Consider the following 57671-nt stretch of genomic DNA (forward strand, 5'->3'; position numbering starts at 1 on the left):
CGAGCTCCAAAACTTGGATGTGTTCCTAATGCTACTAGCTTTTCTTTTGCATCTTCTGTAATGTGAAGAGTAATCTGCTGCTCTTTTAATGTTTCTGTTAACTCTGTTAATAATAAATCAGCTATTTGTAAAAGATGCGGTTTTTCTAATGACTTAAATTCAATAATGGCATCAAATCGGTTTAAAAACTCTGGTTTAAAGAAACTGCCCAATGACTGCAGTAAATTGCTTTCTTCCATGGCGGCATTTTTTTCAAAACCAACAACAATATTTTTATGGCCTACACCCGCATTGCTTGTCATAATAATTACGGTATCTTTGAAGCTGACAGTACGTCCTTGGCTATCAGTCAATCTGCCATCCTCTAGTATTTGCAAAAAGATGGATTGAACATCAGGATGGGCTTTTTCTATTTCATCAAGCAAGATAATGCTGTAAGGGTTTCTTCTTACTTGTTCTGTCAGTTGTCCTGCTTCCTCATGTCCTACATACCCTGGAGGAGAACCAATGATTTTTGCAATGCTGTGTTTTTCCATATATTCGCTCATATCAAGGCGAATCATACTGTCTTTTGTGCCGAATAATTCTTCTGCTAATGTTTTCGTTAATTCTGTTTTCCCAACACCAGTTGGTCCAACAAATAAGAAACTTCCAATTGGTCTATTTTTTGCTTTCAAACCAGCACGGCTTCTTTTAATTGCTTTAGCTACTTTGATAACTGCATCTTGTTGGCCAATCACTTTTTCAGCAAGGCGATCTGCTAAATTCTTCATTTTTTGCTGTTCATCCTGCTGTAATTTGCCAACTGGAATCCCAGTTTTCTTTTCAATTAACTCTTGAATCAAAGCTACATCAATGACTGGTTTTTCATCTATATTCGGATTATTTAAAGCAGCTTCCAACTGTTTTTCTTCTTGACGCAACTCTGCTGCTTTTTCATAATTTTCTTCTTTTAAAGCAGCCTCTTTTTCTTTTGCGATATTTACTAATCTGTTTTCAATTTCTTCTGTATTGGCATAATTAGATGAAAGGTTCATTTTTGAGCCGGCTTCATCTAATAAATCGATTGCCTTATCTGGCAAGAAGCGATCTTGAATATAACGATGAGATAGCTCTACACAAGCAGCTATTGCTGCCTCTGTATAAGTGACTTCATGGAATTTTTCATATTTATCCTTAATGCCATTTAAGATAGCAATTGCAGATGATACAGATGGCTCTGCAACTTGGATAGGCTGGAATCTGCGTTCTAATGCTGCATCCTTTTCAATTTGGCGATATTCCTTTAATGTAGTTGCCCCAATGATATGAAGTTCCCCGCGAGCTAAAGCAGGCTTTAAAATATTTCCTGCGTCCATGGATCCTTCTGCAGATCCTGCTCCGACAAGCTGATGGATTTCATCAATAAATACAATTACATTTTTTCTTTCTTGAATTTCTTGGATAATTTGTTTCATTCTTTCTTCAAATTGTCCGCGAATCCCTGTGTTTGTTACAAGGGATGCTACATCTAATAAATAGATTTCTTTATTTTTTAATTTTTTCGGTACAGAACCTTCAACGATTTTTAATGCTAAGCCTTCAGCGATAGCTGTTTTTCCGACACCAGGCTCCCCGATTAAAACAGGATTGTTTTTATTTCTTCTATTCAGTATTTCGATTACTCGATCTACTTCATTTTCTCTGCCTATTACAGGATCTATTAACCCAGCTCTAGCCAGATGATTTAAATTTTTACCGTAATTATCTAAAATGCCTTTATTATTTGAAGGAGTTTGATTAGCTGAATTCATTGCCCCTGCTTGATGCTGATTAAAGGATTTAAATAATTCATCAAAAGGGGAAGTGTGGAAAAACATTCCACTGGGATTAGATGTCATTTTTTGTTTTTCTTTTTGATAACAACTATGGCAAATATTTAATTGATGGCTTTCATTATTCGTAAAGTATTGCAGACTCACGTTTGCGTTGTTTTCTTGGCAAATTTGACATTTCATAAATATTTTCCTCCTTTTGAATTTGATCAATTTTGACCTTTTATGATGCTATTATACTTTGACCTTCTTTGATCTTCAAGTTTTTTGGTTGTGGAAAATTGTAGAAATATTAGAGGAAAAAACGAACTTTCTTGAAATCTTTGTTCTATTATGTAAAAAGAATAAGAATTAATCAATAAAAAAGCTCGTCTTTGTTTGTCCTCTCCGACATATAGTTAAAAGGAGGAGGGACTGGGGTGAAAAATAAATGGAATGCAGCCTTTCAATTAGCCGCTGTATATGTTGGTACAGTAGTTGGGGCCGGTTTTGCGACAGGGAAAGAAATAGTAGAGTTTTTTTCACAGTTTGGCTTTATTGGACTCATTGGCATTTTAATCAGCGGCGCTATCTTTAGTTATTTCGGATCAAAATTAATGAGAATTTCTGTAAAAATAAAAGCAAAATCTTATCAAGAGTTTACGATTTTTTTATTTGGAAAATGGATGGGAACGTTGATAAATATCATAATGCTTATTATGCTGATCGGTGTATGTGCAGTTATGCTGTCAGGAGCTGGGGCAATCTTTGAAGAACAGCTAGGTTTTTCAAAGGCGACTGGCGTTATCTTTACAATTGTTTTATCAATACTGGTAATGGCGGTAGGCATGAAAGGATTATTTGCTGTTAATACATTTGTCGTGCCTATTATGATCAGCTTCAGTTTTATTTTGTTTTTTTATACTGTGCAAATGCCTGATTTTGCTTCTCATATATTTATAGATAAAAATAGTAGTTGGAAAGCCTTTGCTTCTCCATTTTCTTATACAGCGCTAAATTTATCGTTGGCTATTGCTGTACTAGTGCCTGCCGCATCTGAAATAGGGGATGAAGATACAGTAAAATGGGGTGGGATTATAGGTGGATTTGCTTTAATGCTTATTTTGATTTCCAGTCATTTTACTCTTATTATGCTAGAGGATGTCAATCGCTATGCAATACCGATGGCTACTATTATGAGGACACTTGCTCCAAATCTTTCTTGGGTTTATATTCTGGTGATTTATGGTGAAATATTTACATCTGTTATTGGCAATGTCTATGGGTTAGAGAGGCAATTAAGGGGATATATCAGACTTCCAGGCATTATGATTATTGCAGTAATCTTTTTTATTTCCTATGCAATTAGCTTTATACACTATGGAACTTTGCTTTCTTGGTTATATCCATTATTTGGATATATTAGTTTGATTTTTTTACTGCTTTTAATGCTAAAACCTATTCCAGAAAATTAAGCATTTATTTACATAAAAAGAAGCAAGCACCAAAACAGACTACTAGGAGTTATGCTGCAAGGTGCTTGCTTTTATATACTTTAGTTAATGAGCGCTTGCAGCGGTGAAGGGATACGGCCGCCTCGATCAATTAATTTAGCTGAACTGAAAGGATTTACTCCCATAACTGGAGCACGTCCTAATAATCCTCCAAATTCAACCATTTCCCCTTCGTTTCTTCCAGGAACAGGAATAACGCGTACAGCGGTTGTTTTTTTATTAATCATGCCGATTGCTGCTTCATCAGCTATTATAGCAGATAAAGTTGCAGGTGTTACATCACCGGTTAGAGCAATCATATCCAAACCAACAGAGCACACACATGTCATCGCTTCTAGTTTTGACAAGGTTAAGCTGTTGTCTGTTATGCCGCGAATCATGCCATTGTCTTCACTTACAGGAATAAAGGCTCCGCTTAATCCACCAACATAAGAACTAGCCATTGCTCCTCCCTTTTTGACAGCATCATTCATTAGGGCAAGTGCAGCAATTGTACCATGTGTCCCTACCCGTTCTAAGCCGATTTCTTCTAAAATTTCGGCAACACTGTCATTAATGGCATTCGTTGGAGCAAGAGAAAGGTCCATAATTCCAAAAGGAACACCTAGTCTTTCTGCAACAACACGGCCGATTAATTCGCCTGCACGAGTAATTTTAAAAGTTGTTTTTTTTATGATGTCAGAAACTTCACCTAAATCTGCTTCTGGGTATTTTTTAAGCGCATTTAAGACAACTCCAGGACCGCTTACTCCAACATTAATGACAACTTCTCCTTCTCCAGCGCCATGAAATGCGCCAGCCATAAAGGGGTTATCCTCAACAGGATTACAGAAAACAACCAGTTTAGCACAAGCTAACCCATTGGTATCTTTTGTTTTTTCTGCTGCTTCTTTAATGATGATCCCCATTTGTTTAACAGCATCCATATTAATGCCAGTTCTTGTTGTTGCAACAGAAACAGAAGCGCAAACTCTATCAGTAACTGTTAATGCTTCTGGCAATGCATCTAGAAGTGTTTGGTCTGCTTTGGATATGCCTTTATGAACAAGAGCAGAATATCCCCCAATAAAATCGACATTTAAATCTTTTGCCGCTTTATCCAAAGTTTTTGCTAATTCAATTGCTTGTTCAACTGTTGCATGCCCTAGAATCTCCGCAATTGGTGTAATAGAGATGCGCTTATTGATAATTGGAATCCCGTATTCTTTTTCAACCGCTTCTGCAACAACTGTCAATTTGCTTGCATATGTAGTGATTTTTTTATATACAGCAGTATTCATTTTATCGAAATCAGAATCTGCACAATCATATAAACTAATTCCCATAGTAACAGTTCGGATATCAAGGTTTTCCATTTGAACCATGTTTATGGTTTCCATCATTTCATTTAATGCTATCTTCATTTAATATCCTCCTTCCTTATACACGGTGCATGGATTGAAAAATTTCTTCTAGCTGAATATTAATCTTTAATTGAAGTTCACTGCCAAGTGCATCCAATTGGCTGCGCAATTCATCTAGATTTTCATTATTTGTAATGTCTACAAGCATCATCATCGTAAAAAAATCTTGCAGAATGGTTTGGCTGATATCCAAAATATTAATATTATTTTGAGAAATTACAGTTGTTACTTTGCTGATGATACCAACTTGATCTTTTCCGATTACACTTACAACTGCGCGACGCTGCTGCATAAAAGTCACCTCATTTAAATTTATTTGTTTGGCTGAAAGTTTTATTAGAATAGCATTATGTTTAGCCAAACCAAGTAGAATTATTTGTTATAAAATTATATAAGTATATGAGTTTGCAAATGGATGGATGTGTTTACTATAAAACAATGGACATGAAAAAAGATTGGAGAATCTCCAATCTTCTAGGCGGGTCAACATCCAGAATAACAAACCATTACAATTAGTATGTATATGTTACTCTTCTGTCCTTTTACCTGAGATTGTGAATCCTTCGGTGCCGACATTGCGGTCTCTCCAGAAGCGGCTCCTGTTATAGTTTTATCCACAACAATCATCGCTAAAACTTTATATATCAAATATAAAGTGATGTTATCAGTTTTTTTCGAGATGGTCAATAACAAAAGAAAAACAATTTAAAAAAGTGAAAAAATAAATAGAGTTGGAAAATGAATACAAGAGGATAAAAAAACAGCAAGTGGTTCATTCTATGAAGACAGAAAGGGGGATGAAAGATGTCTAAATCACAGCGGGAGCAAGAGAGAGAATGGGCTGTCCGTAAGCAAAAACAAAAACCTCATGGGAAAGTAAAAACAAAAAAAGAACTTGCGGAAGAATAGCTGTTGCAAAAGCTTCCTTAACAATCTTTTTATTAGAATAATAAAAAGAAAAGAGGAACACTAGAAGCGGGGAATTTTTCATCCCCGCCAAATATCAGGTGATTTTTTATAGTTTTTAATGTTGCACGCTGCAAATCAGATGGACAAAAAAACAGCCCATATTTATGATTACTTCCTAATAATAAGGAGGAAAAGCGTTTACATTCATCGATTTTAAATGAGAAATATTCCCGCTTTTGGGGAGCATTATTTAATGACGGTATAGTTTTTATGATTGACAACGGTTCTTTGCTCTAATTCAAGATCGCGATAATTGTCCATATAGGTTAAATCGACAATTACAGAATTTTCATTAACCTTTTCTACAATACCTTGTAATCCTCTAAACTCAATTATATTTCCAACCTCGGCTCTTTTCACTTTCCTTCCACTCCTTACATTCAAATTGTATATAAATTCTGTATTTATAGTTTGCACTATCAGAATTTATTCGTAAAGAAATATGAATTGCTTGCAATATCAGTAACGATTAAAATATACATATACTATGATAATATGATGTATTTGGTGCACGCATGCTGATTATTGAATGGTGCAAATGAAAAAAAGAAAACTTTTTTGCTAAAATTATATTAAGGATAATTATACCATAAGATGTCAGCTGAATTTCTGCGGAAAAGTCGACATTTATCAACAATATTCTACAGAAAATCCAGGAGGTAATTTATATGGAGGAAAAAGATGTTTACAATTTGCTAGAACAACTGAAAAATGGGGAAGTAGAAAAAATCACAATAAAAAAGGAGGAATTTTTACAATTTCGCAAATATCTTGTTGAAAGAAATGATTTTAAATATTTTAGAGGAATTGCCTTAAGAGGTGGAGATGTAGCATATACTTATTTATCCACCCCACGAAGCTAAATGGTTGTGCAATAACATCTTCATGATGAAAGAAGTTGAATTTTTATTGCTTATGTTTTTTAATATTCAACCGTCATCTTAATTATTGAATAAGCTTAAAAAAACTTGGATGGACGATTGCTGGAAAAACATAGGGGCGCTTGAAAGAAGGTATAATTTAAGTTGTTTTTTTTAATCGAGCTTTTGCATACTCTTTTAGTTCTTCAATAATTTCTTTTTGTTTTTCTTGAGCATTTTGAGCTTGATAGCCATATATATATTGATTTAAGCGTTTTTTCTTCCAAGTAATATTGCCTGGAATAGAAATTCTTTTGTTTTTGATAGAAAAAATAATATAGAAGAGAATATGGTCACTATTGACAGGTAAATCTAACTGAGAAGCAAATTTCATGCCATTTGGACTAATGTCGATAATAGCTGCTTTTCCTATATTAAAAGTTGTTTCATCGTCTAATTTTTTTAATGTGATCTCTCCGTCGATTGGATCTGGAAATAGATAGCGAAATGGCTCTTCCCGTTTATATTTCATGCTTTTTCACCACGGCTTTTTATTTTGTTGTTAAAGGCTGGATAAATCTAATCTTTTAGCTGCGCTACATATGGAGGCTCAGCAAAAATTGTATCAAATTTTCAAATCTGTCTCTTTTAAATATATGACAACTTCGTTAAATATAAAATGATTATTTTTCTTTGAAAAAGATTTTTTGATTGTCTCCTAAAGAAAGAAATGCTATTCTTTTTTTGAGATGTTATTAAAATAAACTTAAAAACCTACATAATAGTTTTAAATTCCCTACATTATTTTGGGGAAATAAGAAGAAAATATAATAGTCAAATGAAAAGATTTGATAGAAAAGCTAAATATAGGACATACATTAAAAATAAACGGCAGTTTACAATCGTATCTGATTAATTATATAGTATTTAGTGGTTAGAATAAATCTTGACTAGTATTAAGGGGATTTAAGTTTAGCTGTTAAGATTACGCAATACATCTTATTTAATTTTTTATAAAAGGAGTTTGATTTACCAATGATAGTAAAAGAATTTAAAGTTATAGCAGATACAGGGATTCATGCTCGTCCAGCAACACTTCTAGTACAAGCAGCAAGCAAATTTGATTCTGAAATCCAATTAGAATATAAAGGGAAAAAAGTAAATCTGAAATCTATTATGGGCGTAATGTCATTAGGTATTGGGCAAGGGGCAGATATTGCAATTAGCGCTGAAGGCAATGATGAGCAGGATGCAATTAATGGGTTAGCAGAAACTTTAAAAACAGAAGGCTTGGCAGAATAATGAGTTTCTTACAAGGAATCGCAGCATCCAGTGGAATTGCTATTGCAAAAGCATATCGCCTAGTAGAACCAAATCTTTCTTTTGAAAAAACAACAATTGATAATGCTGAAAATGAAATCAATCGTTTTCAAGAAGCATTAAGCAAATCAAAGGGTGAATTAGACGCTATCCGCGAAAAAGCAAACAAGGAGCTTGGTGCAGATAAAGCCGCTATTTTTGAAGCCCATTTATTAGTATTAAGTGATCCTGAATTAATTGCACCTATCGAAGACAAAATCAAAACAGAATCTGTTAATGCAGAATTTGCGTTAAAAGAAACTACTGATATGTTTATTACTATGTTTGAATCAATGGATAATGAATATATGAGAGAACGCGCAGCAGATATTCGCGACGTTACAAAACGTGTGCTTTCCCACTTATTAGGCGTGCATTTAGCAAACCCAAGCATGATTTCGGAAGAAGTAGTGGTAGTGGCAGAAGATTTAACGCCATCTGATACCGCCCAATTAAATCGTCAATTTGTTAAAGGTTTTACAACAGATATTGGCGGAAGAACTTCACATTCAGCAATTATGGCTCGCTCATTAGAAATTCCTGCTGTTGTTGGAACAAAAAAAGCAACAGAAGAAATCCAAAATGGCGATTTGGTTATTGTTGATGGATTAAAAGGTGAAATCCATATTAATCCAACTCCAGAAATAGTGGCAAGCTATGAAAAAACAGCTGCACAATATGAAGAGCAAAAAGCGGAATGGGCTAAACTTGTGAACGAAAAAACAGTTAGCGCTGATGGAGTTCATGTAGAATTAGCAGCAAATATTGGTACACCAAATGATTTAGAAGGTGTTATTAATAATGGCGGGGAAGCGGTTGGATTATACCGTACAGAATTCTTATATATGGGAAGAGATCAACTTCCAACAGAAGATGAGCAGTTCGAATCTTATAAAGCTGTTCTTGAAGGCATGAAAGGGAAACCAGTAGTTGTTCGTACATTGGATATCGGTGGAGACAAAGAACTTCCATATTTAGATTTGCCAAAAGAAATGAACCCATTCCTTGGTTTCCGTGCAATTCGTTTATGTCTAGAGGAGCAGGATATTTTCCGTACTCAATTGAGAGCATTGCTTCGTGCAAGCTCATATGGTAACTTAAAAATCATGTTCCCAATGATTGCGACATTAAATGAGTTCCGTGCTGCAAAAGCGCTTTTAGAAGAAGAAAAAGCAAACTTAACTGCAAGTGGAACAAAAGTGGCAGATAAGATTGAACTTGGAATTATGGTAGAGATTCCTTCAACAGCAGTTCTTGCAGATCAATTTGCAAAAGAAGTAGATTTCTTTAGTATTGGAACAAATGATTTGATTCAATACACAATGGCTGCAGACCGTATGAATGAAAGAGTATCTTATTTATATCAACCATACAATCCATCTATTTTGCGTTTGGTTAAAATGGTTATTGATGCTGCACACAAAGAAGGAAAATGGGCTGGAATGTGTGGAGAAATGGCTGGAGATGAAACGGCAATTCCGTTGTTGTTAGGTTTAGGATTAGATGAATTCTCTATGAGTGCTACATCTATCTTAAAAGCACGTGCTCAAATCCTGCACCTTTCCAAAACAGAAATGGAAGAATTGGCAGCAAAAGCATTACAGATGTCTACTACAGAAGAAGTAATGGAAGCTGTTAAAACTGCTGCAAAACTTTCATAAAAAAATAAAAATTAATGTTTACTTATAATAAAAAAGGGTAAAAATATTATAAGCACAGGCGCTTATCAATTTTTAAAGTTGCCTTAGGGCTATTCTCATTTTCCCCTTTTTGGCCGACTGATTTTAGATAATCAGTCGGTTTTTTTGCGGGAAATTATTATTTGTTAAAGGCTGTTTTTAAAAGGAAAAGCGTGGGAAACAGATCTCAGGAGCCTGTGTATACACGCAAAATTCTATGGGAATGGGTAAAAGATGAGGCCCTACAGAAGGAGTCCAATAGGGAAGAGGAGGCTTGATGCTCGCTTAAAATGTATGTATGCTGACTGCTGCATGCAAAGGCCATAATCTATACAGAAACAACCTTATTAAAATATATTAGTTTATGGAATGTTCATATTCATAGAAGGCAATTCATGCTATCATTAATTAGAATACATAAAAAGAAACAATTACTATTAGGGAGTGTGAAATGATATGGTGTCACAAGAAAATAGTATAATTGGTTTTGTCGGTACAGGGGTTATGGGCAACAGTATGGCAAAAAATTTGCTTGCAAAAGGGTATGGTGTGTTTGTTTACAATAGAACAAAAATGAAAGCAGAAGAATTGCTTTCTTTAGGTGCAAAATGGGCTGATACGCCAAAAGAAGTGGCTGAAAAAGCAAATATTATTATTACAATTGTTGGGTATCCATCTGATGTAGAAGAAGTTTATCTTGGAGAAAACGGCATTCTATCTCATGCAAAAGAAGGAAGCTACACGATTGATATGACAACTTCTACACCCAGTTTAGCAAAAAAACTCTTTGAAGAAGGAAAAAAACATGGTATTTATGTAGTAGATGCACCTGTTTCTGGTGGAGATATTGGAGCTAGAGAAGGAAAGTTATCCATCATGGTCGGTGGGGAATCAGCTGCTTTTCAAGCGTTAGCGCCAGTTTTTGAAGTACTAGGCACAAATATTGTGTATCAAGGAGAAGCAGGTGCGGGGCAACATACAAAAATGTGTAATCAAATAGCAATTGCCTCTAATATGGTTGGGGTTTGTGAAGCAATTGTTTATGCTGAGAAGGCAGGATTAGATCCAGATACTGTGCTAAAAAGCATTTCTACAGGTGCTGCGGGAAGTTTCTCTTTGAGCAATCTTGCTCCTCGAATGATTAAAGGGGACTTTGAACCGGGATTTTATATTAAGCATTTTATAAAAGATATGCGCATTGCTCTTGAAGAAGCAAAATTAATGGGAATGGATGCTCCTGGTTTACAGCTTGCAGAGAATTTATACAGCAGACTATCGCGACTTGGAGAAGATGAAAGCGGCACACAAGCACTTTATAAATATTATCAACAATATAGCAGTTCCGCTATATAGGCTAGGCTGAATTAAAAAGGAGAAGCAGTGAGATTTGTCTACTGCTTCTCCTTTTTGGTATGGGACTAACAGGAAAAGTTGTTTGTGACATAAAAATTTCGGTTTTTGCCGGTCAAAAGCTCTATCAGTACAAATAATCAATCTGTGGAAGAAAAATAACTTAATTAATAGAAGTAAAATGGGCAGAAATTCAGTAGCCGTAATCCCAATCAATTTCATTTTCACAAAAATAGGAAAACTTTGTAGCATGCAAAAAAATCGTTTGCTTACTTTTTGCAGTCTGCAATAATTGGAAGTCTGTTATATCGATATTTTCTAAAAATGTAACAGATGAATCTTCATGAAAAAGAATAGCTGTGCCTGTCATTGATTTTCCCCTCTCTTTATCTAATATGGTATAGAATACTATCTCCCCAGTTAATGGGAGGGAAATCACTTGCTGATTAGAAATATTTCTTTATATATGTATCGTATTCTGCTTGCGCAAAAACGTCTAGATGATTGTTATATATTTCACAAAATAGTAATTAATTTTAAAAAAATAATTGAAAATTTGCATGTTTTGGAAAGAACAGAAATTTAGCAAAGGCTAATATGCTGAATGAAGAGAAAAAAGCTTCTTTTGCAAGTTTACATGAAAAGAAAAGGAATGGAATAATATAAATGGAGTGAAAATATTAAGAAACACAGAAGGAGAAATGATGATGGAAGAGCAGTTGAATAAAAGGAACAATAAAAAAGGATTAGCTCTATATTTTTCTTTGCCTGTATTATCTTGGGCCCTATATGATGCAGCGAATACAATTTTTTCCTCTAATATTAACACTATTTTTTTCCCCCTTTATTTACAGGAGGCGATTGGTTCAAATGAAGTGCAAACTCAACTGGCAAGTACATTTATTTCTTATGCCAATGCAATAGCTAGCTTCCTATTAGTTATATTTTCTCCCTTATTTGGTGTAATGATGGATCGTACTGGCAAGAAGAAGAAATATATTATTGTATTTACGCTGCTTGCGGTGTTTTGTACTGCTGGGATGGGAGTGATAGCAAAAAGCAATAATTTTTCTACAACGATTTTATCGATGCCCTTGTCTTTATTATTAGTTATTATTTTATTTGTGTTGGCCAAGTTTTTTTATCATTCCAGTTTAGTATTTTACGATAATAGCATTTCTGACTTAGGAACAAAAGAACAGATTCCGGTTATCTCAGGATTTGGTGTTGCAGTAGGGTACTTAGGAACCTTAATTGGATTAGTTGTCTATTTATTTGTGGAAGACAGCAAATTCTATCAAGCATTTCTTCCTACTGCGTTTTTATTTTTCCTTTTTTCCTTGCCTTTGTTTTTCTTTATGAAAGAAGCTCCAGCAGAAAAGCAAACATCATTTTCTTTTTTTTCCGGCTATAAAGATATTTATGAAACATTTAAACAAATCAAAACATATAGGAAGATTTTTCTTTTTATGATAGCTTACTTTTTTTTGAATGATGCAATTGCAACAACAGTCGCCATGATGGCAGTGTATGCAAAAGCAGTTATTGGATTTAGTACAGCCAAATTTATTTTCCTGTATTTAGTTTCTACTATTTCAAGCATTATTGGGTCCTTTATATTTGGCTATATTGCAAAATATAAAGGATCTTACTTATCTGTCAAATATGTTGGTATGCTGCTAATAGTTGCATTAGTTATGGCCACCTTTGCCTTTAGCGAGTATTTGTTTTGGATTGCAGGAAGTTTGTTTGGGATAGCCTTAGGGAGTATGTGGGTTACTACCAGATCTTATATTGTGGAAATAACGCCAGAGGAAAAAAGAGGACAGTTTTTTGGCTTATTTGCTTTTTCGGGAAAAGTTTCTTCAGTAATGGGACCTTTTTTATATGGCACCATCACACTTCTTTTTGCAGACTTAGGGGCACTTGCTAGCAGAATAGCTTTAGGCTCGCTTATTTTATTAACTGTTATCGGTCTATACGTACATTCCCTAATTAAGGAATAGGGGGAATTGAATGAATATTCTCGTAATTTCAGCGGAGTTTTACAAAGAAAGACAGATTTCTGCTTCAGAAACATAGAAACTAGTCGATAAAAAGAGTATATATTTCTATTTCGCAACATTTATTGCATCAGCAAGAGAAGAATATTATTAATCAAGAAAAAATGATTTAAATAATATCTATAAAGTGAAACTTTAATCAGCGGAGGTTATTTTACCCCTCTCCCAATCTTTTAGGAGGGGGCATACTTTCTGTGGATGGGGACAAAGTTTCTAAAAAGGAGCAGGAGAATGAAATGAAAAACGAAAGAGGAATTTTATTAGAGAGTGGTACAAACGAGCTGGAAATCGTAGAATTTTCAGTTGGCAACAATAAATTTGGTATCAATGTTATCAAAGTAAAAGAAATTATTAACCCAGTTTCCGTTATTCCAATTCCTCACTCACATCCATATGTGGAAGGAATTATGGAGTTAAGGGGAGAAGTGCTGCCTGTTGTCAATTTGGCCAGTGTATTAGGTTATCCGCCTTCAAACAACTCTGAAAAGGATAAGTTTATTGTTTCTGAGTTTAATAAGATGAAAGTTATCTTTCATGTTCATCATGTGAATCAAATTCATCGTATTTCCTGGGAGAATATTGAAAAGCCTACAGGGATGTATCAAGGGGCAGATAGCCAAATCATTGGTGTCATTAAATTTGCTGGAGAAATGATCTTATTATTAGATTTTGAAAAAATATTGGTTGATATTAATCCAGATTCAGGCATCAATGTACAACAAGTAAAAAAACTAGGGAAAAGGGAACGGAGCAATAAACGATTGGTAGTTGTCGAGGATTCGCCGCTGCTTAGAAAATTGTTGGAAGATACATTAATAGAAGCAGGCTTTTACAACATAGAATTTTTTGAAAATGGTTTGGAGGCACTGAACTATTTGGAGAAGGAAAGCAGAGATAAAGATATCCAGGATGCTGCACAATTAATTATTACAGATATTGAAATGCCGCAAATGGACGGACATCACCTAACAAAACGAATAAAGGATAATCCGCAATTAGCGCATCTGCCAATTATTATTTTTTCTTCTTTAATTACAGAAGATTTGAGACATAAAGGGCAGCAAGTTGGAGCGAATGGGCAAGTGAGCAAACCAGATATCGCTGAATTAATTTTGCTAGTGGATAAATATGTATTATAAATGTTTGCTTTGCTGTAAAAATTTGCTGGGATTGACATAAAAATATTCGTTTTCACAATGGAAAGAAGTATCATTTTATATAAATAGTATTTGCTAATATAGCAACTAGAAATACGGTGAAAGTTTAATAGCTCTCACCGAGTTTTTTAAATACAGGTTTTTCGTATTTTTTCTTTTTTGCATTGTTGTCTGGAGATGCTTCTTTTAATCCTGTGTAATAAATGAGAAGTTTTTTTGCTTGATTTAAGGAAAGAGTTGCTTTGGGATTTCGGACGTCAGTGCGTAAGGAACCTAAATGAGGCAAGTCACGGAAATCTTGTTTTGTGGGAGGTAAATGAAACATATACTTTCCGCATTCGACTAAAATGTCTGATTGTTGCTGGCTATTTTTTGGGTTGCCGGAGAAGTGGAGACCAACTTTTTTTGCTTTCCCTTCTTTTAATAACTTTTCCAAGCTAGTTTGTTTTAATTTATAAAGAAATTTTGGATCGGTAGCTGTTTTTGCGTGACGATTTACAATAAAAATTGCCTGTGTAAGATTATCAATTGTTGGCTGTAAATTTGTTTTGTATGGCTGGTGTCTATTCATTTCTTTGATAACTCCTTTCAGAATAGGTATAGAATACAAGCTATTATACTATTTTTATAAAAGAAAAGAAATGCCTTAAAAAGTATGTTTCTAAATATTAGGGGTCATTAAAGACTGATGTTGATGATTGGTCCATTCTTGAGCAATAATCATGCATTAACAGGCTTTTGATTCTCATTTAAGAGATGATAAGAGCTTAGGTGGGAGAAGATACCTGTAAAATCCTGTTTGTTTTAACTAACAATCAGGGGAGGATCGAGAAAATGCTACTAGCTGTTCGTTTCCCTTTAATAGAAACTGAATCAGCTCTCCTGTTTTATCGTTTAAAAATCATTCTAATGAATAAAATAGCTGCTTGGTGGAATTGTTCCTCTTTTGTTTGATCTAACTAGAAGAATATACATATATTTTAACATCTTGTGGAAAATATGCCTAATTAACTGGAAAAGTCGGTACTGTCAGCTAATAATAGAATTTTGCACAGACTATAAGGGTGAGTTTAAATGAAAGAAAATAATAACCTAATAGAGTATTTGAATAAAAAAGACGCCATGTCATTTAAATTAGAGCGTATTGTGTTTGAAATTATGTTTAAACATATAAAAGATAGAATTTTTGTAATGAAGGCAGAAGCTGGTCCTATTTTTCGCTATATTTTTGTAAATGAAGAAGCGTATAAATGTACAAACATTCCTCTAAACTATATTGGTAAAACAATGAAAGAAGTATTGGGAAAAGAGGTATATAAGAGGCTTCAGAAAGAATATATTAAAGTGCTGCATCAAAAAAAAGAGCATGTTTTTATAGAGGAGTTGACAAGGAACGGAAGCTGCTACTACGGAGAATGTGTTTTAACGCCTATATCTGATGAGAATGGCGAAGTGAGGTTTATTGTTGGAATCACAAGAGATATTACTCAGTTAATCATAGAGCAAAAGAAACTAATAGAAAGGGAACAGCATTATCGTTCTATTGTTGAGAACAATTTGGATGCAATATTTGCAGTGGATTTAGATGGCAGCATCCATGATATCAATCCAGCAGGAGAAAAAATACTAGGATGCACATATGGTCAAATGAAAGGGAAAAAGATAGTTCATTTGATTACAGGAAAAAATGCTCCCTTATTTGAAAAGCTATTTGTCATATGCCAAACAACAAAAACTTCTCAATCGTTAAATTGTTTAGTAAGTCAAAAAAGCAGCTTTTTGCCAGTTCATATTAGAATGATTCCAAGTGTTGTCCATCAAGAAATGCGGGGAATTTATATTATTATGAAAGATATGTCGGAAAAAACAAAATCAGCTGAAAAAATTCGTTTTTTAGCGTTTCATGATCAATTGACAGGTCTTTATAATAGAAGAGCGCTTTTGGAAGAATTGCAGGTGGAAATTAATAAGGCACAGGAAGCCGGAACACAATTTGCCCTGCTTACAATTGATTTAGACCGTTTTAAATATATAAATGACAATTTTGGACATATTGTTGGAGATCAAATTTTAATAAAAGTTGCAGACCGTTTGTTGGAATTTGCTGATTATCGATTAAGTGTATTCCGCCAAGGTGGCGATGAATTTAATATTTTGCTTATTGAGACATCGAAGGAAGAGACGAGCCTTCTTGCGGAAAGCATTTTGTCTCGGTTTACAGAATCTTTTTGTTTGCATGCACAAGAATATTATATCACTCCAAGCATTGGAATCAGCATGTTTCCTATAGATGGAGCTGGTGAAGAAGCGTTAATTAAAAATGCAGATGAAGCACTTTTTCGAGTGAAGGAGCGGGGGAAAGCCCATTATCAATTTTATCGCTCTGAAATGAATAGGAAAGAGAAAAATGTAGTATCCCTCGAAACGAATTTAAGAAAAGCTATTCAACGACATGAGCTAACATTATATTATCAGCCGCAAGTTAATCTGAAAAATAAGAAGTGTGATAGTTTTGAAGCGCTTTTAAGGTGGAACAGCCCAACACTAGGTTTAATATCTCCTGCTGATTTTATTCCATTAGCAGAGGAGACTGGCTTAATCATTCCTATTGGAAGCTGGGTAATTGAGACAGCTTGCAAACAAATAAAAAATTGGAGCAAACAGTTTAGAAAAGATATTCGTATTGCCGTAAATATTTCTCCCAAACAGTTTCAGCAGTCCAATTTTATTGATATGGTCAAAAGTTCAATTGAAAAATATTCGATTCAGCCATCTTCCTTAGAAATTGAAATAACAGAAGGAGCAATGCAAAATACGCTGGAAGCCATCCCTGTTCTTAAAGGATTAAAAGATCTTGGTGTAGTCATTTCTGTAGATGATTTTGGAACAGGGTATTCCTCCCTAAGCTATATAAAACAATTTCCAATTGATGTGTTGAAAATAGATCAATCTTTTGTTAAAGATGTTTTGGAAAACGATAAAGATGCTGCTATTACTACAACAATCATTCATTTAGGTCAAAATTTAGGAATGGAAGTAATTGCAGAGGGGGTTGAAAGGAGAGAACAGGCAGATTTTTTATTAGCAGCCAATTGTCATAAAGCACAAGGTTTTTATTTTTCCAAACCTTTGCCTAGCGAGGAAATAAATCAACTATTTCAGCATCAAAGTTTTCGAAACAACATAATTATAGAAAAGAAAGGGGATTAAGCTTAAGGATACATTTATAAGGAAAGTAATGATAAATACAGCTAAAAACGTTTATTCAGCAGGAGCATGTTCAGAGATTTAGGAGGTTAGACCTTATCTTCTTCCACAAGCAGGATAAGGTCTAACCTGAATAGCTGACATTTGTTAATGGTAGCTTATTGCTCTTGATTTAAGTGCATGCCAAGATTGAATAAATTGATGTTTATTAACTCTAACATTTTTTCTCCCTGATAAAGGGTCGTTTAAGAATACAAAGTTTTTATTATAGCCGACTAAAACAACCGCATGCAAGTCAAGTGGTGTTTTTATCGTTTTTTCTTTATGTTCCCATGACTCCCATCTGTCAGGAAGACGATAATCTCCTGTAGTCCATACAACAACCGGAAATCCCTTTTTAACATGGTTTTCAAGGTGAGTGAAAGGTTTTCCAGTCAGATTAACAGCACGATTTGGAAGGTATACATTTACTAAATCCTCCATCGGTTTATCGAAAACGGCGTAGCCAGCATTTCTCCCTGTCATATCACCAACAAACCCTACAGCAGGATCTCCCCACTTTACAATATTTCCTTGTTTTTTTATAAGTGGATCGGAATCCTTTTTGATTTTTTTATACAACTCCATTTTGGATGTTTGTACTCCGGCATAATTTAGCACCATTGTTAAACTTGTTACTTCACAGCCATATCTTAATTCGGGGTTTTGCTTGACTAAAGGGACATTCAATAAGATTGATTCATTTGCGGCTATCATAGAAGAATGCATAATGCCTTTTTCTAGTTGCAAGGAGTTATTTGCTTCATCTATAGCAACATTTTCAATGGTTTTCCATGTGAATGGAAGATTGCTTAAACTTAAAGCCAAACATAATAATTTTAATTGGTGCATAGGATACCTTCTTTCCTATGCCGACTCCTATATTTAGGATAATCTATTTGCTTGATTTTTATTGCAAAACAATTTTTCCATTATCATATGTTAGATCATTTTCCTTTTTGATGCAAAAAGGAAAAAAGCGAATGCGAATATTGCAGAATATTGTGTTATTATCAGATGAATTTCTGTATAACTATGGTATAATTAGTCATTATTTAGAGGGAGGCTATCAAAATATGGACGCTTTGGATATTTTGACAGATTTAGACAATGTCATCCCTTTTTTTCAGGCGATATTCAGTGCAGATGAGCACACGGTAATTGGATATGAAATATTAGGGCGTTATCAAATAAATGGTTCATTTGAAAGTTTAGGTCCTTTTTTTATGGATGAAGAAATCCCCGAAGAATATAAGCAGGAAGTGGATAATGTTGTCCTGACAAAAGCTTTGGATAAAGCATTGGAGCTTGATAAAGACGTTATGCTTTTTATTAATAGGGATGCTGGCTTATTGATGCAAGATGATGGCGAAAGTTTTTTGCAGATGCTTTTATCTTATGAAGAGAAAGGAATGGCTTTAAATCGAATTGTTTTAGAAATATCAGAAAGGAATTATAAAGGCCAATCTGATCATTTGGATCATCTTCTTGTCTATTATAGAACATACGGCATTAAAATTGCTATTGATAAAATGGGTAATGATAGCAGTTATTTAGATAGAATAGGGGAACTTGCTCCAGATATTTTTAAAATCGATTTATCTGCATTACGTTCTACATCGACTTCGCATACGTATCAAAATGTTTTATATTCGTTATCGATGCTTGCCCGAAAAATTGGCGCTACCTTGTTGTTTGAAAATATTGAGATGGTATATCAGCTTCAATTTGCTTGGAAAAACGGAGGAAGATTTTACCAAGGTTATTATCTGCATTATCCAGAAGAACAGTTTGTTGATAGAAAATTGCAAAAAGAAATGATAAGGAAAGAATTTCATGAGTTTATTTCGTATGAAAAAAAGAAACTATCCGTCATTTTTGAGTTCACGGAAAATTTACAGATTAATATACAAGAATTATTAGGAAGACATAAGAAGTATAATGATTATGAAGAATTGCTTAAGTGCTTGTCTGACGATCTTTCTAATGTAGCTTTTCGCATGTATGTTTGTGATGAGGATGGCTTTCAAAAATCAGATAATATCTTCAAGGAGAATTCCCATTGGGTACTGCAGCCAGAGTATAAGGATAAAAATTGGAGCTGGAGGCCTTATTTTTTAGAAAATATTATAAAAATGAGAAATGAAAAAAAAGGAATTCTTTCGGACTTATATAGTGATATTGAAACAGGCGAAACAGTACGCACATATTCTTTTCCCCTTAATAATCAAGATTATTTATTTATTGATTTGTCTTATAATTTTTTGGATCGAATGGGTGTTTTAATAAATTGACAAAAAACCGACTTTAAAAGTCGGTTTTTTTGCATGTTTATGTATCAATCAATGGGGAAGATAAAAACTATATTGATGATAATCAAATGAATGAGCAGACTGGACATTGATAAAGGGGGAGAATGTGAATAAAATGAGAAAAACAGCAACGTTTTTTATTGTTTGTTTCCTTTTTGTTTTTATTGTTAGCCCTAGGACCTCCTTGGGAGCAGAAAAATTATCCTCAAAAGAAGAAGTTATGCAATTTTTGAAAAATGCGTTTTATGCGCAAACTTCTTTAACGGAGAAAAAAAGAAGTTTGCAGGAAATTCATGCTATTTTAGCTCCTTATTTTACAGATGAATACGAAAAATTATTTTTGCAAAAAAATTTAGTGGGACATTCTAATCAGTATCAAACATATGGAAGTGATTTCTCTCCATACTATATTCCTTTTTTTGACTTTTCGGATAAAACAAAGGTTGTCTTCGAAGGAAAAGTCATTTATGTATATGAATTATTTGAGCAAGAAGAGGGAAATCCAACAGCTTATGAAAGGCATTATGAAGGCTTGCTGTTAAGGAAAGGGAAGGATGGATGGAAAGTTTCAACAATATGGCAGGATAATGAAATTCGTGTATATTTAAATCAGAAAAAGACTTCTAATTTAACAGGAGTATATTGGGGGAATTATGTAAGCACATTAGTTTTTTATCCAGATAAGACTAATGTGGAAAGAAATTATAGTGAAAAAGGAAAAATAGAAAAAGAAAAAGACTTTTTTTATTTTTAGCTAAAACAGTTTTCTCCAAAATACAGTTTGGAGAAAACTGTTTATTTGTAGTATATTAATTAAACTTCAAATCCAAGTGCTGATTGCAATGCTTCTAGTTGAAAGCCAGTAATCACTGTTTCATCATCAATGACAAATGTAGGGGTAGAATAAGAATTGTATTTAGTCATTAATTCTTTTTTTGCTTTAGCATCTTTTTGAATATCCTTTAATTCAAAAGAAACCCCTTTTTCCTGCAAAAATAATTTGGCATATTCACATGGAGGGCAATCGGGCTGTGTGTAAACAGTTATTTTTTTCAAATGTTATTTCTCCCAAATCTATTTATTTACTCTATTTTACTAATTTATTTTTTTTATTTCAATTGTCTTGCCTGCATCTTTTGCAAAATAAACTACTTTGAATATTCAAAGAAAATAATTAATAAAAAAAGATTGGCCTATTTATCATTTTTACTTGGACAAACCTTGCACAATCTTTTATTCTGTTATTATTGGCATTTACACATAGAAAAGAAATTCTTAATTTAAAAGGAAAGTGTATAGAAAACTGCTAATAGTGAAACCTAGTTTAATATATGGGTTTGTTTGAAAGGAGAGAGAGCATGTCACAATTACAAGGCATTTTAACACGTCTGAAAAATTTACAGGAACAAGCAACTGGAGGGGAACCTACCCAACGTTTTTTTGAGGTGAATGGTGAAAGAAAGTGTCAAGTTACATTCCACCCAAAAACAGTTACTTATGAATTAGAAGTGTACAATGATAAAGAAAAGCCAAAAAGATATCAGTTTGACAATATTGATATGATTACGATTGAAATTTTTGATCTAATTCAATAAGGGATTAGAGAGGAGCTGCTTATTGAATTGCAGCTCCTGTTTTTTTGTTTTCTCAAAGTTTGTAGTTTTTAATAGAAAAATGGAAGAAGTAGGCTTCAACAGAAAGAATATACATAGACTCCTGTGGGAATGCGTGAAAGGAGAGACATTTCAGGGCGCGGATGCGATGAGGAAGCACGACGTTCGCTTATGGAAAGCGAGGTGTATGCAGGCTGCATGAAATTAGAAGCAGCTATACAAAAAAGCTTTTTTGAATACCCTCTAGAATGTACATAAAATGGAATTTATCTGTTTATGCTAAATATGAGGTGAAAAAAGATGATGCCAACTGTTATCTGTCCAAATTGTTTAAAAGAGAATGCGTTAGATCAAGCATTAACAGCGCAATCTAATCAAAATGTTATTTTTCATTGTCAGAATTGTGACTATACATTAAGAAATATCGAAACGAGCAAAGGCTAAAAAAAGCATAATGTCGAAGACTGTGTTAATATATTTATAGAAAATAATTAACCTGGGGTGTTTCGGCAATGATTAGAATTCACAGCGATGAATTTTTAGACAGCACATTAAAAGACTTAATGATACCGTCAGAGCGAGTAGCGCATGTGCAAATGGGAAATAATTTAGAACATGCTTTATTGGTTTTAACGAAAAGCGGCTATACAGCTGTGCCTGTTCTGGATCCGACCTTTAAGCTGCATGGGTTGATTACTACTCCCATTATACTGGACAAAATTATGGGACTTTCAAGAATTGAATTTGAGAAGCTAGAAACAATAAAGGTGCAGGAAGTAATGAATACCGTATTGCCAAGAGTGAAGAGCAGTCAATCTGTTTTGGATGCTCTGCATTTATTAGTAGATCATCCATTTATATGTGTGGAGGATGATGCCTTTATCTTTGAAGGGATTTTAACAAGAAGAACGATTTTACAGCGTTTAAATAATCAACTGCATATTGATTCAATGGATTGATCCTTTTCTTTTAACGGCTTTCTCCTCATAAAAAAGTGAAAACGTTTTCTTTTGATGCGATTATCTGCATTAATAAAAAGGAGGAAGCTGTCGTTTAAGAAAGATGACGTAAATATAAAGTTTTGGATTATTTGTGAATCATTAAAAATGAAGGCATTTTTTGCAGAACTTTAGAAAATAAGCTGCAATGAAAAGAAATATAAAGAGGAAGAATATGTCTACAATTTCTGAATTACAACTATTGACGGTGTTGGCACAAGAAATGAATATGCGAAAAGCGGCAGAGCGGCTTTTTGTTACACAGCCAGCCTTGTCCCAGAGGCTGCAAACGATTGAAAAGGAATGGGGAGCTAAGCTTTTTATTCGCTCACAAAAAGGATTGGCGTTAACGGCTGCAGGAGAAATGGTGACAAAATTTGCAGCTGAAACAATTGCCAAAGAGGAAAAAGTCAAGGAAGAAATGTTTGCATTGGAAGAGGAAGTGCATGGGACGTTAAAGATTGCAGTTGCCAGCATTGTAGGGCAAAATTGGCTTCCATCTGTTTTAAAACGGTTTGTAGAAAAATATCCTCAAGCAAAAATATCCCTTGTTACAGGCTGGAGCAGCGAAATAATCAAATCCATTTCAACAGACCATACCCATATCGGCATCATAAGGGGATCTTCTGACTGGAAAGGCGCTAAACTGCATTTATTTGATGATCCTCTTTATTTTGTTGACAGCGAGATTTCAAGCTTTAATCAACTATATACGACTAATAGACCATTTATCCAATTTAAAAGCGATTCGAATTATTATGAGGAAATCCAAGTTTGGTGGCATCGACAGTTTCAAATACCACCTAAAAAAACAATTGTGGTAGATCAGATTGAAACATGCAAGCAATTGTCTTTTCATGGAATTGGGTATAGTATTTTGCCTGCAATTGCTTTAAAAGAAGCAAATCAAAATTTGCATAAAATACCTTTGTGCAATGAACTCAATCAGCCGATTACAAGAGGCACATGGTTGATAGGGTATGAAGCATCTTTTCGATTAAAGCAAGTTCAGGCATTTTTGGATATTGTAAAAGAATATATAGAAGATGCTTCTATGAATGGTGAATAACGTTTTGTTAGAATTTTGAATTTTAAAGCAAAGAAGCTGGTCAGTATTAAGATTTGCAAGAATAAACAAATTTTTTTGCTTGTTTTCACTTCTGTTGTTTGGTAAAGTAATTTCGAGTGTTTCTATACATAATTGAAGGAGAGATAAGCAATGAAAATGATGGATGCAAATGAAATTATTTCATTTATACAAAATAGTACAAAATCTACACCTGTTAAAGTATATGTAAAAGGTGATTTAGCAGATGTGAATTTTGGCGATAAAGTACAAACTTTTATCAGTGGAAATAGCGGGGTTGTATTCGGTGAATGGTCTGACATTAACGAATCAATCGAAGCAAACAAAGGAAAAGTAACGGACTTTGTGGTAGAAAATGATCGCAGAAATTCGGCAATTCCTCTTTTAGATTTAAAAAATATTAAAGCGCGCATTGAGCCAGGCGCTATTATTCGTGACCAAGTGGAAATTGGCGATAATGCCGTTATTATGATGGGTGCTGTTATTAATATTGGAGCAAGCATTGGCGAAGGCTCTATGATTGATATGGGTGCCATCCTTGGTGGACGAGCTACTGTAGGGAAAAATTGCCATGTTGGAGCAGGCGCTGTTTTGGCAGGCGTAATTGAGCCTCCTTCTGCTAAACCGGTAATCATTGAAGATGATGTTTTAATTGGTGCAAATGCAGTAGTAGTCGAAGGAGTGTCAGTTGGTAAAGGTTCTGTTGTAGCAGCAGGAGCAATCGTTTTAGAAGATGTTCCAGCAAATACTTTAGTGGCAGGAGCTCCAGCCCGTGTCATTAAAGAAATTGATGAAAAAACAAAATCAAAAACAGAAATTATGCAAGAGCTTCGTCAATTATAATGAGAAAAGAAAAAAGCGCAGGGTAGCCTGCTTTTAGTATGCGGGTAAGTATTATGATCAACCAGTTGATTTTAAGCGGCAAAAAAAATACTTTTGTCTGCAGGCTTTAGGCGTGGAATAGATTCCGCGCTTTTTTCGCATATTTTTGGAGGGATTTATATGGGGAATCATTCTCAGTTTGTTGCAATCCGACGAGAACTGCATCAAATACCGGAACTTGGATTTCAAGAGTTTAAAACACAAGCATATTTACTAAATGCTATTCAAGCATTGCCGCAAGAACGATTAGAAATAAAAACATGGAAAACAGGTATATTTGTAAAAGTAAAAGGAACTGCTCCAACGAAACTGATTGGATACCGTGCAGATATTGATGGACTGCCTATTGTAGAGGAAACAGATCTCCCTTATGTTTCCACACATCCAACTCAAATGCACGCATGTGGCCATGACTTCCATATGAGCATTGCATTCGGAGTGTTGACAAGTGTCGTAAACACGCCTATCAAAGACGATATGCTCTTTATCTTCCAGCCGGCAGAAGAAGGTCCTGGGGGAGCAGAACCAATGCTTAAAAGCGATATAATGAAGGCGTGGATGCCTGATATGATTTTTGCATTGCATATTGCTCCCGAATATCCTGTTGGAACAATTGCGATAAAACCAGGGCTGCTGTTTGCCAATACTTCTGAGCTGTTTATTGATTTAAAAGGAAAAGGAGGTCATGCTGCTTATCCTCATGAAACAAATGATATGGTGGTTGCTGCTTGCTCGCTTGTTGCACAGCTGCAGACAATTGTATCAAGAAATATTAATCCTTTAGACAGTGCTGTAGTAACGATTGGGAAAATCACTGGAGGCACCGTTCAAAATGTAATTGCAGAAACAGCGCGATTAGAAGGGACGATGCGCACTCTTTCAAGTGAATCCATGGTAAAAATCAAGGAGAGGGTTCAATCACTTGTCAAAGGCATTGAAGTGGGCTATAACTGTGAATGCTCCATTAACTTTGGATCTGGCTATTATCAAGTATACAATGAAGAGCAATTAACAGAAGAGTTTATGGGATTTGTTCAAAATCAAAATGAGGTTCAACTTCATATGTGTACAGAAGCAATGACAGGAGAAGATTTTGGCTATATGTTAAAAGACATCCCTGGTTTTATGTTTTGGCTTGGTGTAAATTCCCCTTATGGCTTGCACCACAGCAAATTAAATCCTAATGAGGATGCAATCGATGTGGCTATATCTATGATTGCAAACTATTTGCAGTTCAAAGGAAACCAGTAGTAAAAAAAGAGCAGGATCTAAAGTGAAACTCCAATCAGTGGGGGCTGTCCCCCATTGATTGTTAGAGGAATCAATCAGGCAGTGATCTCCATCTATAGATTTCTCATTTTTTCTGATAACCCCTTAAATAGGAAATAAAATTCCGTTAGTGCGTGATAAATTTAAAATCTAATACGGCTATTTTCCTGATCTTTAAGCAAATGACTTTTTGTTTGAAAAGGGAAAATCTTCACCTGATCTTTAGGTTTTTTTAGGTTCTTTTTTAAATTTCCTCTTTTGCTACTAATACAGGAGAAGCAGGCGGAAGTTTAATTCCATTTTTATCAAGTGCTTCTTTTATTTCCTGCCGAATCAGTCGTTCTATCCTCCACTGTTCATTATTTACTGTTTTGGTAATAATTCGAATAGTGATGGTGGCCGGCCCTAACGATTGTATGCCAACTACATGGGGGCCATCTGTTATAGAAGCATCATTGATTTTGATGGTGTCACAAACGTTTTGCAGAATCTCTAATGTTTTGGCAATATTGTTGTCTGCTGAAATGAGTATATCCACCAACGCTTGCATATCTCCTCTAGAATGATTGCTTAAAATGGTGATTTCTCTATTCGGCAAATAATTTAATGTGCCATCTGGGGATCTGAGTTGTGTGGTGCGGAGGCCAATTTGCTCTACCGTACCGGAAAATTCGCCAATTGTAATGGAATCGCCGACATCTAGCTGTTTTTCCAGCAAAAGAAAAAATCCAGTAACAATATCACTTACAAGACCCTGTGCCCCTATGCCAACTGCTACTCCAATGATGCCGGCTCCTGCCAATATGGCTGTTGCTTTTATACCGAATGTTTGCAAGATGGTTACAAATAATATAAATAAAAGCAAATAAGACACAAAATTTAAGGCTAAACTTTCAAGTGTGTATGCTCTTCCTTGTGAAATAGAATGTTTTTTTTCAAAGGTGGAGAAAAATTTTTTTATAAAAGAGTTGGCCATTTTTTTTACAAGTATGTAAATAACAATAATCAAGACAAGTCTTAATGCAACTGTTCCTCCTTGGATAAGCAGTCCTTGCCAATCGTACACTGCTATATAATTGCTGATTTCTTTTAATTTGTTCATAGGTACACTTCCTTTTATATAAGCTTTTAGATTGCTGTCCATAAGGATTTTTCTTTTTGGATCAACCAGATATAAGCATAATATAGGTTTTTATCATATATTTAGGCGTTTTTAATGTCGATCTCAAGTATATGAAAGGGAACGAGAAATCTAGTGGGGACAAAGCCGCCCATAAAAGCCTGATATAAAAGAGGATAGGGATTATAGCAACTGTGTTGGCCTCATATTTTTATTTTGCTTCAAAAAGCTGTATTATGGGAAGCACGGAAATCTCCCCTGATGATAACAGGAATTCTATTAACTTATTCCCATGTCTGATTTCAATAAACATTCAATTAATAATGGATGGATAAAGTGATCAGTTTCTATATATACAAATTACGATTGAAAAGATATTATTAATAATGCCCCTTTTTGTAAAATTTGTTGTTTTGCAGCTAAAAGGCGGTAAAGAAATTCCTGTTTTACTGGAGGTTATGAAATGAAAGTGCGTGATCAAATGCCTGAATTGAATGGGGCGACACAATGGTTGAATGGTGAATGGACCAGAGCTGATTTATTAGGAGAAAAACCGACAGTTATTCACTTCTGGTCCGTGAGCTGCCATTTGTGCAAAAAAGATATGCCAGAAGTAAATCAGTTCAGAGACGAGTATAGCGGTCGATTGAATATGATAGCTGTACATATGCCCAGGTATAAAGCAGATTTAAATACAGTAGTTATTGAAAAAGAAATGGAAGAACAGGGAATTATTCAACCAATTTTTATTGATAGTGAGCATATATTAACGCAAGCATTTGAAAATCAATATGTGCCGTCCTATTATGTTTTTGATAAAGATGGCGTATTAAGATATTTTCAGGCAGGAAGCGGCAAAATAGAAACTTTAAAAAAACGTGTGAATCATATTCTTGATGAAATGATGAAAGTAAAATAATTAGTTTATTGACAAATGTGCAAAAACTTCTTTGTATTTTTAATATGCTGATAAGGCAATAACGAAAAATTTTGGTTCATCAAGCCATAACTCTTGGAGAAAAGAAGCTGCCAAAGCAGAATTGGCATGAAACATGCTGAATAATAAAGTAATCAGGTACATTTACTTACCGACTAAATTTTTGAAAAGAATGAGGGGTGCTCTTGTATTCTTTTATTATTGACAAAGAGGAATGTTATATAAGCGAGGAATATTAAATGATGGAAGAGACGAAAAACAGTCTATCAATTAGGCATTTTCAAATAGATGGAGGATTATTGGTTTGAAGAAAGAATTTGCGGTAATTGGATTAGGAAGATTTGGCGGCAGCATTTGCCGAGAATTGGTTGAGCTTGGAATGGAAGTTATGGTTATTGATAAAAATGAAGAAAAAATTAATGAATTTGCCAATATTGTTTCACATGCGGTTGTTGGAAATTCGGTGGATGAAAATGTATTAAAAAGCTTAGGCATCCGCAATTTTGAACATGTCATCGTTGCAATAGGTTTGGATATTCAGGCAAGCATTTTAACTACTCTTATTCTAAAAGAGCTAGGAGTACAGAAGATTACAGTAAAGGCTCAAAATGACTATCATGAAAAAGTATTAAAAAAAATAGGGGCCGACCATATTGTCCATCCAGAACGAGATATGGGGAAAAGAATTGCCCATAATATTGTTTCCAATAATGTGCTGGATTATTTAGAATTGTCAGATGAACATAGCATTGTTGAAATTAAAGCAAGTACAAGGCTAGATGGTCATACTATGCTGGATTTAGATATTCGGGCACGCTATGGAATTACGATTGTTGCCATTAAGCGGGGACAAGATATCATTGTATCTCCACAAGCAGCAGAGCCAATAAAAGAAAATGACGTATTAATTGTAATTGGAGCAGACTCTGATATTAACAGATTTGAAAAAAAAGTAATGTCGTAAATTGCAGGTGTAGGGAGGAGCATAATAAAAAAGCACGCCATATTTTTAATGGGTGCTTTTTTGTGATAAAGAATTTATTAGACTTCCATGATAATTGGAAGAATCATTGGTCTTCGTTTGGTTTTCTCATAAAGGAAAGGAGACAATGTTTCAATAATTTCATTTTTAATTTCTGACCATTGTGTAGTTTTGCGTTCCATCACTTTATTTAAATGTTTATTAATTAAACTTTGTGCATCGTTAATTAAATCACCGGATTCACGCATATAAACAAAACCTCTAGAAATTAAATCAGGTCCTGCTGCAATTTTGAAATCTTTCATATTAATGCTGACAACAACAACTACCAGACCTTCTTCTGAAAGAATACGGCGATCTCTTAGCACGATATTGCCGATGTCTCCAATGCCGCTTCCATCGATATATACGGAGCCAGAAGGGATTTTGCCTGCGACTTGCGCTGTATCGTTGGATAATGCAAGCACTTCTCCATTATCCATAATAAAACAGTTTTCTTCTAAAACTCCACAATCTACAGCAGTTTCAGAATGGATTTTTTGCATTCTGTATTCACCATGAATTGGCATAAAGAATTTGGGTTTCATTAACCGCAGCATTAATTTTTGTTCTTGCTGTCCACCATGACCAGATGTATGAATATTGTTTAATGGTCCGTGAATTACCTCCGCACCAGCACGATATAGCATATTAATCGTTCTGTTTACACTAATTGTATTTCCCGGGATAGGCGAAGAAGAGAAAACAACCGTGTCTCCAGGAATAATGGAGATTTGGCGATGTGTTCCATTTGCTATTCTAGACATTGCAGCCATTGGTTCTCCTTGACTTCCTGTACAAAGAATCACTACTTGATTTGCAGGAAGCCGATTAATTTGCTGTGGTTCAATAAAAGTCTCTTTTGGCGCTTGGATAAAGCCTAATTCTAAACCGATATTAATGGCAGCTTCCATGCTTCTTCCAAACACAGCAACCTTCTTGCCAAATTCCACTGCTGCATCTGTAACTTGCTGCAAGCGATAAATGTTAGAAGCGAATGTAGCGAAGATAAGTCTGCCTTCTGCTTTTCGGAATATATCCTGAATGCTATTGCCGACAAGTCGCTCAGACATTGTGAAATTTGGAACTTCACTGTTTGTGCTATCTGATAATAGACATAAAACGCCTTCTTTTCCTATCTCAGCCATTTTTGTTAAATTTGCAGGCTCTCCGACTGGCGTAAAGTCAAATTTAAAATCTCCAGTATGAACAATCTGTCCTGGAGGCGTTTTTACGACTATTCCATAAGAGTCGGGAATACTATGGGTTGTCCGAAAAAAGGAAACCGATGTTTTTCGAAATTTAATTACATCGTCTTCTTGTATTTCATGCATGGTTGTTTGCCGCAATAGTCCATGTTCTTCTAATTTATTTCTCACTAATGCTAAAGCAAGTTTGCCTCCGTAAATAGGAATATTTACTTGTCTAAGAAGATAAGGAATGCCGCCAATATGATCTTCGTGGCCATGTGTAATAAATAAGCCTTTGATTTTATCGATATTTTTTACAAGAAAACTGTAATCTGGTATCACATAATCAATGCCTAAAAGTTCATCTTCCGGGAACTTTATACCAGCATCAATCAGAATGATTTCATCTTGAAACTGAACTCCATAAGTATTTTTACCGATTTCCCCTAGTCCGCCTAGAGCAAATACAGCTGTTTGATCGTTTTTAACAAATTTCATTTACTCAATCTCCAATACTGTAAAATCTTCATTTTGTTGTTCATACTCTAAGAATGCACCATCAACAGCTGTAATAAACTCAATATTATATGGTTTTTCTGCCAATTTTGTTCTAACATCACGTTCTGAAATGCCTTTAACATAAATAGTTCTTGTATGTTCTCTAACAGGCACCTCTAATTTAGAATCTTGAAAGTAAACTTTAAAAATCATTTGTAAATCGCTCCTTCATAGTATTATCTAATTATATTATATAAAAAGTTAACATGTTTTTCATGTTTTTTCTTTTATTAGTGTTTTTTGGTTATTTAAGCAAGGAATGTTCTCAAAAATAAAAGATTTTTGCATTAGTATCAAAATGGACAAAAATTAGGAATACCATACCAATCGACGGATAAGACGATTGGTTTATGTATATTGCTATAGTAATAAAAGAAGAGTTTGTCTTAATGGATGATAGTAATGTTGGAGAAAATTCGCAATCATAACAAAAGGCAGACCCCATACCATAAATTACTTCCATCTAACAGTAGTGTATTACTGCTATTATAGGATGGTATGCGAGGTCTCGCCCTAATAGAAAGATTCCGTGTCATGTTAGGCAATTGTTTTTTTTCTTAACAAGTCTTTCCACTGTTTTAAGAGCTTCTTTTTTAGCTTCTTCAACATAGTGGATCATCTCCTTATCTTTATTTTAAACCATTCTTGTCCAAAGTAAAGCATTCGAGTATAAATAATAAGGATATTTGTCCAAAAAGAGGCTTTTAGAAATTAAGGATTAATTAATTTTATAATAGTAGACTGTTGTTGCATTGCTCTGTTGTTTTTTGTTTTGTACCCTAACTCTAACCGAAAAAAGTTATTTTACCATGATGATAGTAAAAGGTTTGTCTTCTATATGAAGAAGGAAGTCCGAACTTTTATTGGCACTTTATATCCTTTAATATTTATAGTGCTTTTATAATAATAGTATATGAAAAAAAAGGAAAAATTCTCGTGGATAATAGTGGAAAAACACAAAATGAAAGAAAAAGAATGGGGAAATATAGTGGGGATGGGGATATGGTTTCCCCACCATAAAAAAATAAGTTGTACAAGCAGTTTACCTTTCAATAGCAATTGCATCAGGAATTGGATTAAAAGGAGATGCTTGATTAATATGATCATAGAACATAACGCCATTTAGATGGTCAATTTCATGCTGAAAGACAATGGCAGGAAGTCCTTTTAATTTTATTTTAATTTCTTGATTGTCGAGATCAGTTCCTTTAATGCCAATTCTAGCATAACGAGGCACAAAACCTGGAATGGATTCATCCACAGATAAGCAGCCCTCGCCAGTAGTCAAGTAGGCTTTTTCTACCGAATGGCTAATAATCTTTGGGTTGAAAAGAGCGTAGCTGAATTGTTTGCCTGACTCATCTTTTATATGAACGGCAATCATTCGTTTAGAAATATTGATTTGAGGCGCAGCCAAACCAACGCCGCCTCTGAGTCCGTATTTTGCAGCCAGTTCTGGATTTTGACTATTTATTAAAAATTCCATCATTTCTTCAAGTGTTTTTTTATCTTCTTCGCTTGCAGGAAGAGGAACTTCATTTGCTACTTTCCGCAAAGTAGGGTGTCCGTCTCGGATAATATCATTCATTGTTAACAAATTAATCACTTCCTTATGTAGGCATGGTAAACACTTTTAAGTCTAACAGACAATGCTTGAAAAGTTAATTATCTACAGCATTTAGTTTAGAAAGAAATAGGAAATCATCTGTTTGAAATGTTTAATAGGTAATAAAAAAGAGGAGATTCCATATAGTGAGTATAAAGACAAGCTTTATCAAATAATACTAGGACCCTATGCCAAAACTTTGTAGAACTATATGTCAATAGAATTAGTAGTATGAGAGGATTTTTTAAAATTTTGTTGCTGAATCTTTAGAGCCCAAGAGAATAATGGGGATTTAGGCAGAATCTTGCAAAGAAATAGACTGCAGAAAACTTCAATTGTAAAAAAAGAAAAGAAAATATATAGTGAAACAGAGAGTGAGGAGGAAAAAGATTGAAAAGGCAAAAATCATTATTTATTGTTGCGATGTTTATCATGTTTATGCTTCTTGCAGGGTGTTCTACCTTCCAATCAACAAATGAGAAAATTTATAACAAGCTTGAAAAAGTAGTAGATTTGGAGAAGGATTTCAAAGAACAGCAAGAGCCGTTAGTAACTTTAGAAAAAAATGAACAAAAGATTTATTCGCAAATTGTTTCCCTGGATTTAGAAAGTATGGATGGAATCAATGAACTTGCTGATGAAGCCCTTGCTTCGCTAAAAAAGCGGAAAGAACTTATGGATAAAGAAGAAGCGAGCATAAAAAAATCAGAAGAAACATTTAAAACGGTTCAAACAAATATAGAAGATATAAAGGATGCAGAGTTGAAAGAAAAAGCAGATGAATTATATCAAACCATGATGGCGCGATATGATGCACATGAGAAACTTTACAGCAACTATCTAAAGGGACTAGAAAATGATGAAAAGTTGTACAAGCTGTTTAAAGCAGAAAATCTAAGCATAGATGATTTAGAAAAACAAATTCAAACGATAAATGACATATATAAGGAAGTACTTAATAATAACAAAGAGTTTAATACACTGACAGAAAAGTATAATAAGGAGAAAGTTGATTTTTATAAACAAGCTGGAATAGAGATAGAAGAGGAACAAAATACACTGAACAATAAGGAATGAGTATTTATTGCTAACAATAAATTTAAGTTCTTAATTAAAAATGACGATTTTTAAATTTTTCTTATACAAAAATAATTTAGAACAAATGGAAAAAATAAAACTATTTATAGGATGAAGAAAAAACCAGCCGAAATCAATAATTTTTCGGCTGGTTTTTTATAAGGAAAGAAAAAATAGCTACATAGCAACAATCGACAACTTATGGAATTTATTTCAAATGAATTTTTTATTATAAAACAGATAAAATAAGGGCTTTCTGTATAATACAGATGGTGAATAATTAATAATACAGATACAATCATAAAAGAAATAAAAAAATAAAAATAACATAAAAAACATAGTACTTTAACATTGACTAATAATATTTGTGTATATTAAACTTATACATGTATTGAAAAGTTGTATTAATAATTGTTGTATATTTATTGATACAGAACATAAGGATACCGAATTATTTAATAGGACGTTTTTTCTAGCGGATTTTGTGGAAAGCTGTATAGGTATGGTTTTTTTTGTGAAAAGCTAAGCGGATGGAGTAAGCGTTCTCCTTTAGCTGTTGAAACAATATTACGCAATAATTTTAGTTAGAGATGGTTTCGTCTTTTAAAAAGAAAGGAAAGGGTGGCTTAAATGGCTTCTAAAACAAAGAAGGCTCAGTTAGATGTGAAAGCACAACTTGAACAAGTGGAAAATCAATTCCAAACACTTCAGATTTTAAATGAAGAGGGCGAAGTTGTTAATGAATCTGCAATGCCAGACCTAAGTGACGAGCAATTACAAGAGCTTATGACACGCATGGTATATACACGTATTCTTGATCAACGCTCTATTTCTTTAAACAGACAAGGTCGCCTAGGATTCTATGCACCAACAGCAGGTCAAGAAGCTTCACAATTAGCTTCACAATTTGCATTAGAGAAAGAAGATTTCATTCTTCCAGGATATCGTGATGTGCCTCAATTAATTTGGCACGGACTTCCATTACATCAAGCATTCTTATTCTCTCGCGGACATTTCTTAGGAAATAAAATGCCAGAGGGCGTAAATGTAATTTCACCACAAATTATCATTGGTGCTCAATATATTCAAACAGCTGGTGTTGCGTTAGGTATGCAAAAACGCGGCCAAAAATCTGTTGCAATTACTTACACAGGTGACGGCGGTTCATCACAAGGGGATTTCTATGAAGGAATTAACTTTGCTGGTGCATTCAAATCTCCTGCAATCTTTATCGTTCAAAATAACCGTTTCGCTATTTCAACACCTGTTGAAAAACAAACGGCTGCAAAAACAATTGCGCAAAAAGCAGTTGCTGCAGGTATCCCAGGAATTCAAGTTGATGGAATGGATCCATTAGCAGTTTATGTTGCTACACGAGAAGCACGCGAAAGAGCAGTTAACGGCGAAGGTCCAACATTGATTGAAACATTAACATACCGTTATGGTCCACATACAATGGCTGGAGATGACCCAACTCGCTACCGTACAGCAGATCTTGACAGCGAATGGGAAAAGAAAGATCCATTAGTGCGTTTCCGTAAATTCCTTGAAAACAAAGGCATTTGGAATGAAGAAAAAGAAAATGAAGTAATCGAACGAGCTAAAGAAGAAATTAAAGAAGCAATCAAACTTGCTGACGAAGCTCCAAAACAAAAAGTAACTGACTTAATGAACATTATGTACGAAGAGCTACCAGCTAATTTACAAGAACAATATGAAATTTACGCAGCAAAGGAGTCGAAGTAAGCCATGGCGCAAATGACAATGATTCAAGCAATCACTGATGCGTTACGCACAGAACTACGTAACGATCCGAACGTATTAGTATTCGGGGAAGACGTTGGTGTAAACGGCGGTGTATTCCGTGCGACAGAAGGTCTGCAAACTGAATTTGGTGAAGATCGTGTATTTGATACTCCATTAGCTGAATCTGGAATTGGTGGTTTAGCGGTTGGTCTTGGTCTGCAAGGTTTCCGACCAGTACCTGAAATTCAATTTTTTGGTTTCGTTTATGAAGTAATGGACTCCATTTCTGGACAAATGGCTCGCATGCGCTACCGTTCAGGCGGACGTTATAATTCTCCAGTTACAATTCGTTCTCCATTCGGCGGAGGTGTTCATACACCAGAACTGCATGCAGACAGCTTAGAAGGATTAATGGCGCAACAACCTGGTTTAAAAGTTGTTATCCCATCAACTCCTTATGATGCAAAAGGTCTATTAATTTCAGCTATTCGCGATAACGATCCAGTTATCTTCTTAGAGCACATGAAATTATACCGTTCATTCCGTCAAGAAGTACCTGAAGAAGAGTATACAATTCCACTTGGAAAAGCGGATGTAAAACGTGAAGGTAAAGATCTTTCTATTATTACTTATGGGGCAATGGTTCAAGAATCCATTAAAGCTGCAGAAGAATTAGAAAAAGAAGGCTACTCTGTAGAAGTGGTTGACTTGCGTACAGTAAGCCCGCTTGATATTGATACAATTATTGCTTCTGTTGAAAAAACTGGCAGAGCAGTTGTGGTTCAAGAAGCGCAAAAACAAGCAGGTATTGCTGCAAATGTTGTTGCTGAAATTAACGATCGTGCAATTCTTAGCTTAGAAGCTCCAGTACTTCGTGTTGCTGCACCAGATACTGTATTTGCATTTACTCAAGCTGAAACTGTATGGCTTCCAAACTTTAAAGATATTATTGAAACTGCTAAAAAAGTTTTAACATTCTAATTAATATCATTTATTTGGAATCACAAAATTTAGATAATAAATTCGTAACAACTGTAGGAGGTTGAATTACATTGGCTTTTCAATTTAGATTGCCTGACATCGGTGAAGGAATTCATGAAGGCGAAATCGTAAAATGGTTTGTTAAACCAGGTGACAAAGTTCAAGAAGATGATGTGCTTTGCGAAGTACAAAATGATAAAGCGGTAGTAGAAATTCCATCTCCAGTTGAAGGTACTGTAGAAGAAGTATTAGTTGATGAAGGTACTGTAGCAATCGTTGGAGATGTGTTGATTACATTTGATGCACCTGGTTATGAAAACCTTCAATTTAAAGGTGACCATGGTGATGAAGCACCGAAAGAAGAGGCAAAAACTGAAGCTCCTGCGGCTGAACAAACTCAAGATGCAGCTGCTGAAGTAGATCCTTCTAAACGCATTATTGCAATGCCATCTGTACGTAAATATGCTCGTGAAAAAGGTGTAGATATTCATGCAGTAACTGGCACTGGCAAAAATGGAAGAGTCGGAAAAGAAGATATTGATGCATTCTTAAATGGCGGCGCACAACCTGCATCTGCTCCGGCAGCAGAAGCGACACCAGCAGCTGAAACAGCATCTGCTCCACAAGCAGTAGCTATTCCAGAAGGCGACTTCCCAGAAACACGCGAAAAAATGAGTGGAATTAGAAAAGCGATTGCTAAAGCAATGGTTAACTCTAAACATACTGCTCCACACGTAACATTAATGGATGAAATTGAAGTGTCTAAACTTGTAGCACACCGCAAAAAATTCAAAGATGTTGCTGCAGCTAAAGGAATCAAATTAACATTCTTGCCTTATGTTGTTAAAGCATTAACAAGCGCGTTAAAAGAATTCCCTGCATTAAATACATCATTGGATGATGCTACAAGCGAAATCGTTCATAAACATTACTACAACATCGGAATTGCTGCAGACACTGAAAAAGGTCTATTAGTTCCTGTTGTGAAAAATGCTGATCGCAAAGGCATCTTCAATATTTCTAATGAAATTAACGAACTTGCTGGAAAAGCTAGAGACGGCAAATTAGCTCCAAATGAAATGAAAGGTGCTTCTTGCACAATTTCTAACATTGGATCTGCTGGCGGACAATGGTTTACTCCTGTAATCAACCATCCTGAAGTTGCTATTTTAGGAATTGGACGCATTGCTGAAAAAGCAATCGTTAAAGATGGAGAAATTGTTGCAGCTCCAGTACTTGCTTTATCATTAAGTTTTGACCACAGAATGATTGATGGAGCTACAGCTCAAAATGCAATGAATCATATTAAACGTTTATTGAACGATCCAGAACTATTGTTAATGGAGGCGTAAGAACATGGTAGTTGGAGATTTTCCTATTGAAACAGATACTATAGTCATTGGTGCAGGTCCTGGAGGATATGTTGCAGCAATTCGTGCAGCACAATTAGGACAAAAAGTAACAATCGTAGAAAAAAATGTACTTGGCGGAGTTTGCTTAAACGTTGGATGTATCCCTTCTAAAGCATTAATCGCTGCAGGACATCGTTATGAAACAGCTCTACACTCAAGTGATATGGGTATTACAGCTGATAATGTAAAAGTTGACTTTTCAAAAGTTCAAGCATGGAAAGCTGGTGTTGTTAAAAAGCTTACTGGCGGTGTAGAAGGACTTTTAAAAGGAAATAAAGTAGATATTGTTAGTGGCGAAGCTTATTTTGTTGATGCTAATACATTAAAAGTAATGGATGAAAAATCATCACAAACGTATACTTTTAAAAATGCTATTATTGCAACAGGATCTCGTCCAATCGAAATTCCAGCATTTAAATTCTCAAAACGCGTTCTTGATTCAACTGGCGCTCTTGCTCTTCAAGAAATCCCAGAGAAAATCGTTGTTATTGGGGGAGGTTATGTAGGTACTGAGCTTGGTGGTGCTTATGCTAACTTCGGAACAAAAGTAACAATCTTAGAAGGCGCAGATGAAATTTTAGGCGGTTTCGAAAAACAAATGTCTTCATTAGTAACGCGCAATTTGAAGAAAAAAGGTGCGGAAATTATTACGAAAGCAATGGCTAAAGGTGTAGAAGAGTCTGACACTGGCGTTATTGTTAAATATGAGGTAAAAGGCGAAGAAAAAACTGTTGAAGCTGATTATGTATTCGTAATGGTTGGAAGAAAACCAAACACAGATGAATTAGGTCTAGATCAAGTTGGCGTTGAACTGGCTGAACGCGGCTTAATTAAAACAGATAAACAATGCAGAACATCTGTAAGCAATATCTTTGCAATTGGTGATGTTATTGCAGGACCGCCACTTGCTCATAAAGCTTCTTATGAAGGTAAAATTGCAGCAGAAGCTATTGCTGGACATCCTGCAGAAATTGATTATCTTGGCATTCCTGCTGTTGTATTCTCAGAACCAGAATTAGCAACAGTTGGTCACACAGAAAAATCAGCGAAGGAAGCTGGAATCGACATCGTTGCTTCTAAATTCCCATTTGCTGCAAATGGCCGTGCATTAGCACTTAACCAAGCTGAAGGGTTTATGAAGTTAATCACTCGTAAAGAAGACGGTTTAGTTATTGGTGCTCAAATTGCTGGTCCTAGTGCATCTGATATGATTGCTGAACTTGGTTTAGCAATTGAATCTGGCATGACTGCTGAAGATTTAGCAATGACAATCCATGCTCATCCAACACTTGGCGAGATTACTATGGAAGCTGCTGAAGTTGCAATTGGAAGCCCAATCCATATCATTAAATAAGGTTAGCATTTAACAAAAAAGCCCACTAATTAAAGTGGGCTTTTTTGTTCTGTCATATGGAGAAACGGATAAGTTCTTTTGGATAAAATATTACCACTGCTTTTAACATATACTAATTATATCTACTAAAGAATAGATGATTGGAATGGCAAAATAAAGGTGGTGGCAAACCCTTGAAGGTTTATACTGTTATTCTCTTGCAGTTAATATTATGGAGCGGCTATTCAATTACAGAATGGCTATCAAGGCATGATTTGATTCTTTATAAAGTATGCATGTTTATTGTTTTTTTTTATTTGGCTATTACCATTGGGAATTATATTGTAAAGTCTCCAAGGAAGACAATGTTTGCTACTTTTATTAGTCTAGGGATATATGGATCTTTTCAAATAATCATGAGTATTATTTATATAGCATAATAAAGGATAAAAAGAGCTTACTTTGTGGTTTGCGTTTTACCAGCATGTTCAGTGACTTTCTAAGCGAAGGAAAGCTTTAAAATATGCTTTTTTAGATAAATGATGTTTTATTTGAAAAAATATTTGCAGGAGAGATTGGTATTGGCCTGTTTTAAGACGTTTTAACAGGGATAGGAGGATTTTTATTATAGATGTAATAAACTTATATCTATATATAATCAAAAGCGTCTATAAGCCAATAAAGACGCTTTTGATTATAATTAATTGTCGACTTTTTCTCTTTTTTTCTTTGGAACCTTTTTTATATAGCTGGAAAAAAGGGTGAACACAGCAAAAAGAAGAAGGAAAAAGCAAAAAAATGTAAAAAACAGCGGCAAAGGATGGAAGATAGTATCCTTTTCTAATGGTGACTGAAAGCTAATGACAACAGGATATGCTTCTTCTTTTGTCGGTAATTCTACTTTCTGTTCTGCAAAAGGAATAGGCCCTCCAAAGATTAATGCACGTGTTTGTTCATGAGGTTTTTTTTCTATATATTGCTTAAACATAAACGGCGAACAGACACTTAGGATAAGGCTTAATACACTTACAGCAATAACTCTTTTCAAGAAAAAAACTCCAATCCTATTTCAATTACATATTGCGGCTGTGCTTTTGCTGTAACAGAACACAGCCTTTTGTTTTGTTTATCGAATTGCACGATGTTCTTTTATGACACGGAGCTTTTTAAAGTCATAATCTTCTGGTCCTTGAACAGGCAGACCAGCTTCCATATTTCGTTTAATATACTGCAGGTTATCTTCTGTAATAATTTCTCCTGGAATAAAGATTGGAATGCCAGGAGGATATACCATAATAAACTCAGCAATTATTCTGCCATCGGAATCATCAAAATCTACTAATTCTGTTTCAGAATAAAAAGCATCTCGAGGGGTAAGAGCTAATATCGGGATGTTCGGCAGCATGACTTTTGCCTCTACATTGCTTGCTTGATTTTGATATTCCTCTGATAGATTTTTTAATGCTTGTATGAGCATGTCTGCTTCTTTTGTTGTATCCCCTGGTGTAACAATGCAAAGAATATTATATAAATCAGACATTTCCACTTCGATATTATATTTTTTTCGCAGCCATTCTTCTGCATCATGCCCTGAAATCCCTAAATCTTTTACAGATATGATTAATTTAGTTGGATCATAGTCATAAGCGATATGAGATTCGACTATTTCTTTTCCGACACAATATAAATGATCTATTTCATTAATTTGTTGGCGGATGCTTTGAGCTAATCCAATGGTGCGGTCAAGAAGTTCTTTGCCTTCTGTCGCCAATCTTTTTCTGGCAACATCCAATGATGCAAGTAATAAATAGGAAGTGCTGGTTGTTGTCAGCATACTTAAAATAGATTGTACTCTCTTATGGTTCACTAAGTTTCCTCGGACGTTGAGGATAGAACTTTGTGTCATAGAGCCCCCAAGTTTATGAACACTTGTTGCGGCAATATCGGCTCCAGCTTGCATCGCAGACATTGGAAGCTCATCATGGAAATGAATATGTACTCCATGTGCTTCGTCGACAAGTACTGGAATATTATAAGAATGCACTAATTCTACAATCTTTTTTAGATCTGCAGATATGCCGAAATAAGTAGGGTTTATCACAAGGAGACCCTTTGCATCTGGATGAAGATCTAAGGCATGCTGCACGGATTCAAGTGTAATTCCATGAGAAATACCGAGTTTTTTATCAATAGCAGGGTGGATAAATACAGGAATGGCACCTGCAAATACAATGGCAGACATAACGGATTTATGCACATTTCTCGGTACAATAATTTTGTCACCAGGTCCACAAACACTCATAATCATTGTCATAATGGCACCGCTTGTTCCTTGAACTGAAAAAAATGTATGGTCTGCGCCAAATGCTTCAGCAGCAAGTACTAGTGCTTTTTTAATAATTCCTTTTGGCTGATGAAGATCATCAAGTGGTCCAATATTAATCAAATCGATTGAAAGGGCGTTTTCCCCAATAAAGTCGCGAAACTCGGGATCCATTCCATTTCCTTTTTTATGACCCGGAATATGAAATTGTATAGGGTCTTTTTTTGCATGCTCCAATAAACCGTGGTATAACGGTGTTTCGTGTTGTGACAATTTATTTCCACACCTCTTTATTATAAATATATTTAAAAATAAACTATTTGTTTTTTTGTCTCATTAATCTGAATGAAACCATAAAACAAAAGAATTATAGCATTTTTTATTTTTTTTGCATACAATTAGTTTTTACTATAATTAAAAGAAATATTTTACCAATCTTTATTTACATAACCTATTTCCTTATGGAGACCTATCTTTCCTTTTCCTGGAAAGGTTATTACCCTACTAGCATGGCCAAAAAAAATTTACATACCAATCTTTCTTTTAAAAAGGCTGTTTTTGTATGAATTTCGGCTTTGAAAATTAGCAGCTGATATATTTTTGTTTCTATAGGTGACTCTCGAAGACCTTGGTGGAGAGCTTTGACGGTCCTCTTCATACAATAGATGTTTGCTCCTTCCTTCTCTACAAATATGCGGCTAAGTCCTATTTCTCTGTTTTTTCTATTAAAAACAATAAACTTAAAAAAGCACATTTTACAATAGGAATTCGTTGATTTAAAATAATAACATTGGTTTTAAAGAGTTTGACACTAAATTATAGAAGAAAAGGGTGTTTTTATGGAGTATCAATATCCAATTGATATCGATTGGTCTACAGATGAAATAGTTGCGGTCATTAAATTTTTTGAATGTATTGAAAGCTGTTATGAAAAAGGAATAAAACGCAATGAATTAATGGAACATTATCGGGCTTTTAAAAAAATTGTGCCAAGCATTGCCCAAGAAAAAAAAGTATGTGGAGAATTCGAAGAAGTAAGCGGATATTCTGCTTATAAAACAATAAAAAAAGCAAAAGAGGCAGAGGAGTATGCGACAATAAAAATGCCATAAAGAACAGGTCAGCCCAATCATTTATAAATGATTGGGCTGAATTGCTAGTTGGCAAGGGATTATCGGCTATTTAAAGACAGTTGATAAAGCGGCAAAAGAGTTTCGAAGGTTTGTTCCACTAAATCCATAAATTGATTGCCGTTCGCCAAAATAGAATCAGATGCTTGGATATGCTGACCAACGAGAAACTCTGCTTTTTTTACATCCTGAAAACGTTCTAGTGCCTGCTGCAAATCTGTTTCCCCCACTTTTTTTGCATCTTTTTTCATATGATTGGATGAAATCATATAATTATCGGGAATAGCTGTTTTTATTTGGTTTAAATTTTCCAGAAATGTTTTTGCGTATTCTGCCTTTTGCGGCAATTCATAAATATAGGCAAGCCAGATGAAAACATGATCATCAAATAAGCCAATCTGAAAATGTGGATGCTGTTTGTAGCCGCGTTTATTTGCCGAAATGGCAAGCCATGTGTCTTTCGGAGGATTTATCGTGCGTCGTGCATGTTTAGCGATATGCAAAAACATTTCATTGCCTGTTTTGACAGATAATTCACTTGTCAATGCCTCGCCGATTATTCGGAATTTAGGCTGAATCCGTTCCTGGATTGCCTTCATTCTTTCTTCAAGGCCTTCTATTGTAAAGGTATCAAAATCTTTTTGATTAAATCCTGCAAAGTTCATAATCTAACTCCTTTTTACGTTTATAACAACGGTGTTTGGGTATTTAAAAACCAAGTAAGGAAATAAACGAGCTGCTTTTCTTCCCTTATCTATACTTTACATATTTATATAGCTGGATGTTTTCTCTTTGGATGGACAAATAAAATAGTTGGCAGAAGACAAAGAGAACGATGCTGCAAAAAAATTTTTTTAGTTTCACCAAATGAGAATCTTGTAGAAAAGCCCATTTACTTGTTGTCAAATATTGTAGCATAAACAGGTGTTTTGGTGAAGAAAAGGAACCTTTTAGGTAGGAGCACATATTTGTTGCAAGGAAAGTGATTTCAACATATGATATAAGAAATCATTAGAATTATAAGTCTATGGAAGGGGTGTACTGTCAAGTGAAACAATTAATGAATTTGGTAAAGAAGAATGAAGTGGAAAGAGAAAAAAAAGCTGTTCTTCGATTAGAAATGGATTATGAGTTGGCTACTTTATTTGATGCAATAAACGAACAAAACGAAGCGCAGAAAAACATAAGTAAGCAAAAGCTTGAAAGAATTAGACAGGAACTTCTAAGACTTAAAGCTCTATAGGTGAAAAAACGTATTAAATCATAAATGCTCTCTCGCAATTTGAAAGCATTTATGATTTTTGTTTTACATAGAATTTTGGCTGCATCAAAAGGATATATTTGGAGAAATAGCACTTGATGCATGATAATGCATACAGTAAGCTAAAATATAGACAGACAAGTAAATGGAATGCTCTTATATTGATCACGAATTAACGGGCTTTTGTCTCCGCCCCAAGATTATGAGAGAAAAGGAACAATCTAGGTGGTTAGAAACTTGCCCGTAAAAGCCTGATTGGTGTAAATAACAATCAATGGGGATGGAGAAAACCCTGACTGATTGAAGTTTCACTTTAGGATAAAGCAGGAGCAGAAAATATAAGATAAGGATGGGGAAGATGACTAATTGGCTAGAAGTAGATGCATATGCTAAAGAATGGATAAAAGAAGCTGGAGAAAGAATAAAAAATTCCTTTTCAAAAAAACTGTTAATTGAAACAAAATCGAATAAAAATGATTTAGTAACAGAGATAGATAAAGCAACAGAAGAATTTTTTATTCAAAATATTAATAAGCAATACCCGAGTCACCGCATTTTAGGAGAAGAGGGGCTCAGCTCGTCTATTGAAGATCTAAAAGGGGTCGTGTGGATTATTGATCCTATTGATGGCACTATGAATTTTATACATATGCAGCGGGACTTTGCCATTTCTATCGGCATCTATGAAGATGGAGTAGGAAAAATCGGATTAATTTATGATGTGGTTGCTGACGAACTGTATCATGTTGTCCAAGGAGAAGGTGCATATATGAATGCTATGCCTCTTGCTCCGCTAAAAGAAACTGCAGTAGAAGAAGCGATCATAGGCTTAAATTCTACTTGGGTAACAGAAAACAAGCGTATTGATCCAAAAATTTTGGCACCTCTTGCAAGAGATGCGAGAGGAACCAGGTCATTTGGCTCTGCGTGTTTGGAACTTGCCTATATCGCATCAGGAAGAATGGATGCGTATATTACTTTAAGGCTTTCTCCATGGGACTATGCAGCAGGAAAAATAATGGTGGAGGAACTTGGAGGAAAGGTTACATCCCTGCGCAATGAAAAATTAGACTTATTGACGCAAAACTCCTTTTTTGCTGGGAAACCAGGAGTGCATAAGGAAATTATGGAAAAATATTTGCACAATGGAGAATGGTGATATTGAGGTGCAAAGCAATAGGATGGAATGATTTATTTTATTCCATCCTATTGCTTTTTTGTATGAGGAAGGAAAATTTAATTTAGAGCCTATTTTTAAGCTGTTTTTTTTTATAGTGTATTCTTTTTTTCTTATATACAGCTAGAGACACAATAATTAAAAATAAAATAAAGCAAATAATGGCACCTTTTAAGCTTTTTTCCACTATACAAATGCCAATCAAAATAAAGGCAGAAGCAGCAAATATCTTATAATAATAGAATGGTCCTGTTTCAATATTCAATATGTATCATCCTTTATTTTTTCAATAGATTTAGTTAAAGATGGCAAAAATAACGTTTACAACTGTCTTTTTTTATTTTACATGAAAAACCTTTTAGGTTTCTAGTATATTCTATGGTATAATGACTCAGTTATAATGTTAAAATAATGAAAAATGAGATAGACCATTTAGGTAGGAGTGAAATTTTTGAAAATTAGAGAAGATCTTCGTAATATTGCTATTATTGCCCACGTTGACCATGGTAAAACGACATTGGTTGACCAGCTCTTAAAACAGTCTGGCACATTCCGTACAAATGAACATGTGGAAGAACGTGCGATGGACTCAAATGATTTAGAAAGAGAACGCGGTATTACCATTTTAGCAAAAAATACTGCGATTCAATATAAAGATAAACGCATCAATATTTTGGATACTCCAGGACATGCTGACTTCGGCGGCGAAGTGGAACGTATTATGAAAATGGTTGATGGGGTATTGCTTGTTGTTGATGCATATGAAGGCTGTATGCCGCAAACACGTTTTGTATTGAAAAAAGCATTAGAGCAAAAACTTACGCCAATTGTTGTTGTAAATAAAATTGACCGTGATTTTGCTCGTCCAGCAGAAGTTGTTGATGAAGTAATTGACTTATTTATTGAATTAGATGCAACAGAAGAACAATTAGAATTCCCAGTTATCTATGCATCTGCAATTAATGGTACCGCGAGTGTAAATCCAGAGCAGCAGGATGAAAATATGCAGTCTCTGTATGATGCAATTGTCGAGCATATCCCAGCGCCAGTGGATAACCGCGAAGAGCCATTGCAATTCCAAGTATCTCTTCTTGACTACAATGACTATGTAGGAAGAATTGGTATTGGCCGTGTGTTCCGCGGAACAATGAAAGTGGGCCAACAAGTAGCGTTAATGAAACTTGATGGAACTGTGAAACAATTCCGTGTTACAAAAATATTTGGTTTCTTTGGCCTAAAAAGACAAGAAATTGAAGAAGCTTATGCTGGGGATCTAATTGCAGTATCAGGAATGGAAGACATTAACGTAGGGGAAACAGTTTGTCCTTTTGATCATCAAGATGCACTTCCAGTGCTTCGCATTGATGAGCCTACATTGCAAATGACGTTCCTAGTTAACAACTCTCCATTTGCTGGTAAAGAAGGTAAATATCTAACTTCAAGAAAAATTGAAGAAAGATTGCGTGCACAATTAGAAACAGATGTAAGTTTACGTGTTGAAAATACAGATTCTCCTGATGCTTGGACTGTATCTGGCCGCGGAGAGCTGCATTTATCTATCCTTATTGAAAATATGCGTCGTGAAGGATATGAATTGCAAGTTTCAAAACCAGAAGTTATCGTAAAAACAATCGATGGTGTACGTTGCGAACCAGTTGAACGCGTACAAATCGATGTTCCAGAAGAACATACAGGTTCAGTAATGGAATCAATTGGTGCCCGTAAAGGCGAAATGCTTGATATGGTCAATAATGGCAATGGTCAAGTGCGTTTGATCTTTAATGTACCTGCACGTGGTTTAATCGGATATACAACAGAATTCTTAACATTAACTCGTGGTTATGGTATCATCAACCATACATTTGACAGCTATCAGCCAATGGCATCTGGACAAGTTGGAGGACGCCGTCAAGGTGTGCTTGTAAGTATGGAATCAGGCAAATCATCTACTTATGGTATTATGCAAGTAGAAGATCGCGGAATTATCTTTGTGGAAGCAGGAACAGAAATCTATGAAGGTATGATTGTTGGAGAACATACTCGTGAAAATGATATTACGGTTAATATTACAAAAGTAAAACAAGCAACAAATATCCGTTCTGCAAACAAAGACCAAACATCAACAATGAAAAAACCAAAAATCATGACATTGGAAGAGTCTTTAGAATATTTAAATGAAGACGAATACTGCGAAGTAACACCAGAATCTATTCGTCTGCGCAAAAAGATTTTAAATAAATCTGAGCGTGAACGTGTAACAAAAAAGAAAAAACTTGTTGAATAAGATAACATAAAAAAAAGAAGGGGAACTTCATTAATGAAGTTCCCCTTCTTTTTTATGTTATCTAGCACTAAGTCGGATACCTTTTAGATTTTTTTCACCTAACTGCAGGCATCCCAGCGTCTGAATAGCTTCAAGTCCTTTCCTAAAGATAAGTCACCATCGATTCACTGACGTTCACCTTGTTTCCTTTATCTTTAGCCGGTGTCTCCGCCGTACAGGATGTACAAGTGCCGATGTTGCCGCAGGACGCGGCGTATTTAATCGGCCAGTCTGTACGGGGATAATCAAGGAGCTTCCGCATTTCTGTTTACCAGTCGTCTTCTGTGGTTTTGCTGCGGTATAGGGCGAAATTGCCAGTGGCTGCTCGCTTTTGAGTATTTTTTGTTATTCTTGTTTCGCAGTCTTTGCACATATAGGTATGGATAGGCCTATTTCGCAGGCGTTTTGCCTGAAATGAGTTTTCATCAATATCTTCAATTTTATCGCATATTACGCATTTCACTTTCAAACTGTGCACCTCTAATCATTAAATTTTAAATTGGATGATAGAGGTATTATAATATAATAAGCAGGAGAAAACGAGTTTAATCCCGAAGATGATTATTTGATTGCTCATCTTGCTCATTTTTTAATTGCTTTTCTTCTGAGCCATCTAATTTTTCATCAGGATTTTTCACCTTTGTTTTTGCATTAGGATTTATCATATCTGCCGGCACTTCTGGCATGATTCTACCTGTAATATCAGCTAATTCATTAAAAATTCCTTGAACAGGCTCACCATTTTCAATATCCTCCGCAATTTCTTTAATTCTAGCAGTTACATCTGGGTCAGCTACTATCATGGCATAAGCACCATTTGGATCATTTTTTAAACTTTCGGCAACAGAGTATTTAATAGAGCCAACCTCAGAACGATCTAAATTTGCTTTAATATCTATGCCGACAATCGCATAATGCCCTAATACAACGGCTGTTGCATCATTGACGTTAGGAATGCTTGTAGCAAGGGAGACAAGTCGTTTTGCAATATCCTGCCCAGATTTTTGGTCTACTTCATTAATCGTAGAGTTTTTCACATTTTTCACATGTGGATTTGCTTCATTTGGTTGTGACACATTGTTATTGTTATCAACATTTGTACAGCCGCAAAGAAGCATAAAGATCATGATTAAGGCAAATTTTTTCATGAAAATACCTCCCAAAAAAGATAATTCATCACATTTTTTTACACTTTCTATCTTTATTGTGCAAAATATCTTCTATCTTTATGCGGTAAAACATATATTTAACCAAGGTTCCTTTCCGTAAAGCGGATAGCAAGCAATATATGACAGTAGAGCAGGAGGCATCAGTTTGAGTAAAATATATGTTTTAGATACGAATGTCTTGTTACAAGACCCATATTCCATCTTTTCATTTAAAGACAATGATGTAGTAATTCCCGCAGTAGTACTCGAAGAAGTGGACAGCAAAAAGCGCTATATGGACGAGATCGGGAGGAATGCAAGACAAATATCTAGGTTAATCGATAATTTAAGAGAAACAGGGAAATTGCATGAAAAAATCCCCTTAGAAAATGGCGGGAATTTGCGGATTGAATTAAATCATCGCTCCTTTCATCAACTGCAAGAAATTTTTGTGGAAAAGACAAATGATAATCGCATTTTAGCGGTAGCAAAGAATTTATCTTTAGAGGAACAGAAGAAGAAAAATGGACGAACCGTCGTATTAGTCAGCAAAGACACACTCGTTCGAGTTAAAGCAGATGCAATCGGTTTAGTATCAGAAGATTTTTTAAGTGATCGTGTAGTAGAAAATGATCACTTATATACAGGTTTTACAGATGTACAAGTAACTTTAGATATATTAAATAAGTTTTATGAAAAAGGAAAACTTCCTATTTCAGAAATAGGAAATGGAATATATTATCCAAATGAATTTCTCATATTAAAAGATGTGCTGGGATCTTCTTCTTCTGCACTGGCAATGGTGGATTCTTCCCGAAAGTTTATAAAAAAACTTGTATTTGACCATGAACATATTTGGGGAATACGGCCGCGGAATGTACAGCAGACGATGGCCATTGAATTGCTGCTGAAAAAAGACCTTCCACTAGTTACTTTAATTGGGAAAGCAGGTACAGGTAAAACATTATTAGCCTTGGCTTCAGGATTGATGCAAACAGAAGATTTTGGAGAATACAAAAAATTATTAGTAGCAAGGCCAATTGTGCCTATGGGGAAAGATTTAGGTTATCTCCCAGGGGAAAAAGAAGAAAAGCTAAGACCTTGGATGCAGCCGATATTTGATAATCTTGAATATTTATTTAATACAAAAAAACCGGGTGAATTGGAAGCGATTCTTGCCGGGATGGGATCGATAGAAGTTGAGGCATTAACCTATATTCGCGGCAGAAGCATTCCAGATCAATTTATTATTATTGATGAAGCGCAAAATTTAACAAAGCATGAAGTGAAAACGATTTTAACAAGGGTTGGAGACGGCAGCAAAATCGTTTTGATGGGAGATCCAGAACAAATTGACCATCCATATTTAGATGCCTTTAATAACGGTCTCTCTTATGTTGTGGAACGTTTTAAAGATCAGCAGATAGCTGGACATGTCAAGCTAGTGAAAGGGGAGCGCTCAGGGCTTGCACAGCTTGCAGCAGATCTTTTGTAGCAATTTTTGGCTAGCTTGGGGCATTCATTGTGTTGCCAATAAAATAAAGAGGGCATTTTTCCATCAGCCAAATGCATTTTGGCTGATGGAAAATAGTTTCAACAAAACTATTTTCAAGAGATTACAAAAGATTCTACATACTTAATGGGTTGTTGATGTTCATGTTTGTTTTTAAAATAAACATGAACAGGCCCATCACTTTTGAGCGGTTTGCCGTTTGTGCAAAATAATAGCATCATCTCCTCTAGAGAGGAAAGGGGAAAGGAGATGATTTCTCCTTGTGAAATAATCTGAATTTCTTTGGCAGAAATAATAGGTTCCGCATTACGGATAAATGGAGCAAGGGGCATAAAAAAAGTCCCTGAGAGCAACTCCTCTTTTTTATATTTTTTTTCTGATTTTAAAGTGGGAGGAAAAACAGCTCCTTCTGCAATTTCTCTATCCCAATGTGCGGATACCTCTTTTGTATATTCTTCCATTTCATCAGTTGCTTGAATAGAACTAAAGAGTTGTTCTGCTGTTTGTTTGCGATCATCAAAAATCCATACACTTGGATCAATGGTGATTTGAAAATTAACAGCACCTTTAATTGGTATAATATCCTGCATTTTTTTCCTCCTTCCCCTTCTTTTATAGGAATTTCTCATTCCTTATCAAAAAAAGAAGCGGTTACATTTTTGTGTTTTTTATCTCTTCCTATTCAGTATAGCTATCTTGCATTTATCTGTCATTTTTTATTTTTTGTTTGAAGGATGTAAAGTGGCGCGAGAAGACTCCATCTTCAAGGAAAGAGAAGGGCATAGCCCAATGAGCAAGGTGGAGAGGAATCAAGGGATGGAGTGTTTTTTTCATCTCGATTGTCCGACTGTTGCGTGGAGGAAAGGAAGAAGAAAAAAGGAAGAAGAGAAAAGGAGGGAAACAGGAAATACTGATTACTAAAACCATTGGCTGTTCCCCTTTTGTGTTTAACCATTTTTTAGAAAAATGGAAGGATGCTTACGCAGAAACAGGCAAAGGATTAACGTATAAGGCTCGTTCCTCTCAATTGCCGGCATTAAAGCAACGTTTAGAATGGTTAAAAGAAAAGGAAATTGCCTAAACTTGGCCTTGTTTGCTTTGCCGAAAGTCAGGAAGTAGAAGGGCGTATCATAAGAGCTACGGTTAGACGTAAGCCAAGCAGCATTGTGTCTATTTTAGTAGAAACAGAAGGGTAAGAATTACTTAAAACTGGCTCCTCTGTTAGGCTGAATTTTGGATTAAAAGATTTTGCCGTCCTTTCCACTGGGGAAGTCTTTAGAAATCCTAAGTGGTTTCGTACAGGGGAAAAGAAATTGGCGGGTGCAAAACGGATTCCTTCCAGACAGCAACAAGTGGCTTTAAAACAAAAATGTCCATTAGAAGAAGCGAAAAAATTATCAGAAACAAAAACGAAAAGTAGCCCGTCTTCATGAAAAAATCACGAATGCAAGAATAGACTACTTGCAAAAAATCTCTACCAACCTCATCAAAAACCACGATGTCATTGGCATAGAAGATTTGCAAGTATCGAATATGCTGAAAAACTACAAACTAGCCAAAGCAATTAGCGAAGCATCTTGGACAACATTCCGAACGATGATAGAGTACAAAGCCAATAGGATTGTTCTTGCATTTTTCTGATGATAGGTTTAAACTTTATAAATAGGATAATCGCTCGGAAACGGGGGGATAAGGTTGACTTCTGATATGATTATTAATCATAAAGAAAAAGCAAATGCATTATTAAAAGCAGATGCAGACAAAATATTAAAGCTAATTAAAGTACAGATGGATAATTTAACAATGCCGCAATGTCCTTTATATGAAGAAGTTCTGGATACGCAAATGTTTGGCTTATCCAAAGAAATAGATTTTGCTACTCGTCTTGGTTTGGTAGATGAAACTGTCGGCAAAAAGATTTTAGATGAATTGGAAAAAGAACTTTCTGCATTGCACGAAGCATCTACAAGAAAATAAAAAAGCAAACTCAAACAAGAAATAGGTTGTTTGAGTTTTTTTTAATCTGGAAAAAAGAAACGCAAGCATACATATTTTAAGAGGGCAATAAGTTGTTCTTCACTTTTTGCAGGAAACAAACAAATTTTAGCGAATGTATAATACAACCTAGAAATAGTAAGGGAAGCGGTTTGATGTTAAAAAAAATATTAAAATCTTATGATTACTCTTTAATTGCAGCAATGGTGATGTTGTCGCTTTTTGGGTTAATTATGATTTATAGTGCCAGTATGGTAAGTGCTGTCCAATATTATAACTTTGGCAGCAGTGAATATTATTATAAAAAACAAATAATTAATTTGTTTGTTGCAGGTTTCGTTTTTATCGTGACAGCTATTTTCCCATATAAAGCACTATTAAGCAAAAAAATATTAGTGCCAATGGTTGGTTTGTCATTATTGGGGCTTTTGGGCATTTTTGTACTTGGGCATACTGCTGGTAATGCGCAAAGTTGGTATCACTTTGGAAGTTCAAGCTTGCAGCCTTCAGAATTTGTTAAATTGGCTGTAATTGTTTATTTGGCGGCAGCATATGCAAAAAAACAATCTTATATTAATCAATTTAATAAAGGAGCAGCTCCTCCCATTGTCTATTTAATTTTAGTTTGTGGGCTTGTTGCAGTCCAACCCGATTTTGGGACAGCTGCGATTATTTTTTTAATTGGCGGAACCATTATTTTATGTTCGGGAATGAATTTGCGAAATCTTCTAAGGCTTGCTGTCATAGGACTTGCGGCAGCTATTCCGGTGCTTTTACTATTGGGAGGGAAGATTTTTACGCAGAAAAAGATGGATAGATTTTTAGTGTTTTTCCATTCTCCATTTGCAGATGAATCTGGTTCAGGATATCAAATGAGCAATTCTCTTATTGCGATTGGAAGCGGAGGGTTAAAAGGGCTAGGTTTAGGGCAAGGCGTACAAAAACTAGGATATTTAACAGATGGCCATACAGATTTTATTATGGCAGTTATTGCAGAAGAGCTTGGGGTAGCTGGAGTCAGCTTTGTTATTTTATGTTTAAGTTATATTGTACTTAGAGGGATTTATATTGGACTGCGTTGCAAAGATCCTTTTGGCAGCCTTCTTGCGATTGGAATTTCAGGCATGATTGGCATCCAGTCATTTATTAATATTGGCGGTGTATCTGGAGTGATTCCGCTAACGGGTGTGCCATTGCCATTTGTCAGCTATGGAGGATCATCATTGGTCCAGTTGGCGATCAGCATGGGGATACTTGTTAATGTTTCAATGTTTGTTAAATTTGAAAAAGTGTATAAAAATAAAGAAGAGCAAGTAGAGGCAGACATATTCCCGCAGCCTAAAAACAGCTTTCTGCAAAATAGACGAGGCTAAAAGAAGAGGAGGCTGGGACATAAGTATTCCAGTTGAAAATAAAAACGAACAATTATATGTAATTACATATAATTGTTCGTTTTTAAGCTTTTAAAAGGGTGGTTTCAGTAAAGTTTGTTGTTATTACCCGCAGCCTGAATACACTTCGCTTTCCGTGGGGCTCGAGCTGAGCCGCGGAAAGGGAGTGTCTGTAGCGCAATGGAACGAATTAGTTTTTACACTTGACTATATGTAAAAACACAAGTAACCAAAATTGCAAAACTAGCCTTTATTTTAAAGCTAAAGCTAAAGGTAGAGACTATTCGTCTTTACAGATTATCTAATTAATTGTGTCCCAACCTCCTCTTTTTTTGTTTTTTGTGAACAAGACATAAAGCTGCTCAACTGGTTGTAACAATTATCCAAAAGGATGAATATATTTGGCTACTAGTTTAAAAACCGATATAATAGAGTTTAGAAAGAAACTAAATGGAAACCGGAGACAGCAGAAGTCTTGCTGTCTGTTATGGTGGGATAATAAGTTAATAATAATTAAAGAGATATTAGAATAATTTTTTGTAAAAAGATGCAGAAAATTAGCGGAAAATATGGTTTAATTACAGAAGGGCTCATTTTTAATATGATGATGTTGCTAATTGTGAAAACTGGCACAATCATATAAATAAATACTATAAAAATTGGATAACTGCCTGTTTTATATAAAGGGAGGAAAAATATATGGCTAATTCTAGAGCTTATACAGAAGCTCCAGTAGAAAAAACATCTGCATGGAAAGATTTTTTGGCTTTGATAAAGATTGGGATTGTCAATTCTAATTTAATTACCATTTTTACAGGATTATGGCTGGCTCTGCATTTTTCTGGAGAGAGATTTTTACTAAATATCGATACTATCTTGTATACTTTAGCTGGAGCTGCTTTAATTATTGCCGGTTCTTGTGCATTAAATAATTATATTGATCGTGATATTGATCCATTAATGGAACGGACAAAGGGAAGACCGACTGTTACAGGGAAAGTAACGCCGAAAAAAGTTGCATTTTTAGGTTTTGGTTTTATTGGACTTGGAACATTAGCTCTTTTGATGACGACTATTACAGCAACTGTCATTGCATTAGTTGGCGCTTTTAGTTATGTGGTTGTGTATACTATGTGGTCAAAAAGAAGGCTAGTGTCTAATACTGTAATCGGCAGCTTTTCTGGAGCAGTGCCGCCGCTAATTGGCTGGGCTGCAGTAGATCCAAGTTTGGATATAATGGCATGGAGTTTATTTTTAATCATGTTTTTTTGGCAGCCTCCTCATTTTTATGCATTGGCGATTAGAAGAGTGGAGGAATACAGAGCAGCAGGCATTCCGATGCTTCCTGTCGTTAAAGGTTTTGAGGTAACAAAAAAACATACTTATGCATGGGTAATCGCGCTATTTCCTTTGCCGTTTTTATTAACTTCATTAGGCACGCCATTTTTAATTTTAGCAACTCTTTTAAATATTGGCTGGGTTGCAACTGGAATATATGCAAGCAGAAAAAAGGACGAGCTGAAGTGGGCAACTGCCATGTTTGTTTATTCTCTTCAATATATGACGATTTTATTTGTGGCAATGGTGCTTGTAACATTAATATAAAATGAAGATTTTTAGGAAAGAGGTAATGCGCATATGGAATTTTCATTGCCGATTCTGCCGACAATCAGCACGACATTTATTGTGCTTAGCGCCATTTTTGTAGCGATAGGGTGGAATCTGATTTTAAAAAGAAAGATAGCAGCACATCAAAAAGCCATGTTTTTTGCTGCAATATTTGCTGTCATCTTTTTTATTATTTATGCTTCTAGAACCATTTTTATAGGCAATACATCATTTGGCGGTCCAGATAATATTAAAATCTACTATACAATTTTTCTGATTTTCCATATTACGCTTGCAACAGTGGGAGCAGTAATGGGAATAACAATGCTTGTAACAGGCTATAAAAAAAATTATGCGTTTCACCGCAAATTAGGACCTGTTACTAGCATTGTCTGGTTTTGTACAGCGATAACTGGAGTTATGGTATATTTATTATTATATGTTTTTTATCATGGTGGCGAAACAACATCTGTTATAAAAGCAATATTAGGATTTTAAAGGGACGGCAAAGCTGGCAGGCGTAAAATATTTGTTTTTTACGCCTGAATTCAAAGTGTTTCAAATAAACAAATGGAATGGAAAAAAGAGTGTCAAATTGCTTGATAGATGGGTAGCAAATGGGCATATAATGATAGAAATGATGCTAGAGAGGATGTGTGCCCTCTGAAAACGGTAATTAGGATATTGGCTATTATTTCTATACTAATTGCGATTGGATTTTATTTGAATATAACAGATAAAGGAAGTAATCCAGATGTGCTGGTGGAAGACGGCAGCAATCAAGCGACAGAAAATGATGATATAAAAAAAGATTCGGCTGGTACAGGGGAAAGTCTTCCAGTCCCCAAAGAAGGACTAGCAACATTAATTGGCAAAAGCAGCTCTATATTAGAAAAAAAATATGGAAAACCAACTAGAATAGATGCAAGTTCTTATGATTATAATTGGTGGATATACAATAACGAGGAAAAGGAATATTTTCAGGCGGGGGTTTATCAAAATAAAGTGGTTACTGTTTTTGCAATAGGAGATGCAGTAAATATTGCTCCGTATAAAATTGGACAAGAAGTAGGCGCTATATTTGCAAGTACCCCAATTGAAACCAATATTAGTTTCCGTTATGATAATTCTTCTTATCGATTTGAACTGTCTGAAGATGAAGTGAATAATCGGCCATTAATACGTATCGGCGATTTTTATGCACAATTATATTTTGATAAATTTACAGGAACTTTATCAAGCATCCGTTATATGGATGCCAAAACATTGTTGCAGCTGCGGCCGTTTGAACTGGTGTATCGTGGGGAATTAGTAGAAGCTGCTTCAAACAAAAAAAGCGACAGTGAAGCAGTGGAAAAAGGAAATGAAAAGCAAATTTTAGATATTACAAATATTATTAGAAAAAGATTCCATTTAGATTCCGTCAGCTGGGATAGGGAAACGGCCAAGGTAGCTCTTGGGCACAGTATAGATATGTTTGAGACGAAATCATTTTCCCATGCTTCCAAAAAATATGGGGATCTAACTCAACGCTTAAAAAAGGGAGACATAGTATATAAAGCAGCAGGTGAAAACATTGCAGCAGGTTATTTAGATGCAGCTGCAGTGATGGAAGGCTGGCTAAACAGCAAAGGGCATAGAGAATGTCTTTTAAATAAAGAATTTACTCATTTAGGCGTTGGAGTGTATCAAAAATATTACACGCAAAATTTTATAGAGAAATGGTAAAGCTGGTCAAGGAGCAATGTTCTTTTTAGAGGATTGCTCCTTGACCAGCTTTTTGTATTGGATCTATTCCACATAAAAGTAGAAGTTTGCGGGTAAAAAACATTTAATCAATATAAAGCATACAGACTTATAATGTCCACATAAAAATGTCTGTGTGACTAGCAATCAGGAAAGGACGCAGGAACTCCCTGATAATTGAAGTTGCACTTTATAAAGACATACACCTTTATAGGAGATATTCATATGTTAATATAGGCAGAGGTACATGATAGAGGTGAAATGGCATGGCAAATAAAAAACTTCATCCTTCTGTAGAACAATTTAAAACATTTGTGAAAGCCAATCCAAAAATTATACAGGAAGTACGAAGAGGAAAATCAAGTTGGCAAGAGCTGTTTGAGGAATGGTATTTATTAGGAGAGGAAGATACTCGTTGGGACAACTATCGAAGTGAACCAATACAAGCAAAGGAAAAAACAACAGATAATACTAATTCCAGTAAGTCAGTATGGATGTCTACGGTGATGGACTCGATTAAAAGTATGGACCAAAATCAGCTTCAAGGATATATCGCCAACCTAAATCAAGCACTAGGGACGATTCAAGGTGTTATTTCTCAATTTTCAGCTGGCGGAACAACAGCTAAAAGCTCCAATAAAACGAGTGGAGAGAAAAAGCCTTCAGGACCTTTTTCATTCCGCCAAGATTAAGGATGTGTTAACGAATGCGACCGACGATTAAAGAATATATTTCTCAAAGTCCAGAATTGCAGAAGTTTATTCGTGAACAGCCACAGTGGTATCGAGAATTAAGCCGCAACCCTAACGAGCTAGAAGCGTTTGAAGTTGCTTCCTTACATTATTATAAAAAAACAATTCCTGATCATGTTGCAAAATTTTCAAATGGTGTACAAATGGCTTCCATGATGGTCAGCATGTTTCAAGCGATGAATGAACAATCTTGATTGCTAACATATTGAAATGTTTATGTTTTTGCAAAATAGAAATGGCTTAGGAAAGAGTAAAAAGGAGCACTGCAGAGAATACTAACAAAAAATGAAATTTTCAGGAGTGTTCTTATTGAAAAAACTACTATTAAACAGTATCCCTGTCTTGTTTCTTTTTACTGCCTGCAGTCATGATATTCCAGATAAGGACGTAAAGCCCCAAAAGGAGTCAGCGATAGATAGATACTCTTTCTCCCATGCAGTACAAGCATCAGCGGTTGCTCTTAATGAGCAAGAAATAACGGTGCATCATGTTGTCAGAGGGAGCTCTGTATTTATTGAGTGCAGATTAAATTCTTTATCGTTTCGGAAAAACAATCCCAAAAAACAAGCGAAACTATTGTTGAAAGTAGATGGTCAATTAGTAAGTGAGCATCACTCTGCTGCATTTGTAGTGAGGGATTTGAGTGCAGGAGAACATAAGCTGGTGGTAGAGGCGGTAAATGCTAACAATAAACCTTACCATTTAAGCAAAGAATTTACAGTGACCATTCAATAATGAAGATTAAAAAAACTCAAGCCTTTTCTTTCCC

Annotated in this window: 58 protein-coding genes, 1 pseudogene and 1 riboswitch (1 of these 60 running past the window's edge); of the genes and pseudogenes, 39 read left to right on the top strand and 20 right to left on the bottom strand. The window is 35.1% G+C overall.

The features are described 5' to 3' along the window. Positions 1-1997: the 5' portion of an ATP-dependent Clp protease ATP-binding subunit gene (locus NCCP28_RS08390; RefSeq protein ID WP_248560939.1), read on the bottom strand. It extends 148 nt beyond the left edge of the window; the window shows 1997 of its 2145 coding nt (coding positions 1-1997); its start codon is at positions 1995-1997; the stop codon falls past the left edge of the window. A gap of 236 nt (positions 1998-2233) precedes the next feature. Between NCCP28_RS08390 and NCCP28_RS08395 the strand changes: the two genes are divergently transcribed. Beyond that, the gene (locus NCCP28_RS08395; protein WP_248560940.1) at positions 2234-3268 is read left to right on the top strand and encodes a YkvI family membrane protein; all 1035 of its coding nucleotides are present in this window, start codon (positions 2234-2236) and stop codon (positions 3266-3268) included. A gap of 80 nt (positions 3269-3348) precedes the next feature. Here NCCP28_RS08395 and NCCP28_RS08400 read toward each other — a convergent pair whose 3' ends face one another. After that, entirely contained in the window at positions 3349-4710 is a 1362-nt protein-coding gene (locus NCCP28_RS08400) for a PFL family protein (protein WP_248560941.1), read from the bottom strand. Positions 4711-4726: 16 nt separating this feature from the next. After that, complete coding sequence (locus NCCP28_RS08405; RefSeq protein ID WP_248560942.1) at positions 4727-5002, bottom strand: ACT domain-containing protein; 276 nt, start codon at positions 5000-5002, stop codon at positions 4727-4729. A gap of 232 nt (positions 5003-5234) precedes the next feature. Then, positions 5235-5310, bottom strand: a riboswitch (glycine riboswitch). A gap of 204 nt (positions 5311-5514) precedes the next feature. Between NCCP28_RS08405 and NCCP28_RS08410 the strand changes: the two genes are divergently transcribed. Next, the gene (locus tag NCCP28_RS08410) at positions 5515-5619 is read left to right on the top strand and encodes a DUF6254 family protein (protein ID WP_248560943.1); all 105 of its coding nucleotides are present in this window, start codon (positions 5515-5517) and stop codon (positions 5617-5619) included. 246 nt (positions 5620-5865) lie between these two features. Here the strand turns inward: NCCP28_RS08410 and NCCP28_RS08415 are convergent, their stop codons facing one another. Beyond that, positions 5866-6039: a YkvS family protein gene (locus NCCP28_RS08415; RefSeq protein WP_101178749.1), complete on the bottom strand. Its 174-nt coding sequence runs from the start codon at positions 6037-6039 to the stop codon at positions 5866-5868. A 308-nt stretch (positions 6040-6347) separates the two neighbouring features. Between NCCP28_RS08415 and NCCP28_RS08420 the strand changes: the two genes are divergently transcribed. After that, positions 6348-6542 carry a hypothetical protein gene (locus NCCP28_RS08420; protein WP_248560944.1) on the top strand — a complete coding sequence of 65 codons (195 nt, stop codon included), beginning with the start codon at positions 6348-6350 and terminating at the stop codon, positions 6540-6542. A gap of 157 nt (positions 6543-6699) precedes the next feature. Here NCCP28_RS08420 and NCCP28_RS08425 read toward each other — a convergent pair whose 3' ends face one another. After that, positions 6700-7071 carry a PilZ domain-containing protein gene (locus NCCP28_RS08425; protein WP_248560945.1) on the bottom strand — a complete coding sequence of 124 codons (372 nt, stop codon included), beginning with the start codon at positions 7069-7071 and terminating at the stop codon, positions 6700-6702. Between the two features lie 503 nt (positions 7072-7574). Here NCCP28_RS08425 and NCCP28_RS08430 point away from each other — a divergent pair. The 3 genes from NCCP28_RS08430 (at position 7575) to NCCP28_RS08440 (ending at position 10930) form a co-directional block, all read left to right on the top strand. Then, on the top strand, positions 7575-7841 hold the full coding sequence (locus NCCP28_RS08430) for a phosphocarrier protein HPr (RefSeq protein ID WP_282579536.1): 267 nt from the start codon (positions 7575-7577) through the stop codon (positions 7839-7841). Next, positions 7841-9559 (top strand): phosphoenolpyruvate--protein phosphotransferase, encoded by a 1719-nt coding sequence (gene ptsP / locus NCCP28_RS08435; RefSeq protein WP_248560946.1) that lies wholly within the window; start codon positions 7841-7843, stop codon positions 9557-9559. Before NCCP28_RS08430 ends, ptsP begins: the two co-directional genes overlap by 1 nt. A gap of 474 nt (positions 9560-10033) precedes the next feature. Then, entirely contained in the window at positions 10034-10930 is an 897-nt protein-coding gene (locus NCCP28_RS08440; protein ID WP_248560947.1) for an NAD(P)-dependent oxidoreductase, read from the top strand. A gap of 190 nt (positions 10931-11120) precedes the next feature. Here the strand turns inward: NCCP28_RS08440 and NCCP28_RS08445 are convergent, their stop codons facing one another. Then, a complete protein-coding gene (locus NCCP28_RS08445; RefSeq protein ID WP_248560948.1) occupies positions 11121-11297 on the bottom strand; it encodes a hypothetical protein in 177 nt (58 codons plus the stop codon). A gap of 337 nt (positions 11298-11634) precedes the next feature. Between NCCP28_RS08445 and NCCP28_RS08450 the strand changes: the two genes are divergently transcribed. Together NCCP28_RS08450 and NCCP28_RS08455 are read left to right on the top strand one after the other, a co-directional pair. Beyond that, complete coding sequence (locus tag NCCP28_RS08450) at positions 11635-12933, top strand: MFS transporter (protein WP_375709377.1); 1299 nt, start codon at positions 11635-11637, stop codon at positions 12931-12933. Positions 12934-13226: 293 nt separating this feature from the next. Next, complete coding sequence (locus NCCP28_RS08455; RefSeq protein ID WP_248561137.1) at positions 13227-14129, top strand: chemotaxis protein; 903 nt, start codon at positions 13227-13229, stop codon at positions 14127-14129. Positions 14130-14253: 124 nt separating this feature from the next. On the opposite strand, the gene NCCP28_RS08460 is transcribed toward NCCP28_RS08455, so the two are convergent. Then, positions 14254-14718 carry a YkyB family protein gene (locus NCCP28_RS08460; RefSeq protein ID WP_248560949.1) on the bottom strand — a complete coding sequence of 155 codons (465 nt, stop codon included), beginning with the start codon at positions 14716-14718 and terminating at the stop codon, positions 14254-14256. 503 nt (positions 14719-15221) lie between these two features. Between NCCP28_RS08460 and NCCP28_RS08465 the strand changes: the two genes are divergently transcribed. After that, complete coding sequence (locus NCCP28_RS08465) at positions 15222-17357, top strand: sensor domain-containing protein (RefSeq protein ID WP_248560950.1); 2136 nt, start codon at positions 15222-15224, stop codon at positions 17355-17357. 144 nt (positions 17358-17501) lie between these two features. Here the strand turns inward: NCCP28_RS08465 and NCCP28_RS08470 are convergent, their stop codons facing one another. Next, positions 17502-18245: a C39 family peptidase gene (locus NCCP28_RS08470; protein WP_248560951.1), complete on the bottom strand. Its 744-nt coding sequence runs from the start codon at positions 18243-18245 to the stop codon at positions 17502-17504. A 224-nt stretch (positions 18246-18469) separates the two neighbouring features. On the opposite strand from NCCP28_RS08470, the gene NCCP28_RS08475 reads away from it, so the two are divergent. Further along, positions 18470-19687, top strand: a complete 1218-nt coding sequence (locus tag NCCP28_RS08475) for an EAL domain-containing protein (RefSeq protein ID WP_248560952.1) — start codon at positions 18470-18472, stop codon at positions 19685-19687. 133 nt (positions 19688-19820) lie between these two features. Further along, entirely contained in the window at positions 19821-20459 is a 639-nt protein-coding gene (locus NCCP28_RS08480; protein ID WP_248561138.1) for a DUF3993 domain-containing protein, read from the top strand. A gap of 59 nt (positions 20460-20518) precedes the next feature. Here NCCP28_RS08480 and NCCP28_RS08485 read toward each other — a convergent pair whose 3' ends face one another. Further along, on the bottom strand, positions 20519-20761 hold the full coding sequence (locus NCCP28_RS08485) for a glutaredoxin domain-containing protein (protein ID WP_248560953.1): 243 nt from the start codon (positions 20759-20761) through the stop codon (positions 20519-20521). 302 nt (positions 20762-21063) lie between these two features. On the opposite strand from NCCP28_RS08485, the gene NCCP28_RS08490 reads away from it, so the two are divergent. The 6 genes from NCCP28_RS08490 to NCCP28_RS08515 all read left to right on the top strand — a co-directional run bounded on the left by NCCP28_RS08490 (position 21064) and on the right by NCCP28_RS08515 (position 25536). Then, on the top strand, positions 21064-21300 hold the full coding sequence (locus NCCP28_RS08490) for a YkuJ family protein (protein WP_101178737.1): 237 nt from the start codon (positions 21064-21066) through the stop codon (positions 21298-21300). Positions 21301-21618: 318 nt separating this feature from the next. Then, positions 21619-21762 carry a hypothetical protein gene (locus NCCP28_RS08495; protein WP_248560954.1) on the top strand — a complete coding sequence of 48 codons (144 nt, stop codon included), beginning with the start codon at positions 21619-21621 and terminating at the stop codon, positions 21760-21762. A gap of 68 nt (positions 21763-21830) precedes the next feature. Further along, positions 21831-22277, top strand: coding sequence for a cyclic-di-AMP-binding protein CbpB (cbpB, locus tag NCCP28_RS08500; RefSeq protein WP_248560955.1), 447 nt, complete (start codon positions 21831-21833; stop codon positions 22275-22277). Positions 22278-22491: 214 nt separating this feature from the next. Beyond that, the gene (locus tag NCCP28_RS08505) at positions 22492-23385 is read left to right on the top strand and encodes a transcriptional regulator CcpC (protein ID WP_248560956.1); all 894 of its coding nucleotides are present in this window, start codon (positions 22492-22494) and stop codon (positions 23383-23385) included. A 150-nt stretch (positions 23386-23535) separates the two neighbouring features. Beyond that, on the top strand, positions 23536-24246 hold the full coding sequence (gene dapD / locus NCCP28_RS08510; RefSeq protein WP_248560957.1) for a 2,3,4,5-tetrahydropyridine-2,6-dicarboxylate N-acetyltransferase: 711 nt from the start codon (positions 23536-23538) through the stop codon (positions 24244-24246). Between the two features lie 159 nt (positions 24247-24405). After that, positions 24406-25536 (top strand): N-acetyldiaminopimelate deacetylase, encoded by a 1131-nt coding sequence (locus NCCP28_RS08515; RefSeq protein ID WP_248560958.1) that lies wholly within the window; start codon positions 24406-24408, stop codon positions 25534-25536. Positions 25537-25798: 262 nt separating this feature from the next. On the opposite strand, the gene NCCP28_RS08520 is transcribed toward NCCP28_RS08515, so the two are convergent. After that, on the bottom strand, positions 25799-26656 hold the full coding sequence (locus NCCP28_RS08520) for a mechanosensitive ion channel family protein (protein ID WP_248560959.1): 858 nt from the start codon (positions 26654-26656) through the stop codon (positions 25799-25801). A gap of 481 nt (positions 26657-27137) precedes the next feature. Between NCCP28_RS08520 and NCCP28_RS08525 the strand changes: the two genes are divergently transcribed. Both NCCP28_RS08525 and NCCP28_RS08530 read left to right on the top strand, forming a co-directional pair. Further along, the gene (locus NCCP28_RS08525; RefSeq protein ID WP_248560960.1) at positions 27138-27593 is read left to right on the top strand and encodes a TlpA family protein disulfide reductase; all 456 of its coding nucleotides are present in this window, start codon (positions 27138-27140) and stop codon (positions 27591-27593) included. A gap of 322 nt (positions 27594-27915) precedes the next feature. After that, positions 27916-28575, top strand: a complete 660-nt coding sequence (locus NCCP28_RS08530) for a potassium channel family protein (RefSeq protein WP_248560961.1) — start codon at positions 27916-27918, stop codon at positions 28573-28575. A 77-nt stretch (positions 28576-28652) separates the two neighbouring features. On the opposite strand, the gene rnjA is transcribed toward NCCP28_RS08530, so the two are convergent. The 3 genes from rnjA to def all read right to left on the bottom strand — a co-directional run bounded on the left by rnjA (position 28653) and on the right by def (position 31977). Next, on the bottom strand, positions 28653-30320 hold the full coding sequence (gene rnjA / locus NCCP28_RS08535) for a ribonuclease J1 (RefSeq protein WP_248560962.1): 1668 nt from the start codon (positions 30318-30320) through the stop codon (positions 28653-28655). After that, a complete protein-coding gene (locus tag NCCP28_RS08540; protein WP_248560963.1) occupies positions 30321-30533 on the bottom strand; it encodes a DNA-dependent RNA polymerase subunit epsilon in 213 nt (70 codons plus the stop codon). A gap of 889 nt (positions 30534-31422) precedes the next feature. Beyond that, positions 31423-31977, bottom strand: a complete 555-nt coding sequence (gene def / locus NCCP28_RS08545; RefSeq protein WP_248560964.1) for a peptide deformylase — start codon at positions 31975-31977, stop codon at positions 31423-31425. A 399-nt stretch (positions 31978-32376) separates the two neighbouring features. On the opposite strand from def, the gene NCCP28_RS08550 reads away from it, so the two are divergent. The 6 genes from NCCP28_RS08550 (at position 32377) to NCCP28_RS08575 (ending at position 38975) form a co-directional block, all read left to right on the top strand. Continuing rightward, a complete protein-coding gene (locus NCCP28_RS08550) occupies positions 32377-33063 on the top strand; it encodes a YkyA family protein (RefSeq protein WP_248560965.1) in 687 nt (228 codons plus the stop codon). Between the two features lie 630 nt (positions 33064-33693). Beyond that, positions 33694-34809 (top strand): pyruvate dehydrogenase (acetyl-transferring) E1 component subunit alpha, encoded by a 1116-nt coding sequence (gene pdhA / locus NCCP28_RS08555; protein WP_248560966.1) that lies wholly within the window; start codon positions 33694-33696, stop codon positions 34807-34809. Between the two features lie 3 nt (positions 34810-34812). Next, complete coding sequence (locus tag NCCP28_RS08560; RefSeq protein ID WP_248560967.1) at positions 34813-35790, top strand: alpha-ketoacid dehydrogenase subunit beta; 978 nt, start codon at positions 34813-34815, stop codon at positions 35788-35790. 71 nt (positions 35791-35861) lie between these two features. Further along, positions 35862-37142 carry a dihydrolipoamide acetyltransferase family protein gene (locus tag NCCP28_RS08565; RefSeq protein WP_248560968.1) on the top strand — a complete coding sequence of 427 codons (1281 nt, stop codon included), beginning with the start codon at positions 35862-35864 and terminating at the stop codon, positions 37140-37142. Positions 37143-37146: 4 nt separating this feature from the next. Next, a complete protein-coding gene (lpdA, locus tag NCCP28_RS08570) occupies positions 37147-38556 on the top strand; it encodes a dihydrolipoyl dehydrogenase (RefSeq protein WP_248560969.1) in 1410 nt (469 codons plus the stop codon). A gap of 173 nt (positions 38557-38729) precedes the next feature. After that, on the top strand, positions 38730-38975 hold the full coding sequence (locus NCCP28_RS08575; protein WP_248560970.1) for a hypothetical protein: 246 nt from the start codon (positions 38730-38732) through the stop codon (positions 38973-38975). A gap of 260 nt (positions 38976-39235) precedes the next feature. Here NCCP28_RS08575 and NCCP28_RS08580 read toward each other — a convergent pair whose 3' ends face one another. Both NCCP28_RS08580 and NCCP28_RS08585 read right to left on the bottom strand, forming a co-directional pair. Continuing rightward, positions 39236-39583 carry a hypothetical protein gene (locus tag NCCP28_RS08580; protein ID WP_248560971.1) on the bottom strand — a complete coding sequence of 116 codons (348 nt, stop codon included), beginning with the start codon at positions 39581-39583 and terminating at the stop codon, positions 39236-39238. Between the two features lie 78 nt (positions 39584-39661). After that, the gene (locus NCCP28_RS08585; RefSeq protein ID WP_248560972.1) at positions 39662-41131 is read right to left on the bottom strand and encodes an aminotransferase class I/II-fold pyridoxal phosphate-dependent enzyme; all 1470 of its coding nucleotides are present in this window, start codon (positions 41129-41131) and stop codon (positions 39662-39664) included. A 566-nt stretch (positions 41132-41697) separates the two neighbouring features. Between NCCP28_RS08585 and NCCP28_RS08590 the strand changes: the two genes are divergently transcribed. Next, positions 41698-41970 (top strand): UPF0223 family protein, encoded by a 273-nt coding sequence (locus NCCP28_RS08590; protein ID WP_248560973.1) that lies wholly within the window; start codon positions 41698-41700, stop codon positions 41968-41970. Between the two features lie 59 nt (positions 41971-42029). On the opposite strand, the gene NCCP28_RS08595 is transcribed toward NCCP28_RS08590, so the two are convergent. Further along, positions 42030-42653 (bottom strand): YktB family protein, encoded by a 624-nt coding sequence (locus NCCP28_RS08595; protein ID WP_248560974.1) that lies wholly within the window; start codon positions 42651-42653, stop codon positions 42030-42032. 383 nt (positions 42654-43036) lie between these two features. Between NCCP28_RS08595 and NCCP28_RS08600 the strand changes: the two genes are divergently transcribed. Together NCCP28_RS08600 and NCCP28_RS08605 are read left to right on the top strand one after the other, a co-directional pair. Further along, on the top strand, positions 43037-43231 hold the full coding sequence (locus tag NCCP28_RS08600) for a hypothetical protein (protein WP_248560975.1): 195 nt from the start codon (positions 43037-43039) through the stop codon (positions 43229-43231). Between the two features lie 376 nt (positions 43232-43607). Beyond that, a complete protein-coding gene (locus NCCP28_RS08605) occupies positions 43608-44408 on the top strand; it encodes an inositol monophosphatase family protein (protein WP_248560976.1) in 801 nt (266 codons plus the stop codon). An 82-nt stretch (positions 44409-44490) separates the two neighbouring features. Here the strand turns inward: NCCP28_RS08605 and NCCP28_RS08610 are convergent, their stop codons facing one another. After that, on the bottom strand, positions 44491-44691 hold the full coding sequence (locus NCCP28_RS08610; protein ID WP_248560977.1) for a DUF5325 family protein: 201 nt from the start codon (positions 44689-44691) through the stop codon (positions 44491-44493). A gap of 186 nt (positions 44692-44877) precedes the next feature. Between NCCP28_RS08610 and typA the strand changes: the two genes are divergently transcribed. Then, the gene (gene typA / locus NCCP28_RS08615) at positions 44878-46710 is read left to right on the top strand and encodes a translational GTPase TypA (protein ID WP_248560978.1); all 1833 of its coding nucleotides are present in this window, start codon (positions 44878-44880) and stop codon (positions 46708-46710) included. Positions 46711-47017: 307 nt separating this feature from the next. Here typA and NCCP28_RS08620 read toward each other — a convergent pair whose 3' ends face one another. Together NCCP28_RS08620 and NCCP28_RS08625 are read right to left on the bottom strand one after the other, a co-directional pair. Beyond that, positions 47018-47218 carry a YlaI family protein gene (locus NCCP28_RS08620; protein ID WP_248560979.1) on the bottom strand — a complete coding sequence of 67 codons (201 nt, stop codon included), beginning with the start codon at positions 47216-47218 and terminating at the stop codon, positions 47018-47020. A gap of 76 nt (positions 47219-47294) precedes the next feature. Continuing rightward, on the bottom strand, positions 47295-47897 hold the full coding sequence (locus NCCP28_RS08625) for a YhcN/YlaJ family sporulation lipoprotein (protein ID WP_248560980.1): 603 nt from the start codon (positions 47895-47897) through the stop codon (positions 47295-47297). A 166-nt stretch (positions 47898-48063) separates the two neighbouring features. Between NCCP28_RS08625 and NCCP28_RS08630 the strand changes: the two genes are divergently transcribed. After that, complete coding sequence (locus NCCP28_RS08630) at positions 48064-49392, top strand: PhoH family protein (RefSeq protein WP_248560981.1); 1329 nt, start codon at positions 48064-48066, stop codon at positions 49390-49392. A gap of 113 nt (positions 49393-49505) precedes the next feature. On the opposite strand, the gene NCCP28_RS08635 is transcribed toward NCCP28_RS08630, so the two are convergent. Continuing rightward, complete coding sequence (locus NCCP28_RS08635; protein WP_248560982.1) at positions 49506-50000, bottom strand: peptidyl-prolyl cis-trans isomerase; 495 nt, start codon at positions 49998-50000, stop codon at positions 49506-49508. Between the two features lie 260 nt (positions 50001-50260). Here NCCP28_RS08635 and NCCP28_RS08640 point away from each other — a divergent pair. The 9 genes and pseudogenes from NCCP28_RS08640 to NCCP28_RS08680 all read left to right on the top strand — a co-directional run. Then, positions 50261-51024 (top strand): annotated as a pseudogene (locus tag NCCP28_RS08640) (RNA-guided endonuclease TnpB family protein); the annotation flags it as partial. 81 nt (positions 51025-51105) lie between these two features. Continuing rightward, a complete protein-coding gene (locus NCCP28_RS08645) occupies positions 51106-51387 on the top strand; it encodes an Fpa/YlaN family protein (protein ID WP_248560983.1) in 282 nt (93 codons plus the stop codon). Positions 51388-51560: 173 nt separating this feature from the next. Beyond that, positions 51561-52778 carry an FtsW/RodA/SpoVE family cell cycle protein gene (locus NCCP28_RS08650; RefSeq protein WP_248560984.1) on the top strand — a complete coding sequence of 406 codons (1218 nt, stop codon included), beginning with the start codon at positions 51561-51563 and terminating at the stop codon, positions 52776-52778. 717 nt (positions 52779-53495) lie between these two features. Then, on the top strand, positions 53496-54401 hold the full coding sequence (cyoE, locus tag NCCP28_RS08655; RefSeq protein ID WP_248560985.1) for a heme o synthase: 906 nt from the start codon (positions 53496-53498) through the stop codon (positions 54399-54401). A 33-nt stretch (positions 54402-54434) separates the two neighbouring features. Next, positions 54435-54902: a DUF420 domain-containing protein gene (locus NCCP28_RS08660; RefSeq protein ID WP_248560986.1), complete on the top strand. Its 468-nt coding sequence runs from the start codon at positions 54435-54437 to the stop codon at positions 54900-54902. Positions 54903-55010: 108 nt separating this feature from the next. Then, a complete protein-coding gene (locus NCCP28_RS08665) occupies positions 55011-56132 on the top strand; it encodes a CAP domain-containing protein (RefSeq protein ID WP_248560987.1) in 1122 nt (373 codons plus the stop codon). A gap of 284 nt (positions 56133-56416) precedes the next feature. Beyond that, positions 56417-56842, top strand: coding sequence for a YlbD family protein (locus NCCP28_RS08670; RefSeq protein ID WP_248560988.1), 426 nt, complete (start codon positions 56417-56419; stop codon positions 56840-56842). A 14-nt stretch (positions 56843-56856) separates the two neighbouring features. After that, positions 56857-57096 carry a YlbE-like family protein gene (locus tag NCCP28_RS08675; protein WP_248560989.1) on the top strand — a complete coding sequence of 80 codons (240 nt, stop codon included), beginning with the start codon at positions 56857-56859 and terminating at the stop codon, positions 57094-57096. 115 nt (positions 57097-57211) lie between these two features. Further along, positions 57212-57637, top strand: coding sequence for a hypothetical protein (locus NCCP28_RS08680; protein ID WP_248560990.1), 426 nt, complete (start codon positions 57212-57214; stop codon positions 57635-57637). Positions 57638-57671: the final 34 nt, after the last annotated feature.

The organism is Niallia sp. NCCP-28, assembly GCF_023168165.1.
Classification (GTDB): Bacteria; Bacillota; Bacilli; order Bacillales; family Cytobacillaceae; genus Niallia.

Coding starts and splice junctions, on each gene's coding strand:
- NCCP28_RS08400 (WP_248560941.1), bottom strand. CDS start 4,710: ATGAAGATAGCATTAAATGAAATGATGGAAACCATAAACATGGTTCAA.
- NCCP28_RS08405 (WP_248560942.1), bottom strand. CDS start 5,002: ATGCAGCAGCGTCGCGCAGTTGTAAGTGTAATCGGAAAAGATCAAGTT.
- NCCP28_RS08410 (WP_248560943.1), top strand. CDS start 5,515: ATGTCTAAATCACAGCGGGAGCAAGAGAGAGAATGGGCTGTCCGTAAG.
- NCCP28_RS08420 (WP_248560944.1), top strand. CDS start 6,348: ATGGAGGAAAAAGATGTTTACAATTTGCTAGAACAACTGAAAAATGGG.
- NCCP28_RS08425 (WP_248560945.1), bottom strand. CDS start 7,071: ATGAAATATAAACGGGAAGAGCCATTTCGCTATCTATTTCCAGATCCA.
- NCCP28_RS08430 (WP_282579536.1), top strand. CDS start 7,575: ATGATAGTAAAAGAATTTAAAGTTATAGCAGATACAGGGATTCATGCT.
- ptsP (WP_248560946.1), top strand. CDS start 7,841: ATGAGTTTCTTACAAGGAATCGCAGCATCCAGTGGAATTGCTATTGCA.
- NCCP28_RS08440 (WP_248560947.1), top strand. CDS start 10,034: ATGGTGTCACAAGAAAATAGTATAATTGGTTTTGTCGGTACAGGGGTT.
- NCCP28_RS08445 (WP_248560948.1), bottom strand. CDS start 11,297: ATGACAGGCACAGCTATTCTTTTTCATGAAGATTCATCTGTTACATTT.
- NCCP28_RS08450 (WP_375709377.1), top strand. CDS start 11,635: ATGGAAGAGCAGTTGAATAAAAGGAACAATAAAAAAGGATTAGCTCTA.
- NCCP28_RS08455 (WP_248561137.1), top strand. CDS start 13,227: ATGAAAAACGAAAGAGGAATTTTATTAGAGAGTGGTACAAACGAGCTG.
- NCCP28_RS08460 (WP_248560949.1), bottom strand. CDS start 14,718: ATGAATAGACACCAGCCATACAAAACAAATTTACAGCCAACAATTGAT.
- NCCP28_RS08465 (WP_248560950.1), top strand. CDS start 15,222: ATGAAAGAAAATAATAACCTAATAGAGTATTTGAATAAAAAAGACGCC.
- NCCP28_RS08470 (WP_248560951.1), bottom strand. CDS start 18,245: ATGCACCAATTAAAATTATTATGTTTGGCTTTAAGTTTAAGCAATCTT.
- NCCP28_RS08475 (WP_248560952.1), top strand. CDS start 18,470: ATGGACGCTTTGGATATTTTGACAGATTTAGACAATGTCATCCCTTTT.
- NCCP28_RS08480 (WP_248561138.1), top strand. CDS start 19,821: ATGAGAAAAACAGCAACGTTTTTTATTGTTTGTTTCCTTTTTGTTTTT.
- NCCP28_RS08490 (WP_101178737.1), top strand. CDS start 21,064: ATGTCACAATTACAAGGCATTTTAACACGTCTGAAAAATTTACAGGAA.
- NCCP28_RS08495 (WP_248560954.1), top strand. CDS start 21,619: ATGATGCCAACTGTTATCTGTCCAAATTGTTTAAAAGAGAATGCGTTA.
- cbpB (WP_248560955.1), top strand. CDS start 21,831: ATGATTAGAATTCACAGCGATGAATTTTTAGACAGCACATTAAAAGAC.
- NCCP28_RS08505 (WP_248560956.1), top strand. CDS start 22,492: ATGTCTACAATTTCTGAATTACAACTATTGACGGTGTTGGCACAAGAA.
- dapD (WP_248560957.1), top strand. CDS start 23,536: ATGAAAATGATGGATGCAAATGAAATTATTTCATTTATACAAAATAGT.
- NCCP28_RS08515 (WP_248560958.1), top strand. CDS start 24,406: ATGGGGAATCATTCTCAGTTTGTTGCAATCCGACGAGAACTGCATCAA.
- NCCP28_RS08520 (WP_248560959.1), bottom strand. CDS start 26,656: ATGAACAAATTAAAAGAAATCAGCAATTATATAGCAGTGTACGATTGG.
- NCCP28_RS08525 (WP_248560960.1), top strand. CDS start 27,138: ATGAAAGTGCGTGATCAAATGCCTGAATTGAATGGGGCGACACAATGG.
- rnjA (WP_248560962.1), bottom strand. CDS start 30,320: ATGAAATTTGTTAAAAACGATCAAACAGCTGTATTTGCTCTAGGCGGA.
- NCCP28_RS08540 (WP_248560963.1), bottom strand. CDS start 30,533: ATGATTTTTAAAGTTTACTTTCAAGATTCTAAATTAGAGGTGCCTGTT.
- pdhA (WP_248560966.1), top strand. CDS start 33,694: ATGGCTTCTAAAACAAAGAAGGCTCAGTTAGATGTGAAAGCACAACTT.
- NCCP28_RS08560 (WP_248560967.1), top strand. CDS start 34,813: ATGGCGCAAATGACAATGATTCAAGCAATCACTGATGCGTTACGCACA.
- lpdA (WP_248560969.1), top strand. CDS start 37,147: ATGGTAGTTGGAGATTTTCCTATTGAAACAGATACTATAGTCATTGGT.
- NCCP28_RS08590 (WP_248560973.1), top strand. CDS start 41,698: ATGGAGTATCAATATCCAATTGATATCGATTGGTCTACAGATGAAATA.
- NCCP28_RS08595 (WP_248560974.1), bottom strand. CDS start 42,653: ATGAACTTTGCAGGATTTAATCAAAAAGATTTTGATACCTTTACAATA.
- NCCP28_RS08605 (WP_248560976.1), top strand. CDS start 43,608: ATGACTAATTGGCTAGAAGTAGATGCATATGCTAAAGAATGGATAAAA.
- NCCP28_RS08625 (WP_248560980.1), bottom strand. CDS start 47,897: ATGAAAAAATTTGCCTTAATCATGATCTTTATGCTTCTTTGCGGCTGT.
- NCCP28_RS08635 (WP_248560982.1), bottom strand. CDS start 50,000: ATGCAGGATATTATACCAATTAAAGGTGCTGTTAATTTTCAAATCACC.
- NCCP28_RS08650 (WP_248560984.1), top strand. CDS start 51,561: ATGTTAAAAAAAATATTAAAATCTTATGATTACTCTTTAATTGCAGCA.
- cyoE (WP_248560985.1), top strand. CDS start 53,496: ATGGCTAATTCTAGAGCTTATACAGAAGCTCCAGTAGAAAAAACATCT.
- NCCP28_RS08660 (WP_248560986.1), top strand. CDS start 54,435: ATGGAATTTTCATTGCCGATTCTGCCGACAATCAGCACGACATTTATT.
- NCCP28_RS08665 (WP_248560987.1), top strand. CDS start 55,011: ATGGGTAGCAAATGGGCATATAATGATAGAAATGATGCTAGAGAGGAT.
- NCCP28_RS08670 (WP_248560988.1), top strand. CDS start 56,417: ATGGCAAATAAAAAACTTCATCCTTCTGTAGAACAATTTAAAACATTT.
- NCCP28_RS08675 (WP_248560989.1), top strand. CDS start 56,857: ATGCGACCGACGATTAAAGAATATATTTCTCAAAGTCCAGAATTGCAG.